This is a genomic window from Heyndrickxia sporothermodurans (assembly GCF_003055045.1).
GTDB lineage: Bacteria > Bacillota > Bacilli > Bacillales > Bacillaceae_C > Heyndrickxia > Heyndrickxia sporothermodurans.
In genome coordinates this window covers 1-57,671 of sequence record NZ_NAZB01000014.1, presented here as the reverse complement: position 1 = coordinate 57,671, position 57,671 = coordinate 1, and the positions used below count along the sequence as shown (strand labels likewise).

Genomic DNA, 57,671 nt, shown 5'->3' with positions numbered 1-57,671 from the left:
CTAGAGGGTCATGAGTTTATCTATGATAAGTTTAAAATTGAAATCGGTATGGATCAAAAAAAGGATATTTTTAAAGAAGCTGCAGAAATTGATGAATCCTGGCCGATTAAAGCAGGTTCTTTTGTACATATTACTCCTTTATATGATCCAACGAATCTATTTGAGGAATTGAAAAAGATGCCATTTCAAGCTTCTGATTCTGTTTTTAAAGAAGTGATGAGGGAATTTATGATTTGGGAACCTTATGAGACGGTAGGTAAACTGAGGAACAATTATATGAGTGGAAATTTTGGCTATTTGACTTTAGGAGCGAAGGATTTAGTTTGGCAAACAGCGAAGCTTATTGGACTTGCGAATAGGAAGTTTTTTACAACAAGGGCAAGGACGTTTGAAGAATCCTTGTTAATGGAGTCCAGGCCAGCAGGCTATAATGAACTAGTGCGAAAAGTGATGGCTGGAACGCTAGAAGACAAGGAGTATATATATCAATTATGTGAAAAATTGTGGACAGGTTTGAATGAATGGTTTGCGGAGTTAGGAATTGAGTACAAGGTACAGGAGTTACCTTTTTAAAAAAGAGGTGTGAAGATGTATGGGATTGTAGCGCATTTTGATCAAGAGACAGAGGAATATATTAAAACGATATGGAAAGAACTAAGTGAATTATCGATATCTTCATACGCGGAGGAAGTACGAAATCGAAGACCTCATCTTACGTTGGCTAGTTATAATGAGTTAGATGAAGATAAGTTTATTCGAAAGTTTGCTGATTTTTATAGAAGCAAGTTTGAACTATCGGTTGAAATAGGTTCATTAGGTACATTCATGAATACTGGATTGCTATTTTTAGCACCAACGCCATCCATTGAATTACTAGAATTTCATGATAGATATCATCGATCTTTTGCAGACTTCGCCGATCTTTCGGATTCATTGTATCTTCCAAATAAGTGGGTACCGCATTGCACATTAGCGAATCGTTTGAGTTTGGAGAAACTAAAGGAAGCTTTAGTTTATTGTTCGCAACGAATGGGAAAAATTCAAGCAAAGATATGCGAGGTTTCAATTATCAAAATGGTCGACCGTATGACAGTTCCAACAATACATACGTGCTATTTAAAGGAGGAGAGGAGGTAAAATGAAGAAAAAAACGCCGAAGCTTATGTTAACGGAAGTGGAGAGGGAAGCATTACGGAAAAATAAAATTCGTCTTCATGAAATAGCGGATATAGATGTAGGGGTTTTGCACGATCTATTAGGTGGAACATTGGAACGAGCAAAAGAGCTAAAAGCCTCGGCGGAGTTTCAAATGATTCCATCTATTGGTCCAAAATTTTCAGAGGATCTGATGAAGATTGGCTTTTTCAGCTTAGATGAGTTAAAAGGAAATGATGGTGCCGAATTGGTTGATAGAATGGAACAATTTTACGGAGTCTGGCTGGATCCTTGTGTTGAGGATCAATGTCGGTTAGTTGTGCATTATGCGGAGCAACCTAGTAGTACGAAACAATGGTGGGATTTTACCGAGGAGCGAAAACAGTATCGTGCGAAATATGGGTATCCGAGTAATCGCCCTGCTAAATCGTGGAATGAAGTTGAATAATATTTGAAGGCTGCTCGTATTGAAGCGGCTTTTTTTGTGTCTAACATGATTTTGATCCACAAATGAGATTCTATGATCCACAAACCGATTTCTATGCGTCGCAAATTCAACTTTATGATCCACAAACTGAAAAATTGACCTCCGATAGGTTGTACTTTTTTCTAAATCTATTGAATACTTATAAATTGATGCTGTCCAACAAAAAAATATCGTCTTTAATAATTCAGAAGAAAGGAGGCGATCGGGTGCACGATTTTTTTAAGGTGTTTTTCATCAATTTGGTATGTGATATTGATAATATGCTTATTTTGGGAGCGATTTTGCGGAGACATTCTTATTTGAATATGACGATACCTGCTGCGATTGTTCTGACTTTCATGCGGACGGTTTACGTCATTTTGATTAACGAAGGGCTATCGGGTGTCCCGCTATTTCAATTGCTTACAGGACTTATTTTGCTTTTTATTGCATTTAAAGTGGTTACTATGACCATTTCAGGGGAGGATTTACTTTCACGAAATTCAACCCGTTCTCCTAAATCAACAGTGAAAATTTTATTGCTTCTTATGGGTACTGACTTTTTGATTAGTTTGGATAGTGTATTTGTAATTTCAGGAATTTCGCAAACCATTTTCCCCGTGGCTACCGGCATTTTTGGCAGTTTGATGATTTCATTGCTTTTTATGTCAATCATTATTAGGCTAGCGAAAGCTTTTTTTTGGATCAATATTATTGCGGGTGGTTTTATTGCTCAGAATGCAATGATTGGAATGAGTAAAGATCCATGGTTGTCGAATTGGATCACCAAGATTAATCAGTCTTTTCCGAATGTAAGTATCGTAAATATTGCGGCCAATGGGGCCGTCATTCTCATTGTTGTGATTGGGGTGTATTCTTATATTAAGCATCATCGCATTATCATTGAGAGGTAGGCATCGAACTAAGGATGCCTACTTTATTTTGCTTTTTATTGGTATTACCTTTTCTAGGCGGTAAAAATAGCCTTTTCCAACTTGCCATGTGTTCGGAATTGCTTTTTTCGGTGCATTAAGTCGCAGTCGTACGGTTGCTAGGGAGGTCAGACCTCCATCGACATAGAGAAATCCTTGGTTTCGCTTCGATATGTATTTCTGATGTAGCTTTGGATCACGAGTGCCGATGTATTCCGAAAAATAATTTAAACTTTCTTTCAAAATTTTAAAACCGATGGATAATTCTTTTTTTACATTATTCAAAGATAATTTTATATCATCTGGAAGTGTGGAAGGGATGTTTAGTCCAGCTAAACGTTCTGATCCTTCGATAAACTTATTTTTCGCAGAGGTGATCATCGTATATAATTCTTCCTCGTTTATTTCTTCATTAAAGGTACTCAATGGTTTAATACTAGTTGCTATGATTTCAAAGATATTTTTTTCAAATTGCAAATATCCTTGAAGTGTGGGATCTTCCTTTTTTTGTGCAAAAGAGAAGGCGGGAATCGAAAGATGAATACATATTAGTAATAGGATAGCTATGTATTTACGCATAAAGTGAAGTCCTTCCTACATCTTTTTTATTAGTATGTGACGAAGCATAATATTTATGTATTTTTAATTACTTGACTAATGTAAGTATAAAAATTATAATAACTTACATAAAGTAACCTATTTTCTTCATCTAGGAGGTACTATCATGATGGGATTCCATCAACCACCACATACATTTGTTGGTCAAGTCGATTTGAAGGTTTCCGATTTGGAACGTTCATTACAATTTTATCAAGAGATTATTGGCTTTCAAATTTTAAAGCAAGTAGATAAAAAGGCGCTATTAACAGCCGATGGAATAACACCATTGCTATCGATTGAGCAACCGGAAGATAGTACCCCGAAACAAGCGAGAACAACGGGGCTTTATCATTTTGCCATTCTATTGCCTGATCGTTCTGATTTAGCCGCTGTTTTACAGCATTTACTCCAAACAGGCTACCCATTACAAGGAGCATCCGACCATCTTGTCAGTGAGGCGCTTTACCTAGCGGATCCGGATGGGAATGGAATTGAAATTTATTCTGATCGGAATCCATCTACATGGGAATGGAAAAATGGCGAGGTGACCATGACAACGGAAGCATTGGATGTCCGTGGTTTGCTTGCAGAAGGACGAGGAAAGCAGTGGGTGAGACTTCCGGAAGCGACATTGATGGGTCATATTCATTTGCATGTATCCGAATTGCAAAAAACGGAGGAGTTTTATTGCAAAGGTCTTGGCTTTGATGTAGTTACGAGATATGGAGGCCAAGCGCTCTTCATTTCGACGGGTGGCTATCACCATCATATCGGATTAAACACGTGGGCTGGAATAGGCGCACCGAAACCGGCAGAAAATAGTGTGGGACTAAAATGGTTCACTCTTATGTTACCAAGTGAAAATGCAAGAAGAAAAGTAATCAAGCAACTTCAAGGAATAGGTGCATTAGTTGAAGAGAAGGATGGTAGTTACTTTACAGAAGACCCTTCAGGGAATCGGATAAAATTAATGAGTTAAGCAAAACTATTTTTAAAAGACAACAAGGAGACGAAATTTATGAACAAAAATGATTTTTATACAGCAATTGAAAATAGACGTTCGATTTATGGAATCAGCAGTGAAGCGGTAGTTTCAAATGAAAGAATTCAAGAAGTCATCAATCATGCGGTAAAGCATACACCTTCATCATTTAACTCTCAAACAGCAAGAGTAGTTGTGTTAACAGGTGAAAGCCATACAAAATTATGGAACATCACAACAGAAACACTTAGAAAAATTGTTCCAGCTGAAAACTTTGGTCCAACTGAAGACAAAATGAATGCTTTCGGCAGTGGTTACGGTACTGTATTATTCTTTGAAGATAATAGTGCAATAGAAGGATTGCAAAAACAATTCCCATTATATGCTGAAAATTTCCCAATTTGGTCATTACAATCAAACGGAATGCTTCAACATGTTATCTGGACATCTCTTGAGGTAGAAGGATTCGGTGCATCATTACAACATTACAATCCATTAATTGACGATGAAGTGAAAAAAGAATGGAACATCCCAAGTGATTGGAAGCTTCTTGCTCAAATGCCATTCGGTAAACCAACAGCACCAGCGGGTGAAAAACAATTTGCTCCATTGGAAGATCGTGTGAAGTTTTATAACTAATAAATTAAGCATACAGGTGATTACCTGTATGCTTAAAATATTCATAAGGTAACTAGCGATAATAATGGCCATAACCATGATGGTGATGGTAAGGGAAACCACCATAGCCATGATGATACCCATAGCCCCAGCCACCGTAGCCAGGGTAACCGCCGTAACCACCGTAACCTGGAAAACCGCCATAACCGCCGTAACCACCATAACCCGGAAAACCGCCATAACCATGGAAACCGCCGTAACTCGGGAAACCACCATAACCGGCAAAGCCACCCATGCCCGGATATGCTCCATATCCAAATTGTCTCATCATTTTCTATCTCCTCCTCAAAAATGGTACACAATAGGGTATGTGTCTATTTTTGAAAAGGTATAGATGAATGCCTATAATTTAGTTGGTTAGGGAGATATAAAATCTTCGCATTGCCCGTTCGGTTTCACGTACTGAGATATTGGGTCACAAAAGAGAATAGGAAATCCGATTATTAAGGTTTATGCGGACACTGGGTTCGTAATTCAAGATCAAAAATAAAGGAATCGGTGACCGCAAATTGTTATATTCTACTTCTCAAAAAGTACAGTAATTAGTGTTTTTAGTATAATTGATAATGATTTTCAATTTCAATTAAAAAGAAAAGACTTTTTTCACAATTTTGTTGTTAAAAAAGTCTTGCTCAAGTTTTACGTTGATACCCTTTTGCTTTCACCTTTTTAGCCAACCAAACAAGAACTATGAGGAAAGGAATATAAATAAAGTTAATCAAGAAGCCTAAGTGGCCAAATACATTATTTAATATGTCAATTTGCTGGCGCGTTTTTAGGAAGGGGACGATAATTATTGGAATGGCACATAGAATAAAGACCCCTTTTTTTTGGGTAATTTTAAAAGTTTGTTTTATTAATCTGCTTCCACACCATAAGGCAAGAGCTGTATTAGGCAATATAATTAAGCACCAATTAGCAATTCCTATATATTCATTCAAAACGCTCGACAACAGGTAAGTGAACAATTTTCCAAGTGGTTAATGTTGGCCAGATATATTTTTGTAACATTCCTTCACTAAAATAGCCGAATGTCAAAACCGCTGTATATAAAAACATTATTAATGATACTAAAAGTGCAAGATAAGCCCATTTTTTTGATTGATTTGTGTTTTTTACAAAAGGGCTGTAGATAAGAAATGCCTCATACCCCATATATGTGAGAGACATTTGGTGGGAAGCAAGAATAATATCTTTCATTGAATGATCAAATATTGGTAAAAAGTGATGAAAATCTGCATATTCAAATGTATAGCTAAACAAAATGAGTAAGTAAGAGGGAAGAGCTACACTAAAAAACATCATACCGACCACTGTTCGAAATCCACCAAAAACGATATACATACAAAGCGATAAATAGATAAGCGTAAAAATAAATACATTTAAATCTTCAAAGATCCACACTTGAATAATTTCTGTATAGGTTCGAAGAATGGTTATGATGTAGAGCAGAAAGTAAGAAATAAATAATAGGTTAAATGCTTTGCCAAGTAATTTCCCAAAAATAAATTGATGTGTTTCAGCAAGGTCTTGTTTTCCAATTTCTAAAATTTTATAAATCATCCACATTATCATCATTGTTGCTATTCCGGCTAAAATAACCGAGATCCATGAATCGTAACCAGCTTTTTTAGCAATTAACCGCTGGAATCCTAGTATGCCAATTCCGAATTGCATTCCATGAATAGTAAAAAAGGTGAGTGATGGTGAAACTTTTCGGTTTTCTGGAACTGTCTGCATAGTAAGACCTCCGACAATATATGAGAAATTAGATGTTAAATGTTTCGTTTCTTGCGTTTTTATCTGCCAAAGGTTCCTTTTCAGTAACCATCGCCGCATACGAGTACTTCTTCTATCCAATAGATTGCTTTCGAGTTGGGGGTTCGCTCATCCTACATCTTAATACGAAGAAACCAACTCCAAATACTAAACAGAAATACAATCCTTTTTATTCCACTAAGTGATAATATCCCCATTTAAGAATGAATTATAATTGAATACCATAAAAATCTCCCCAACCATCCCAAAAAGTACCTAACACCGAATTGATAATGTGCAAAATAGTTGCGTTCAACAAATAAAGTACCTGACACCAATATGCGATGGTGCAAAAAAGTTGCGTGCTTCCAATAAGGTACCTGACACTGAATTGGTAGTACGCAAAAAAGTTGCTACCAGCAAATAAAGTACCTGACACCAATCTGTGTATGTGCAAAATATTTGTGCCGATCAAATAAGGTGCCTGACACCAAATTAGTGATACCAAATTTGGTTCTTTTCGTTGTGGTGTTTTAATAAGATTTATATAGGGATAGATTGTGGAGGGGGTGATGGGGTTGCGTTATTATTATGGGAATTCGATGCCGCTTAGGGTGTTGGATGAGTGTGAGTTTTGGAAGGAGCAGGAGGAGGAGCATACGATTGTCATTCGAGAGTTGGTAAAGGACTTAGAGGATGAGTATGTCGATGCTTTGTTGGCGTGGGAGCAGGCATTTGCCGAGACGCATAGCCGGGTTGTCGCATTTATCGAAACGACCATTCGTATGACGGGGACCTTTACGTATGAGTTGTACCGTGATTTAACGACACTCGTTTCTTTTTGCTTGGAACAAAGTAACCAATTTATTGCCTTTTGTAACCAACTCATTCAAGAGAGTGAACCAGTCAAAAATAATCCAACAGTGAAAGTAGTTATGAGACATATAATAGATGAATCCGAATATTTCGTAGGCATTGCGCAAGCAGTCCTGTATAGTAAATCGATATAATTAGCAATAAAACACGCTTGGAGAATGATGGACCCAAGCGTGTTTTTCCTTTTTATTATATGATCTTCAAAATCCTACATAACAGAACGTATATAAGTGTTTATTAACGCCATCACAACAATCACCAAAACAAAATAACCTCCGCTAACCCTTCTATTCCTCTTATGAAAAAAGTATCCTACGATGCTTTCAGTCATTCGACAAACAATTAAGACTAAAATAAGTAATAAAATAACCCAATACCAATGTCTCGCACCTAATTTGAGGATTGGTGTAGATGCGCTTACTACAAGCAGACCTATACATAAAGTAATAAGTTCAATCAAATCCTGTTTTCTACGTTTAAATAACCATTGAAATACTTTCCTGACCATAAAGCTCCCCCATATTCAACGTGTGAATGTTCACAACCTATATACTTATTTTAACATATAATGGAAGTGAACTTCTTGACTATTTTAATAAGCAAAGAAAAAATTATAACTGAGTATCGAATAGTTAACAAAAAGATGGAAAACGTAAAAAAAAGGAGCCACGATATGATTGGACTTGTTCTAGCAATAATTATCTTTAATTCTATTGCTTTTATTTTTACGAAAAAAAGGCAAACAACAAATCAAATCATCCATATAATTGTGTTTACGATTGCTTTGCAATCACTCTTTGACCATTTTATTGAATTCAAATATCATGGCTATTGGTATTTTTCAAAGAAAGTTGATTTTTCGGGACTTGTTGCTCATCTTTTTGTCGTTCCACCTGTAAATATTATGTTCCTTAAATGGTATCCTTTTCGGTCAAGCATAAAAAAGCGAATTTTATATATTGTAATATGGGAAGTAATCACGCTTACATATGAACTCATTACATTGCTGCCTGAACCATGGGGCTATTTTCATTATGGTTGGTGGAATTTAGGACATACTATCATTCTCAACCCTATTCTGTTCATTATATTGATCAAATATTATAAATGGATTGTACGAAAGGAAAAAGAAGCAGTTAAGCAATATGAAAGAGGTCTTCTATGAAAAAAAATAAAATCCCTTATCTATTACTCATGATCGTTCATCTTGGATTATTCGTCGTGACAATTATTAAAAAGAAGGACAAAAAGCCACTTCTTCTCTAATTACTCCGGCATTGGAATGGCATATGTATTTGAGTATGTTGTTTTAAATATTTTTAGAGGGTACCGCTACTATCCGAAAGTACTCAAGCGAAACCGTCTAGACTCCGTATTTGGAGCAATTGTCTCCCAAGCATTAATAGTTCCGGTTTCAGCCATTTTCATTACGTTTTTTCAATTAGGATGGGGATGGAAGATTTTTTTTACCTTACTGTACTCAGGTATTGAACAGTTGTTTATTCATCTAAAGGTTTTTAAAAATAGGTGGTGGAAAACAATTTATACGTTGATCAGTTTACCATTCTATTTTTGGCTTGTTTCAAAGTGGTCGATTTACCTTGATCAAAAGCCGAAAAAATGGATTGGATATCTCACATTATTTTTCACTTTCTGGGTCAATTACTTAAATATTAATTTTGTGTTGGTCGCTTTCTTAAAACGGATTATTTTTAAAAAAGGGTGGTCCCTACGCAAATATTATGTAAACTTTATTATCGCTCCAACTTATGGCTTCATTCAATCAATAATTGGCGTCATTGTTACTTTAAAAAATAAAAAACTAATCGGTCTTGGACTTCTGCATTTGGTGGACCAGTTATTTTATCGTTTAAAATTAATAAAAATGAAAAAATGGTCCGTATATTGCTTTCTTCCGATTCATATCGTTTTGTTACTAGTAGGAAGTATTTTTAAACAACAAATGCTTCATTTGATGTCTGAAAGTGAGTGTTCACAGCGAGAAACTAAAAAAATACAATCGCCTATCTGATAGTACACAAATTGATCCTGAAACCATGTTATTCATCATCGTCGGACGTGGAAATTTCGGCACAAATAAGTCCGAAATAAGTCGGAACTTCGTAGGAGTATAGATGAATTTTTCGAGATTCTTTTGGAATCGCCCCGGCTAAAATTAATGTTTGCCATATGCCATCGGGTTTTGCTGCTTCAATATATTCTGCATCGAACTCTGCCATTTTTTCTAATTCATTCGATCGGATGAAACCGACTACTTCTTCGTCCAACATTTCTGCAGCGGGGTCAAAACCATAAGGCCCCCTTTCATCATGGGCATGTGCCCAATCACAGCTCGCAATTAAGGCCACACGCTTACCACTATTCCGGACAACTTGGCTGATCACTTCGCCAAGTTTCACATGCAAATCGAAAGAAAGCTCACGTGATGGATTGATGACAACGATAGGAACATCCGGCATAAAAGACAGCGGAACGATGGAACCCCAATCGAGTGGAAGACAAGATATCGGACCTGCTGCCGTTCCGAAATTGATCGAGGCAATCGGAATCCCTTGTTCTGCGGCGACTTCGGTGATGGAAACGGCCAAATTGCGATCAACATACCGTTCGAGCTCATAGTATCCATCATTTTCTTCAACAAATCCGTACATTCTTTCACTATTTGTAACAGAGAAGTACCCATCAATTCGCGTTCCATGTGGAGTTAACACAATAATCGTTTCCGGCTTTGCATCTTGCATTTTTTTGCCGAGCTTTACCATACTGTTTCGCGTCAATTTCATTCGATCCGGCAATGCTCCACATAATTCAGGGATTATTTCTCCACCATGCGGGGCAATGCAGGCAAACACAAATGGATTCATCCTCATCACTCTTTCACGAATATATATTTACCATTACTATTCGTCAAAAAATCGTAAACTCCTTTAATATAAGTCAGAAAATTGGGATTCCTCAAATTTTTAGGCACCAATTTCAGATAATTTTCCATCTTCAATATAGACGATGCGATTGCATAGATCCAGCATGCGTTTATCGTGGGTTACCATGACAGCTGCTTTTTGACTGCGTTTTACTTCATCAGCGAGCATTTCGACAACGGTCCGGCCACGTTCGGAATCCAAGACTGGCAGGGATTATTTTAACAGAAAAAGGTCTGCCCATTATAAAAGGACAGACCTATATATGTGTGTTCGTTTAACTAACTTCCTTTTTATCTCCTTTTTTTGCTTCAACCCAGTAGTCTGCATTTTTAATACCGAGCACTTCTGGGTCAAAAACAGGGTCTTTCCCAGCTTTTTTCTGTCGCTCGTAATCTTTTAAAGCGACGAGTGCAGGTTTCATGAGTATCACGACGGCGATAATATTTAGCCATACCATGATTCCAAGTCCTGTATCCCCGAAAGCCCAAGCGACTTTGGATGTTTTTACACATCCATAGAATACAGCAGCAATGCTTACAAATTTGATTAGCAAAATTGCCCAACGATTATTTTTTCCACGTGTTAAATATGCGACATTTGTTTCAGACATATAGTAGTAAGCCATGATTGTTGTGAAAGCAAAGAAGAATAAGGAAATCGCAACGAATCCGGCTCCGAAACCAGGCAGGACACTTTCAACTGCTGATTGTGTATATTGCGGACCAGGGTCAGCTGTTCCCATTTTATTGTAAAGATAGGTTCCATCAGGAGCTTTTGTACTAAACATACCTGTGAAAAGAATCATTAATCCAGTTGCAGTACAAACGAACCATGTATCAATATATACAGAAAATGCTTGCACTAACCCTTGTTTTGCTGGATGGGATACTTCAGCGGCACCAGCTGCATGGGCACCAGTTCCTTGTCCTGCTTCGTTGGAATAGATTCCCCGCTTGACTCCCCAAGCAATTGCGGAACCAATCAATCCACCAAATGTTGCATCTGCACCAAAGGCACTTTTAAAAATCTGTGCAAATACAGCGGGAACTTGATCGATATTTATGAAGACGATAATCAATGAAACAAGAATGTATCCAAGTGCCATGAATGGTACAACGAATTGGGCAACACCAGCAATTCTTTTTACCCCGCCAAAAATAATAATTCCAAGTAAAACAGCAATAATTACGGCCGTAACCATTTTGTGCATCCCAAAGGCATTTTCTAAACCTTCAGCAATCGCATTTGCCTGTACACCAGGCATAAGGAAAGTAAGGGAAATGATTGTGGCAATGGCAAAAACAATACCGTACCATCTCATTCCAGTCCCTTTTTCAATGTAGTACGCAGGTCCCCCGCGGTACTCGCCGTCTTGCTTCACTTTGTAAATCTGTGCCAAAGTCGACTCTACATAAGCAGTTGCTGCACCAACAAAGGCGATTAGCCACATCCAGAAAAGAGCTCCTGGTCCCCCTAAACCAATCGCAGTTGCAACCCCGGCAATATTTCCTGTTCCAACACGTCCTGATAATGCAACTGATAATGCTTGGAACGAAGAAATCCCTGCTTCAGAGCTCTTTCCTTTAAACATTTGTGCTAGCATGTCCTTGATGAGCCGCACTTGTAAAAAGCGGGTCGAAAGTGAGAAAAACAACCCGACCAAGATACAGATGATGATGAGCGGCGGACTCCATAGAACATCATTTAACCAACCGACAAACTTATCCATCCTTTACCCCCTGAATGTATTTGTAGGCGAAAAATTTCTCCCCTCGCCTAAATTATAGAATAATTCAAAAAATAGAACAATCCTAAAATTGAAATTATTTGGTTTATTAATTTTTTATATCATAGGTCGCAAGGGAAATATCATTTTGTTTCATAGCTAATCGAATTGACAGAGCAAGTTTGGAAAATCAGAATTTATGCGGATTTTTTACTTTGATGGAAGAAACTTCGCCACAATTTTTGCAGAAGGTAAAAATGAGTGGGGAGCTCTTGCCCAAAATTTTATCTACTTCGGTAAGACTTGAATAGCCGTTTCCTAATTTTCCTTGGACGAACTCTTTTTGTCCGCAAACTTTGCATGGTTGTTGGTTTTCCACCTTCATCACCTCTTTGTTTAGTTTCCTTTTATACGTTGAATTTTATTGGAAGGTTTCGTGTGTTTTATGGGCATGCTAACAGTAAAAATTGTGAAGGGATGTCGATGTTGGTGAAAGCCGTAACGTATCAAGGAATTAAAGATGTAAAGGTAAAAGATGTGCCAGAGCCGACGATCCATAAAGCCGATGATTTAATTGTGAAGATAACGAGTACGGCCATTTGTGGGTCCGATTTGCATCTTGTGCATGGAATGATTCCGAATATGCCACATAATTATATTATTGGGCATGAGCCGATGGGAATTGTGGAAGAAGTGGGTCCGGATGTGACGAAAGTGAAAAAAGGGGATCGGGTCATTGTTCCGTTTACTATTTCTTGCGGTCAATGTTGGTTTTGTCAGCATGAGTTAGAAAGCCAATGTGATCAATCCAATCCGCACGGGGAGGCGGGGGCGTATTTTGGCTATTCGGAAACTTTTGGCGGGTATCCTGGGGGGCAAGCGGAATATTTGCGCGTTCCATTTGGTAATTTTACGCCGTTTGTTGTGCCGGAGAATTGCGAGTTAGAGGATGAGAAAATTCTGTTTCTCTCCGATATTATTCCAACTTCTTATTGGGGTGTTGATAATGCGGGGGTGAAGGAAGGCGACACAGTGATTGTACTTGGATGTGGTCCGGTTGGACTTTTAACACAGAAGTTTGCCTGGATGAAAGGCGCCAAACGAGTGATTGCTGTCGACTATATTGGGTATCGTTTGGAGCATGCCAAGAAAACCAATCATGTGGAGGTTGTGGATTTTAGTAAAATCGATCATACGGGTGATTATTTAAAGGAGCTGACAAAAGGCGGGGCGGATGTTGTTATTGATTGTGTCGGATTAGATGGGAAAAAGTCAGCGATGGAAATGATTGGGTCTGCGCTAAAGCTGCATGGCGGAACGATGAGTGCGATTGTTATGGCTGCTCAATGTGTTAGAAAGGGCGGAACGATCCAATTAGTCGGTGTATATGGGGAGCGATATAATCAGTTCCCGCTGGGTGACTTATTTTCTCGCAATATTACGCTGAAAATGGGGCAGGCCCCAGTCATCCATTACATTCCAGACCTATACAAACAAATAACCGACGGGCGACTTGACCCAACCGACATCATCACCCACCGCCTCCCACTCGACCAAGCCGAATACGGCTACTCCGTATTCGACGAAAAACAAGACAACTGCATTAAAGTCATCCTCAAACCATAAAAAGGTGTCAGGCACCGTTTATGCAAAAATGGGCATAAATATTCGAAAAAATGAATAAATGGTGCCTGACACCTGAAGTAGTTTATAAAAAAGGGGGGGAGCTCGTCTTGAGTGTAAAAAGATTAACGAAATCGACAACGGATAAAAAAATAAGTGGTGTATTAGCTGGGATAGCTAATTATTTTGAGGTAGATTCAACTTTGATCCGATTAGGATTTATTATCCTTTGCTTAGTCACAGCTATCGTTCCGTGTTTAATTGCTTACTTGATTGCAGATTGGATGATTCCGAAGGATACGGAAATATAATCTATTTTCTTCTAGCTTTTTCGGCATAGAGCCCCGTTATTACTTGACTTTAATCACAAATGCATAAAAGGCGTCTCCATTAGACACATTCTTTTCCTTTTCGTCCATCCACCATACACCGTAAGAATAATAATAAATGCCTTTTTCATTCGGTGCAAAAAAGCTGTTGTCTTTAACGGGGATTTCTATTGAATTGTTTTTATTTATTTGCTCAATGTGAATTTCATTAGGCTTTGGCTCATAATCCATTTTGAATGTTATTTTTTCACCGGGATGCACGTTGACTGGTTTTTGATCCTTTAAAAGTTCAACAGGTCCAACTTTATCAACACACTCACCTTTGCCTTTATGATGCCAACAATACGTACCTAACGTTGTTTCGTATGATTTATTACCGATTTCGATGGTTGATTTTGGAGGTTTGTTTACTGACATACCGTTGTTGCTCGAAATGTTCGAACAGCCCATTACGCTTATAACTAACAGTAGAACACCTAACCACTTAAACATCAAACCCACTCCTTTTTAGAATAGACGTTTATAGTTTATATAAGGTTACAATTACGTAATTACTTTACACCAAACTGTCTTTTACTTTTGTATATGAAGATGGAAAAGGAGCAAATAATGAACGATGCAAAATTGGAAAGCAGTGAATAAACTGTTTCAGTGGCGAAGGCAATGAAACGAATTAAATAAAAAACCAATTATTAAAAGCGAAACGTGTCCCCAATGATAATTTACACACAAAAACCGCATAAATAAACAAAAAATGCATAAAAGGTGTCAGGCACCTTTTATGCATTTTCTTGAGTAATTATTTAGGATTTTGTATATTTGGTGCCTGACACCTAAAGTTCTAGGTGTTGTTTGAGGCGGTTGTGTGCTTTTTGTTTTTCGTCTTGTGGGACGATGTAGTAGTAGATTCCGCCGATTTTTGTTCCTTGGCCTTTGAGTTGGAATTGTTCGATTTTGTGTCGTGCGTCTTTATAGTATTTTTGAATGGACATCATTTCATCAAACGTTAGATTTGTTTCAACGTTCTTCCCGAGTGTTTCAAACACGTCGTTATATTTTGTTAGAGCAGAAACACTTGCCCCTTTACTGATGACGCCTTGAATAACTTGTCGTTGCCGATCATTCCGCCCAAAATCTCCACGTGGATCTTCTTTTCTCATGCGGACGAAGGCGAGGGCCTTCTTCCCATCTAAATTCACTTCTCCTTTAGGAAAATGATAGCCACCATAACTGAAATCCAACGTATTATTCACCGTCACGCCACCCACGGCATTAACAATGTCCTCAAAGCCTTCCATGTTCACTTTAATGTAATAATCGACAGGAATATCAAGAAATTTCTCGACTGTATTCATCGACATGGCCACTCCGCCAAAGGCATACGCGTGGTTGATTTTATCCTCCGTACCTTTACCAACAATCTCAACGCGTGTATCACGTGGGATACTTAACATTTGAACAGATTTAACAGTCGGATTGACAGTTAAAACAATCATCGTATCCGATCGGCCACGATCCCCTTTTCGTTCATCAACCCCAAGCATTAAGATCGAAATAGGATCCTTATCCTTAAATCGAATTTCTTTCTCCCTTGAACTTTTACGATCGACAGGGTTATGCATCGTATTAACAGCCTTTGTTAAGGAATGATAAATGGAATAAACATAAGCACCTGCCCCTAAAATAAGCACAAGCAAGATAATTCCAATAATTTTTCGCTTTTTCATCTTCTTCTTTTTTAAATTATTTGACCGCATAAATATGTCCTCCAAAGGGATTTTTCAACTCTATACCGATAGATTACCAAATTACTGATGAATTGTGTACCATTATTTGCAAATGCTAAATATATGTGGATATATTTAAAAATAGTCTGTTTTCGTTAAGGTTGTGTTATTAGAAAAAAACCAATGCACGTTCCCTTCCGCTCCAATCCACTCTCAGATTTCAATATTATTTAGTGTTCAATTTTAAAAAATAACTAAAAATCCTATTTGACAATCGCTTAAATAACGATCATAATAATTGGTATAGACAACTATATCAAAATATTATTTCCATTAATAAAAAAATGAGGTGAAGGCATTGGGGCAAAACATAGTAATCAATGCAAATCTATTTACCGGTGAAGAAAATATCGCCAATGGCTATTTGAGATTTGAAGATAAAAAAATCACGGAAATCGGTGATATGAATCAGTATCATCCTAAACAAGATGAAAAAGTAATCGATGCTGGCGGTAACATTGTCATTCCGGGAATGATTGATGTACATATTCATGGGGGATACGGTGTCGACGTAATGGATGCAGATCCTGATAAGCTCATCTTTTTAAGCGAACAACTTCTTCAAGAAGGAGTGACCACTTTTTTTGCGACGACAATTACCCAAGATTATCCTGCTATTGAGGCAGCACTTGCATCTGTTAAAAAAGCAACAGATATGGGTAAAACAACGATAGCAGGCGTCCATTTAGAAGGACCATTTATTTCGGAAAAAAGAGCAGGTGCACAGCCATTAGAATTTATTTCAGCACCGGATATTGATTTATTTTTACAATGGCATGAAGCTTCCGGGAAACAAATTAAGTTGGTAACATATGCACCGGAGAAAAATGGGGCACGTGAGTTTGAAGACGTCATGATTAGGAACGGAATTGTGCCTTCAATGGGACATTCAGATGCAGTACGGGAAGAACTTCTTGACAGCAAAACAACGCATGCCACACATCTTTATAACGGAATGCGCGGCCTGCACCACCGGGAAGCTGGGGTTGCTGGACATGCATTATTATCACCGCACATCCAGGCAGAAATTATTGCGGACGGAATCCATGTACATCCTGATATGGTCAACCTTACGTATAAGCTAAAAGGTGCAGAAGGAATCGTTCTCATTTCAGACGCGATGAGGGCAAAAGGCCTTCCAGATGGAGAATCGGAACTTGGCGGCCAGAAAGTATTTGTGAAAAATGGCGAATGCCGTCTCGAAAATGGATCACTTGCGGGAAGTATATTAACAATGGACCAAGCGTTCCGAAATATTATCCAATTTACCGGTTGTTCCATTGCTGAAGCGGTCCAAATGACATCCGGAAACCAAGCAAAAGAATTCGGCTTAACATCAAAAGGATTTTTGAAAAAAGATATGGATGCCGATTTTGCCATCATGAATCAAAATCTCGAAGTAATCGAAACGTATCATTTAGGAAATTCAAATAGAAAAGGGGTATAAAACTATGCAATTACACACTTATTCAACAGTAACTGATGCATCTGCAAAAGCTTTTGATATAATAAAAACTGGAATTGAAAATGGTAGTATTCACACATTAGGCCTTGCTACAGGTGGAACACCATTGAAGTTTTATGAAATATTCCGCACTTCAAAATTGGATGTCTCAAACGTATCAACGGTGAACCTAGACGAGTATGTCGGATTAAATGCAAAAGACGAAAACAGCTATCGTTATTATATGGAAAAAGAATTATTTTCTCATATGAATTTTAAAAAAACATTTTTGCCAAATGGAATGGCAGCCGATTTAGACGAAGAATGCTTGCATTATGAGGCGATCCTGCAAGATCACCCTGTTGATGTACAAATTCTTGGAATTGGTGAAAATGGCCATATTGGTTTCAATGAACCAGGCACCTCTTTCAACTCACTAACACATGTCGTTGAATTAACAGAGTCAACCCGTGAAGCGAACAAACGCTATTTTGACAAAGAAGAGGATGTACCGACACATGCGATTTCTATGGGAATCAAGTCAATTTTATCTGCAAAAAAAATTATCCTACTAGCTTTTGGTGCAAACAAAGCCGAAGCAGTGAAACAAATGATTGAAGGAGAAGTCAGTGAAGACTGCCCGGCATCTGTTTTACAAAAACATCCTAATGTAATTGTTCTTGCTGATCAAAAGGCAGCGTCATTATTAAAAGAGGGGATTGCACGTGATTAATAAGGAATCACCGATTCCAATTTATTATCAAATTCAAGAACATATCCGCGAAAACATTAACCAGCAAAAATGGGTCAAAGGGGAAGCAATCCCTTCCGAGCGCATTTTAACTGAACAATTTGGCGTCAGTCGAATGACGATTCGTCAAGCGGTTCAAGGCCTTGTCGATGAGGGAATTCTCATGCGCAAACGGGGAAGCGGAACCTTTGTCAGCAATGAAAAAGTCGAGCAACCATTAAAAGAAATTACGAGCTTTACAAAACTTATGGAACAACGCGGAATGAAGGCGAGCAGCAAAATTACCTTGTTCAGCGTTCGAAAACCGAATGAGGTTGAAGCAGAAAAGCTGCAAATTGATATTGAAGCAGATGTCTACCATATCGAACGAATCCGTTTAGGTGACGAAATCCCAATTGCGATCGAAACATCCATCGTTCCATGTTCTATCGCAGAAGGGCTGAAAGAGGAAGATATTCAACATTCCCTTTACGAATTCATCGAGGTAAAAAAAGGCTATCAACTCGGAGACGCCAAACAATCAATTGAAGCGATCGGTGCGACAGAGCGCATCTCCAAACTGCTCGATGTCCCTATCGATTCTCCTATTCTTCAAATCGAACGCGTTGCCAACCTGCGATCGGGCACCCCATTAGAATACGTCCGATCACAATATGCTGGCGGCCGATTTAAATTTTATTTATAAATAGTAGGATAAGAACATGCGACCGTATTTGGAAAGGTTGCATGTTCTTTTTGATAGGAGTGTGACGTAGAAAAATTGTTTTTTACTATTTCGGCCATGATGGGGATTGAATGCAAAAGAAGATGCGGGAACTTGATAGTAGGAAAGGTGAAGCGAAGTGCCCGAACCGGCCGGAAGCGGGAACTTGAAAGTTGGAAAGGTGAAGCGAAGTGCCCGAATCCGCTGGATACGAGAACTTGATAGTAGGAAAGGTGAAGCGAAGTGCCCGAATCGGCTGGAAGCGGGAACTTGATAGTAGGAAAGGCGAAGCGAAGTGCCTGAATCGGCTGGATACGGGAACTTGATAATAGGAAAGGTGAAGCGAAGTGCTCGAACCTGTCGGATACGAGAACTTGATAGTAGGAAAGGTGAAGCGAAGTGCCCGAATCGGCTGGATACGGGAACTTGATAGTTGAAAATGCGATCCGAAGTGCTCGAACCTGCCCGAAGTATTCGAATCTGAAAAAACGAGAACATGATATCCGAAAAAGTGAGATGAAGTCCTTGATTCCAATGTAAAAATCTAAAAAAGGACGATTAAAAGAATGCACCCTAATCAAAAACCTTCAGTGATCCTTGAACATTTCATAGTGTTCTTTAAAGTACGCTATAATAAAATCCCGGAACTCTTTCACCGTAGGAGATAACAAACCATCTTTTACCCATGATAGTCCGACTGTATAGGTTGGATCAATATCTGCGATTTTTACGTAATGTAAATCGAGTTTTCTACATACCGAAATGGGAAGTAACGCCACACCTTGATCGAGCTTAATGATTTCCGCTAATAGACTAGAATCTACCTCGAAATTATTAGTAGGAGTGAATCCAGCTCTTTCGCATAGAGCTGTTGTAAATCCACTATATTCTTCATTGTTGGCGAGGGAAATAAATGGTTCATTGGCGACTTTGCCTAAGGAAATTTTAGATTCACCTGCCAGCTTATGGCTAGAAGGAAGAACGAGTACGATATCCTCATCCACGAGCACACAACTTTCAATCTCTTCATCCACGATCGGTGGGCCGGCTATTCCTAAATCAATATCTCCCTTTTTCAAGCTTGTCACTATTCCGCTTTTTACCCCAACTCCTTGTTGTATTTTCGTATTTGGATGGCGGGTAATGTATTCACTAATCAATCCTGAAAGGAATCTTGGATTAGAAATTGAAATTTTGATTGTACGTGCATTTTCTTGATCGTGAGATTGAATGTCCATTTTTGCCTTTTCAATTTCGGTAAAAATTTTGTTTACATGTTTCAAAAGAATTTTTCCAGATGAACTTAACTCGATATTCCTACCTTTTCTATTAAAAAGATTTGTGCCCAATTCATCTTCAAGTCTCTTAATTGTCAGGCTTAAGGAAGGCTGGGCAATATTTAATTGCTCAGCTGCCTTAGAAATATGTTCTGTATAAGCGACTGTCTGAAAGTATTTTAATTGAAGCAGCTCCATCTATTTTTGAACACTCCATTCATTTATTATAGTAAATATATTAATATATTATTATGTATTAGATTAAATGTAAAATCAGATTTAAAATAATAGATGTAGGGAATTATAGATAAGAACATCATTTATTCAAAATGTGGAGGTGCTATTCAGATGAAAAAGGAAGACGTGGTAAAGCAGTTTACAACTCCGTTAGATGCAGGGGCGTTTCCATTAGGACCGTATCGTTTTTATAATCGCGAATACTTAAACATTTTATATAGAACCGACCTGGAAAGCTTAAAGAAAATTGTGCCGGAACCATTGGAGGTGAAAGATCCGCTTGTCAGATTTGAAATCATGAAGATGCCGGATGTGACAGGGCTTGGATCCTACACAGAGTGTGGACAAGTCATACCTGTTAGTTTTGAAGGGGAGGAAGGGGATTATCTCCACGCAATGTATGTAGATAGCTTTCCTGCCATCGCATCAGGCAGGGAAATCGCAGCGTATCCTAAAAAGCTGGGCAAGCCTAGTTTATATGTAGATTCCGATACCTTAGTGGGACTCTTGGACTATGGAAGTTTGCGAGTAGCAACAGCAACGATGGGGTATAAGCATTTTCCGCTTGACCATTCAGAGGCGCTTAAAGAAATCGTTAAACCGAATTATATGTTGAAAAAAATGCCGGACTATAATGGATATCCAAGAATTTGCGAATTGGTTCGTAGCGAAATTACTGATATTAAAATTCTTGGTGCTTGGTCAGGTCCTGCAAGACTCGAGCTGTTCGCCCATGCGCTTGCACCGATGGCTGATTTGCCAGTACTAGAGGTCGTATCAGCTTCTCATATTATTACAGAGCTTTCTTTGGCATCTCCAACTGTTATATACGATTATTTAGCTGAAAAGTAAGGAGGATATTCAAATGAAAATCGCAATATTAGGGGCAGGTTCACTAGGAACGATCGCCGGAGCATATATTGCTGCCGGTGGACAAGATGTAGAGTTAATCGATGTTTATCAAGCACATGTTGACGCATTAAATCAATCGGGCGCAAAAATTATCGGCACGACTGATTTTCAAACAAAAGTGAAAGCTATTACTCCTGACAATATGTCGGGAACCTATGATTTAGTCTTGCTGTTAACGAAGCAATTATATAATGATTCAGTGCTACAAAACTTGTTGCCATTTTTAGATGAGAAAAGTGTCGTACTCTCCTTGCAAAACGGGATACCTGAAGAAAAGGTTGCATCCATTGTTGGTCGCGAACGGGTGATTGCCGGGTCCGTTGAATTTGGCGCAACATTTATGGAGCCAGGAGTATCAAAACTGACAACAGAGTTCGGCCACTTTAAAGAGTATGCTTTCCAAATCGGGGAATTAAACGGTGAAATAACGGAAAGAATTCACGAGATCAAAACGATTTTGGACCTTGTTGGGGGTACACATATTTCCGATAACTTGGTTGGTACGAAATGGTCAAAATTACTGATCAACAATGCATTTAGTGGGTTATCAGCTGCACTGAACACAGAGTTTGGCGGGGTTATTGATCATGAGGTTAGCATTGTAAGTGCAGCGCATATTGCCAATGAAACAATCAAAGTTGGTCATGCAAACGGTGTAACTTTTGCTAAGATGAATAAATTCGACATTGCTTCATTAGAAATAAAAAGCGAAAACGATATTCCTGAACGTGTCCAAACACTTCGGAACTTTATGGAACCTTCCAGATTGCTAAGAGCAAGCATGCTGCAAGACTTAGAAAAGAAACGTAAGTCTGAAATAGATTATATCAATGGGGTCGTACCGCGATTGGCAAAAGGAAAAGGAATTGCGACACCATATAATGATATGGTTGTAAAACTAGTCAAACAAGCAGAAGAAACCCAATCTGTACCGAATTTCGATACCAATATTAAATTTTTTGAAGAACTAAATAAGTAGTATGAAGAAAGGTGTTGTCCATCAGCGGGCAGCACCTTTTCTTTTATCGTTTTACTATCTTAACCGTCGCATCTTCTGGAGTGAGGTATTCCTTATCTAAAGAAAAATCTAGATGCTGCCGATTGATTTCTGCATATTGAACAACTTTACTTTTCTGGAGGAAAACGAGTAAATAAATATCATCTCTCCTGTCGATATTACTTGGATCTTTAAATTTAGTGCCCAGTTGTTCATTTATACTTTCTTGCACTGTGTAGGGTGGGAAAATGAATGCTTTGTCCCAAGTGAAATCGGTTAGTGAATTCAAATCGATTTCATGACTTCCACCTTTTTTTATCACTTGTGAGAAGGACGATTCCACTTTATTATTGTGTTTGACATCACTACACCCTGTTAAGAGAATGATAGAACACAGTAGAAAAATTGCTTTTTTCAATGAATAACCTCATTTCATTTTTATAATTACGTGGAGAAAGGGTTAAATTTACCTTTTTCAGTAATGGATCGTTCTTTTTTCCGTTTAATCGAATGAAAAGGGAACGGATGAAATGTTTAAATTAAAATATTTCGCCAATTATACCATATTTGGCCATTCTCTCCTAGATAAAAAATCCCTCGAAATCCGACTTATATGTTCCAACTTGATTTTTATAAATGACATTTCCCGGGAAAATACGATTAATTTTGACAGCAAATTCGTCTAACTTTTTATGTTAAAACTGTGTTGCACGTTATCACACATGTGCCTACCAACGAGGATACGTCAACTTGGACATACATCTGTTATTCAAGACTATGGATTGTATCAATTCGATAAGAAGAAATACACTTTTCCATAATCATATAATCACAAGAAAGCCCACATCGAAATGTGGGCTTTCTTGATGTCGATTAATCCGCATCATACAATCTTTTAAATCCATCAAAATGTGATTTCCAATAGGAGTTATCAAGTGAGGAGAGTTGTACTCCGTCTGAACTCGCATGGATGAATTGGTTGTTGCCAATATAGATTCCTAGATGAGAGATTCCGCTTTTATATGTACCTGTAAAGAATACTAAATCCCCTTGTTGTGGTGATTTAGTTACATAATAGGAACGATTGTAATACCCTTCACTAGATATGCGTGGTAAAGATAACCCTGCATTGTTGTATACATAATAAATGAATCCGCTGCAATCGAATCCGCTCGGGGTCGCTCCAGCCCATACATATGGAGTGCCTACTAATTTTTTCGCTGTATCAATGACTTTTTTAACAGAAAACGTTGAACTTAAGCCCGCTGGTTTATCTACCTTTGGCGGGGCAGCAGTTTGTCCGGCTTGTTGTTTAATATTAAGTTTCTGGCCAACATAAATCATATCGGATGTAAGCTTGTTAAGTTTTTTCAATTCTGCGACAGATACGCCAAATTCCTTACCAATTTTACTTAAGGTATCCCCAGATTTAACGATATAGGTTGTCCCAGTAGAATGTGATGGTGATTTTGCCGGTGTATTTACCTTTGGCGTGGTAGTGGCTTGTCCAGCTTGTTTTTTAATAATAAGCTTCTGCCCAACGTAAATCATATCAGATGTTAGTTTGTTAAGTTTTTTTAATTCTGCGACAGATACGCCAAATTGTTTACCGATTTTACTTAAAGTATCCCCAGACTTAACCAAATAGCTTGTCCCAACAGTAGTTGTCGGTGATGTTGTTTTATTAGTAGCAGCAGTTTTTTTCGACTGAGATGTCGTTGAATTTTGGCTTGAAACCTTTAATTTGTCCCCGGGATAGATTATATTGGATTTTAAATGGTTCCAACTTTTTAAGTTAGCGACCGAAACCTTGTACATATTAGCAATTTTACTTAGGGAGTCCCCTTTTTTTACGGTATATGTTTTTGAGGTTGAAGTATTTTTTGCTGTAGATACTTTCGAAACCGTTTTGGTAGATTTAGAAACGGTTAGCACTTGATTCGGTTTAATCATATCACTTTTTAAATTATTTAACTTTTTTAAATTGGCTACGGTTGTGTCATATTTGTTTGCGATTTTCCACAATGAATCGCCATTTTTTACTTTGTATGTAGCAGCCATGGATGGTGTTGCAATGGCCGTAGTTATTATCGTGGTAGCAGCAACCGACACGAACGTCTTTTTCAAAACTTAATTCCCCCCATTATTACAATATTAACTACTATTCTATCAAATTATTCGACAATTGCACCCCCTTTTTTAGAAAAAGAACATTTCAAAATGATTACAATGCCAGTTGAAGTTAATATTTTAGAATAGTTGTCTATTTCTTTTGTATAATAGGTGTATAGTCAAAATAGAGGAGGTTAATTATGAAAAAACTATTTTTTGCTTTTGCTATGTTACTATTTGTTCTAGCGGCTTGTGAAAAAGAACCTTCACCGAATGATCGATTAAATGAATATGTGAAACTTTGGGATAAAAATAATTTTAATAAAATGTACAACGAGTACCTCTCATCCAGTGTGAAAAAGGAATTTAAGCCTGAGGACTATGTCGATCGCTATCCGAAAGTATACAAGGATTTAGAAATTAGCGATTTAAAAGTTACTTATAAAAAGTTGGGAGAGGACGATTTTAAAAAGAAAGAAAAGGTGTCGATCCCGCTACAAATCTCCTTTCATACGATGGCTGGTAATGTCAAATATGAAGAGAAAGTGACATTGAAAAAAGAAGAGAAAGATGACAAGTCCAATTGGTATATTGATTGGAAACCGAGTTTACTTTTACCAGGACTTGAAAAAGGCGATAAAATCAAACCTGTTACCGTAAGTCCAAAACGGGGCGAAATTCGTGATCGAAATGGCAGTGAACTGGCAGTAAATGGTGAAGTCTTTCAAATCGGTGTTATTCCGGAAAAAATGGATGGACATGATGCGGAAGTGAAGAAACAATTAGCTTCTTTATTAGATATGTCTGTTAAAGAAATTGATCAAAAGTTAAACGCTTCATGGGTAAAACCGGATTTGTTCGTGCCGATTAAAAAAATCCCTTCGACGAAGGAGGACCTTGTTCAAAAGCTATATGAGCTTCCTGGTGTTGATAAACAAAATGCAGAAGGAAGGGTGTATCCTTTCGGCAAAGCAGCTGCACATTTAGTAGGTTATGTTGGGCCGATCACGGCAGAAGAATTAGAGAAGCACAAGGGAAAAGGCTATACGGAAAGTAGTGTCATCGGAAAACGCGGGTTGGAGCAAGTGTTTGATGAACAATTGCGCGGGAAGGATGGAGAAACGATTTCAATCGTTAAGCCAGATGGTACCGAAAAAGTCATTGCTGAAAATAAAGTACAAGATGGGAAAAACATTTCAGTCACGATCGATGGGGACTTGCAGACGAAAATATATAACGAAATGAAGGGGAACGCTGGTACGGCGGCAGCCATTCATCCGGTTACTGGAGAGGTCCTTTCATTAGTTAGCTCACCTTCTTTTGACCCGAATGATTTTGCTTTAGGTGTATCGAGTAAAGAATATGCGAAGCTAGAAAAGGATCCGTTGCAACCATTAATTAACCGTTTCGCACTATCCTACGCCCCTGGTTCAGCCATCAAACCGATTACAGGTGCGATTGCATTGGAAAATGGGACGTTGAATACAAGCAGTACAAAAACAATAAATGGAAAAACGTGGGGGAAAGGTGGAAGTTGGGGTGATTATAAAATTACTCGCGTCCACGAAACATCTGGTCCGGTTAACATGCAAACTGCGATGATATATTCCGATAACATCTTTTTCGCACAGGCAGCCCTTGATATGGGCGGCGATAAATTTGTGAAGGGATTAAAGAACTTTGGCTTTGCAGAAGAAATTCCTTTTACGTATCCATTGAAGAAATCACAAGTGTCATCGGATGGAACATTGAAAAACGATAGTATCATGTTAGGGGATACGGGTTATGGCCAAGGTCAAATGTTGACGAATATTTTACAGCTTGCTACTGCATATACACCGTTTATCAACAGTGGAAATATGATCAAGCCGTATTTACTTCTAGATGAAAAGAAAACAGGACTTTGGAAGGAACATGTCATAAGTAGCGGTACTGCCAAATCAATTAGCACTATGCTCCGCCAAGTCGTCGCTGATCCACGGGGGACGGGACATGGAGCGAATTTACCTAACAGAGCACTAGCCGGCAAAACAGGAACAGCCGAACTAAAAAGCTCAAAAGGCGAAAAAGGAAAAGAAAATGGAGTCTTCGTCGCCTACGACTCCAACAAAAAAGACCTCCTTATCGCAATACTCATCGAAGGAGTCGAAAAAGGCGGCGGCAGCAAACTCGTCGTCCAAAAAGTCGCCAACATCTTCAAATAATGGTGTCAGGCACCGAATATGCAAAAACTGAATAAATATTAAAAAAATGCATAAACGGTACCTGACACCGTTTATGCATTAGGTGAATAAATATTAGAGATTTGAATATTTGGTGTCAGGTACCAAAAAACGCATCTGTCCATTTTGTTTATGGACGGATGCGTTTTTTTATTGTCCGGTTGATACCATTTCTTGGCCAAGTTCTAAGTGGTTACGTAGGAGGTCCGAGAGTTTTTGTCTTTCTTCATTTTTTACAGAATAGTAATAGATGTTTTTGCCGGACTCATTTGGAATCCATTCGTTTTCACCCTCTACTTTGAGTTCTTCAATGTTTTTTCTAATGTCTTTGTATTGGGATTGAATGCCCAGCATTTCCTCAAAGGTGAAATTTGTTTTCACATTTTTTGCAAGTGCATCAAAGATATTATCGTAATTCCAGAGAGAGGAGATGCTTGCACCTTCGTCGAGAATCGATTCGATAATTTCCCGTTGACGTTTTTGACGTCCGAAATCACCTTCCGGATCATCATGACGCATTCTGGAAAACTTCAAAGCCTTTTTCCCATCGAGAGTTAAATTACCGACTGGGAAGGTGACCCCACCTGCAGTAAATTCTAAATCATTGTGTACTTTAACACCGCCAACAGCATCAACGACTTCTTTAAATCCTTCCATATTCACCTTTACATAATAGTCAATTGGGATATTTAAAAAATGCTCAACTGTATCCATCGACATCTCCACATCACCATATGCATAGGCGTGGTTGATTTTATCGACCGTTCCTCGTCCAATAAGTTCTGTACGAGTATCACGTGGAATACTTAGCATCTTAATCGATTTCAAATGCGGATTGACCGTCATGACAATCATCGTATCTGAACGACCTTTATCATTTTTGCGCTCATCGACACCAAGTAGCAAAATTGAAAATGGATCCCCGTTTTTAACAGTTACTTCCTTCGCTCTCTTCACGGGCTGTTTGCGCTCAACAGGTTTATGGATGTTTTTGACGGCACTATCAAACGAATGCCATACTGAATATGCATACGCACCCCCGCCTACAACAGAAAGTCCTACAACGATCAGCAAAACTGTTAACCATTTTTTCTTTTTCGTATGTTTCTGACTTCTCATCATTCGTAATCCTTCCTTATTAAAAATAGTAATTTATTTAAAAAATTTAATCCGATAGGGAAAAATACATTCTTATTAGATATGTAAAAATTCTCACTTCTTCTCCCTAATATAGACGTTTATTCGACAAAAAAGATTCAACCGATTCATGTCTTTTTTTAAAGGAAGTATAACATTGCAATCCTATCCAGCTCCAGAGTTTAACCCCACAAGGTTAAAAACCTCCCGACAATAAAAGTCAAAGAGCGACCTTTTTTGCGAGAAGATCAATATTCGGTTTTCTTTGCAATGTCGTTCCTAATCAAGGGGCTAATGCTTTTTAAATAATGAATATCCATGTTTCGCTACATATAGACCAACAAACTTATTTTCATTCCATGCTTGTTTAAATTGAGAGACTTTGAGATTCGTATTTCCGGGATATGTTCCGATCTCAAGGGTAAAGCCAGGTCGTTTGTATTTAGAAATGAACCAATCCGTAAAGCCCCCGCCGGATGGATTTTTCCCAGGATAAATAAGTTTATATTTTGTCAATTTCCCAATTGCTTTCGCATACGCTAAATCCCGTTTGTATAATGCTTTCGACTGATGGAAATTCCAATAAAGAATTTTTCCTGCTGTATGGTAGGCAACCGTCATTTCGGGATTTATTTTTTTCAAGAAAGCAACGATCGCCTTCGTTTCCTTTGAAGTCAAGGGTGCTTTTCCTTTATAAAGGCTCCAGCTTGGCTTTCCGGGGTTCGACTTAATGTGCTTCCAATCGGCATCATATTGCCGGTTCAAATCGACACCTTTCCCATTCGCTTTCCATCGTTTGAAATTTTTACTTCCTTCATTCATTTTAATTAATTTCGCATGATCTTTTTTCGGGAAGGCTTTTAACCCGGACTGCTGAAGTGTGACCCCATCAGGATTCACCATTGGAACAAACCAAATCGTCGTTTGACTCAATATCTTTTTCACATCATAGCCATTGATTTTTTTATTCGACAAATAGTATTGAGCGTATTGATCAAGCATATACATATTGAGATTCGTCGTCAGCCATTCCCTTGCATGATGGGAACCATTTATAAAAACCGTCGAATTCCCTGTGCCTAAAGAAATAGCATAAATTGGTTTGCCATATTCACTTTTACCAATCGTTCGATAATGAATAATAGATGGATATTTTTTTGCAAGTTTTTTAATATCTCGAACCATTTTATTATACGTATATGTTTGGTTAGGATTTACAATGTCTTTACTTGCGGCATGAACTGAGCTTAAGCTGGATGGTATACACATGCAGCAGAAGAATAGTATGCAGAAGATGAAAAGGAGCGAAGCAACACGCTTTTTCAAATCTGTATCCACCTCCAATAATAGATAAATAGATTTAGCTATCTTAAATAATACTATATTTTGTGAGGAAATTTGACATAATTTTTCACAATTTTTGCGTAAAATAGATTACAAATGTATTACAAAAAGACTAGTCTAAAAGCAGGGGGAGAATAGTGGAAAAAATAATCATAACTGTCATCAACCTATGAAACAGGCCGTTAAGAAAATACGTATAATTTTTATCATAAAATTAAGTTGTAAACACTAAAGAGCCCAAACTCAGTTGTGAGAGGGCTTTTTTTCTTATGATTAATGACATCTAACTCCATAAATCAACATTCGACAAAGCGCAAAGTATTTTGTCTAAATTTCTCGGGAAATGTCTTGTGTTCCATATGACCTATCGCAAAGGCGTGTAGTTTAAAAGAACCAATTCCTTATAACTAGGACCTTTTTTCTACAAAACTACCAAATTTATTGTCGAATTATGATAGAATATGACATGGCAAAATATTACTAAAAGAGGGGGGCGAATCTGATGAAAAAAATTCTATTCTTTATCATGGCAATCATTCTTATGTTTACTTCTTTCGGAAACATCGGATATGCCGCAAGTGCTAAACCACCTAATATAAAGAAAATAAAACCATTAGGTGAATATACCGTCACAGCCACTAGTCTTTATATTCGAAAAGGACCGAGCGCAAAATATAAAACTCTCGGTTATGTAAAGAAGAATAAAAAAGTTAAAGTGTACGAGATTAAAAAAAGCTGGGCGTATATTACTTACGGAAGTACAAAGGGATATGTAAGTTCGAAATATTTTAAAAAGGTCACTGCTAAAAAGAAACCAACGATTGTGAAGAAGAATACAACCTCTAAAGTGAAAAAAGCAATCGGTGAACGTATCGTCAATGCAACGACACTTTATGTTCGCAAAGGACCCGGAACGAAATACAAATCAGTTGGCTATCTAAAAAAGAACAAGAAAGTTAAAATTTATGAAATTAAAGGCAATTGGGTATACATAATTGATGGCAAACTAAAAGGATATGTCAGCAAAACCTATTTAAAAACAGTGAAGAAGCCGACGCCGGTAAAAAAAACGGCACCAAAACCGAAGCCAAAACCGGTGGCGAAACCAAAACCAAAACCGGCAAATACAAAACCGGTGGCGAAACCAAACCCAAAGCCTGCGCCAAAACCAACTCCGGCAACATCCAAACCGAAACCAACTACCCCAACGGTTAATGGACACGGAAAATCCTATGGACAGCGCATTGTCAACGTTTCAGAACTAAATGTCCGCAAAACGCGAAGTACTAAAGGCAAACCGGTAGGAGTATTGAAAAAGGGAACAAAAGTTACTATGTACGACGTTAAATCAGGCTGGGCATATGTAACCTCAGGGAAAATAGCTGGCTATGTTAGTACACAATATCTCCAATCTACCACACCTGCCAACCGAAAAATCATCGTTATTGATGCAGGCCATGGTGGAAAGGACCCGGGAGCAAGCGGAAATAAGCTGGTAGAAAAAGAGGTTACATTAAATGTAGCTCAACGTGTTGAAAAACTATTGAAAAGTGCGGGAATCGAAGTAGTGATGACGCGTACCGGTGATACATATCCAACGCTGGAAGATCGTATCGATACTGGGGTAAAAGCAAACGCTGATACATTTGTCAGCATTCATTGCAATTTCTTTTCAAAAGCAAGTGCCAATGGAACCGAAACATATTACCATAATGGTGGACCGGCAGACCGAGCGAATCATAGTAAGCAGCTTGCAACCTTTATCAACGAACGCCTCGTACAAGCAATTGACACGACCAATCGAGGTGTAAAAAAAGAAGAATACCGAGTGATTAATTCCAATCCACTTGCAGCGGTTCTTGTGGAACTCGGATTCCTATCTAATAAACAAGACGCAAGTAAACTTGCATCCAATAAATATAGAGACATTGCAGCAAAAGCAATATACCAAGGAATTTTGGATTACTATAAATATATAGGGAAGTAAAGAAACGGGCGATCGCCCGTTTTTTTGATGTTGGGGGTACCCAATTCGACCAGGAATACAAGAAAAAGCAAACACGAGATGCACGAACGCCCTCCATTTCGACCTCATTTTTACTTTTTTAACGAAAAAGCCATTTATCACTCTAGTAAAAAAGCCTTTTATATTATCCAATGGATGTAAAATAAATAATCAATTAGTAGAACATTATAAATTTTTGACTAATTTAGTATATTCTCTATTTACTAAACGTATTAAAAGTGATAAGTTTTTATCGTATAGGTTAATTTGTCCTACCTATGCAATTTTTTCTATTAATTTGAAAGGGGGCTATAAAACTAGTCTTTTTGGAAGAAGCTTTGTTGATAATCAACAGAGTCATTTTTTGTCTTAAAAACTAGAAACGGGGGGAAACGTGTGAAGCAGTTCAAGAAAATGAAGAAAATAGCACTCATGATGATTATTTTCTTCCTTGCATTCTCAAGTGCGTTCGCAGGTACAAAGGCAAATGCGCAAACGAATTCAAGCACCAAATCACAGTTAAAACAATCATTAAATAAGAAAAATCGATTAGGTGAATTAAAAAATTCACAAAAGTATAAAAGCAACGAAAAAGTCCGTGTTATCGTTGAGTTAAAAGGCCAACCAGCGATTGAATATGCGACAAAGCAAGGGAAACGCTATAAAGACCTACCAAAATCAAAACAAGCCTCACTACAATCAGATGTAAATAAACAACAAACCAATTTTATTTCAGATGTAAAAGAAAAGAAAATCAACCTTAAAGTTGAAAATAAGTTTACAACCGTTGTAAACGGAATAAGTGGTCATATTGAATATGGAAAAATTAATGAGCTAAAAAAGCTTCCGAATGTAGCAAATGTCTACATTACAAATAAATATGAGCGTCCTAAAGTAACACCACAAATGATCTCAAGTAAAGATCTTGTAGGTGCAAAAGAAACATGGGATCTTAAATACAAAGGTGACGGAATGGTTGTCGGTGTCATCGATACAGGAATCGATTCTAGTCATAAAGATATGATCCTATCAGATAATAAAAAAGCGAAACTATCGGAAAACTCCGTAAAAGATATCATTACAAAGGACAAGCTTCCGGGAAAATACTACACAGAAAAAGTTCCTTATGGATACAACTATGCAGATAAAAACGATGAAATTAGGGATCTAGGTCCTGATGCATCAATGCATGGTATGCACGTATCAGGTACTGTTGCAGCAAACGGGGACGAAAAAAATGGTGGAATTCAAGGGGTTGCACCTGAAGCACAATTACTAGCACTTAAAGTATTCGGAAACGACCCAGCAATGCCGTCGACATTCGGTGATATTTATATTAAAGCAATTGATGATGGTATTCAGCTTGGTGCTGATGTAATGAACATGAGCTTAGGTTCAACAGCATCATTTGTTGATAAAAATGATCCTGAACAACAAGCGATTAAACGTGCGGTAGACAATGGTGTGTTAATGTCAATTTCTGCAGGTAACTCAACAAATATTGGTGGCGGAACACTTAACCCATTAGCATCCAACCCGGATATCGGTCTTGTTGGTTCTCCAAGTCTTTCGCCGGAATCCATTTCTGTCGCATCTTTTGAAAATTCAAAAATGCAAGTGGATGGCCTTGAATATGATATTAACGGTGAAAAAGGGACAGCTGCTTATCTTTCAGTAAGCAGTGTTCATCCAAATGATGTTAAACAAAAAACCTTCGATGTATTGGCAGCGGGAATCGGTGATGTTACCGACTTCGAAGGGAAAGATTTCAAAGGAAAGTATGCGTTAGTACAACGTGGAACACTTGATTTTGTTACAAAGACAAAAAATGCACAGGCAGCAGGAGCAGCTGGTGTAATTATTTACAATAACCAAACAGGTCTCGTAAGTATGGCATCAGAAGCAACAATTAAAATACCTCAACTATTCATGCTACGAGCAGATGGGGAAAAATTAAAAGCTGAATTGGATAAAGGGAAAGCTGTAAAAATCACTTTCAAAGGTGAAAAATCGGAAATCGATAATCCAAGTGCAGGTCAAATGAGTGACTTTACTTCTTGGGGTGTCACACCAAATCTTGACTTCAAACCGGAAATCACTGCACCAGGTGGACAAATTTATTCAACGCTTAACAACAACCAATATGGTTTAATGAGCGGTACATCAATGGCGGCACCACATGTTGCAGGTGGAGCAGCACTTGTATTAGAGTATATGAAACAAAATGATTTATTTAAAGACTTAACAGGTGCCGAAAAAGTTGAACAGGCAAAAACACTTTTAATGAATACTGCCGTTCCACTTGTTGATCCAGATGTGAAAACATTCTATTCACCTCGCCGTGAAGGTGCTGGATTAATGAAACTTGATGCAGCGGTAACAACACCTGTCTATGTAACCGCAAAAGACACAAACGCACCGAAAGTAAATTTAAAAGAAATTACAAGCAACAAATTCGACTTTACATTAACATTAACGAACTTTAGTGATAAAGATGTAACGTATAAAGTAGATACTAAACCATTAACTGACTTAATCGGAAAAGACAAGGATGGCAGATTACTAAATGCAGAAGCAGCACAAGAAATTAAAGATGCAAAAGTATCGGTCGATTCTGAAGTAACTGTTCAAGCGGGTAAAACAAAAGACGTTACAGTAAGCATTGATCTTTCTGATGCTGATAAAGCGCTAACAGCATTAATGAAAAACGGCTACTTCGTTGAAGGATTCGTTACTTTCAAAGATGTGAAAGATGAAGCTCCAAGTCTTTCCGTTCCATACTTAGGCTTCAAAGGTGACTGGAACCAACCACCAGTTCTTGATGCGATGGTATATGATGATGAAGAATCATTCTATGGAGTATCAGAAATGGTTGATGAGAATGGCTATGATTTAGGATTTGATCCTGTAAAAGAAGAATTCTATAAAGATAAAATTGCCATCTCTCCAAATGGTGACGGAGAAAGTGATGCTATTACACCTGTATTATCATTCTTACGAAATAGTAAATCTGTGGAATACAGCATCCTAGACAAAGATAAAAAACAAATCCGTAAATTAAATGTTGATTATGATCAAAGGAAAAACTACTATGATGCATCAAGACCAGGATCCTATTATTCATACGATTCATTAAATGAATGGAATGGTAAAGCAAATAATAAAGTAGTACCAGATGGTAAATATTACTACCAAATTAAATCGCAAATCGATTACGCTGGGAAAGATCCACAAGTTGTACAAGTACCAGTAATCGTTGATACAAAAGCACCAATCATTAACAATTTGAAATACGATAAAGGAGTTTTATCTTTTAACGCAGCAGATGATGGAAGTGGAATAAGTTACTATGAAATCATTGCAAATGGTGAACTTTTAGGTTACCTTTCTGGTGATGCACAAGCAGTAGCTATTCCTGATCTTGAAAAGGCGTCGATTACTGTACGTGCCTTTGACTATGCAGGCAACTCTGCAACTGTTACGAACGAAGTAAATGATGGTACAATTCCGTATCTTGATCCAAGCACATCAGAACCAGAAGCATTAGGTGTTTATGGTGAAAAGGAAGTTCCTTTTAGCGGTAAAATTACAGCGAAATCTCCTATTGATAAACTAGAGGTTCGAATTAATACGCAAAAGGGAGCCCCATATCAAGTAGTCAAAACGCATTGGAATAAAGAAGATGCCACATACGACTTTGACGATACGATTACCTTTAAAGAAGACGGAGTACATGAAATTTTCGTTTTAGGTGTCGATCAAAAGGGAAATAAACTACAATTTGCTCGTAAAGTATTTGTAGATACGACTGCACCAACAATTGATGTAAAAGGATTACCTGCAAAAGGACAGGTGGATGTCAACACGAAAGAAGTGAAAGTAACAGCTACAATTGCTGACAACTTTGATGAAATCCGCTTTGTTATGAATGGTGACCTAGTAGAAAAACATGTATTAAACGAACCATATGAGCAAAGAAAGTATTCTAAAGAAGTACCATTAACTCTAAAGCTTGATGATAAGCCAGGGGAAAATATTTTTGAATTACAATTGACCGATTTAGCTGGTCACGTAACTACAAAAGTCATCAAAATCAACAAAGTAGTACCATTAGCACCAAAAGTGAATCCGGTATCTGATAAAGATACAAAAGTAACAGGAACAGCTTCTAAAAATGCCACTATTTTAGTGAAAAATGGCACGAAACTAGTAGGCGCAAACACAGTTGATAAAGATGGCAAATTTAGAGTTACCCTTAATGGAAAACAAAAGGCAGGATCCAAATTAACTGTCGTTGCTAAAGTAGGCGAATACGAAAGCAAAGCAACAACTGTCACAGTATTAGACAAAACAGCACCTGCAGCACCAAAAGTAAACACAGTATCTGACAAAGATACAAAAGTAACAGGAAAAGCAGAAGCAGGCTCAAAAGTCACTGTCAAAGCTGGCAAATCAACACTTGGTACGGCGACAGCAGACAAAGCCGGCAAATTCACTGTGAAAATTAAGAAACAAAAAGCCGGAACAAAACTATCTGTTACCGCAACAGATAAAGCAAAAAATGTAAGTAAAGCAACAACAGTAACTGTCGTTGACAAAACAGCTCCAAAAGCACCAACAGTCAACACAGTAACAAGCAGCACAACAAAAGTAACAGGAAAAGCGGAAGCTGGTTCAACGGTTACAATTAAGGCAGGCAAGAAGAAACTGGGTTCTGCCAAAGCGGATAAAAATGGCAAGTTCAGCGTGAAGATTAAAGCGCAAAAAGCCGGAACAAAACTATCCGTTACAGCAACTGACAAAGCGAAAAACGTCAGCAAAGCAAAAAATGTAACTGTCCAAACACCAACACCAACCGTAAATACGGTTAAATCAAGCTCGACGAAAGTAACAGGAAAAGCAAAAGCTGGTTCGACTGTTTATGTAAAAGCCGGAAGCAAAACACTCGGCCATGCCAAAGCAAACAAATCCGGCAAATACACAGTCAAAATCAAAAAACAAAAAGCCGGCAAAACGTTAACCGTTTATGCGGTAGAAAATGGCAAGAAGAGTGCATCTAAAAAGGTAGTTGTAAAAAAATAATAGAGAATTGTTCAAACATTGCAGGTCCCAATTTTCTTTGACACGAAGACAGAGAGTATCGAACTCTCTGTCTTTTTTTATCGGAAAAATGTTAGCCGATCAAGTTGTTAATACCAATCATAAAAAAGAGAGAACCACTCAAAAAAATACTCACCAATCAATCGATTAAGAAAGAACCGATCAAAAATAAGAATGAACCAATCAAAAACCATCGGATTTCATACAATTGCAATAAAGGATGTCATTTTATGATAATTTTTGTAAAACTCTACCGAAAGTTATTGACATAAATTTAAGAAAAAATTTAAAATCATAAAGGGGCAGGAAAAATATACTAGTACTATTTTACTGTTGTCGATATTTTGAGTGAATCATAGTTAATTTGTATTCATACTAACGATCTACCTAAGTAGAAAATTAATCTCAATTATTGGCAATACAAGATTTCAAAATCGGAGGGGAAAAAATGAGCGACTTACAAACAAAGCTCGGTGGAGGAATGAATATACTCCAAGATAGTTTACAACAAGGAAAACAGAAGCTACAGACGGCCCAAGAGATTAGCCAATTGAAAAAGCTTGTACAGGAAAACATGACCAAACGTGCAGAGTTAATCCTTCAATTAGGTGAGTCAGTGTATCGGCTGCATCGTGAGGGGGAGATCATTCAATCTGAATTCAGTGATATTACACAATCTATTGTCGCACTCGATAAAATGATCTTTAATGCCCAAAAAAGTATTGAATTACAGAGTAAGAAAAATCAAATTGCCCATAAATGCCAGTGTGGTGCTTCTATTAGTGAAAATGACAAATTCTGTGGTGTCTGTGGTACGAAGGTAGAGATTCAATCAGAAGTTGATTTGGGATCGACCATTGTATGCCAGTCATGTGAAGAGGAAATTCCTGAAACTTCATCTTTTTGCAAATGCTGTGGAATGAAAGTTGCCATCTAATCAACGGGGGGAAGAGATCTATGTATTGTAGTACATGTGGGCATTTAAATAATAAACATGATTTATACTGCTCAAATGATGGGACAAGGTTAAAGAAAACAGATATAAAAGTAAATTTTCGTGAGAATGGTGCTTTTTGCGCATCATGTGGAACGAAAACGAGTAAATCGGATTCATACTGTTCCTCTTGCGGACATGTTCTAGTAAGTGGTCAAGTCGCGGCCCGGAACGGTACGAATGAAGTTGTTTGGACAAAATCTGCTGATCTAACAAATATTCCTGCACAAAAGTGGTTTAAATTTAATTTTGACATAAAGCAGTCTCTGCTCTCTGCTGTTGCCGCTTTTGTAGTGGTCATTGTATTTGCGTTGATCTTAATGACAGGCTCGAAATCTATATTAAATAGCTTGATAACTGAGAGTATGGATGGCACAAATTTTACTGATATGTTATCGGAAATTGAAACAGAGACGGACACGAATATGCCTAAATTAGATTCGATTGTTGGATTTACAGATTATGTGATGGCCGAACACTTACAAATACCTAAGATTGCGGCAAGTGTAAAGGGTAGTGCTTTTGGAGACGAAGGCTATTTTAATGGCAGTGTGACCGTTGGAATCGGAATGCTCATTTATTTAATTGGTCCATTCATAGGATTATTTTTGGCAGGCATTTATGCCGGAAGAAAGATTCAAAATACCTCATTGATGAAACGATTCAATCAATCTATTGGAATCGGAATTTGTTATGCTATCATTCTTTCTATTTTTTCATTGTTCAGTGGATTTTCAAAGAAAATCAATATTCACGATCACGGATTTAATATTAGTTTTCACATGGGAGTAAACTATTCCATTTTTGGTGTTTTCGTGTCAACTCTATTTTTTGGAATCTTATTTAGCTTTTTAGGAATACTTTTTGCTATGAATTTTAGAAAAACGACAGGTAATCTTAAAGAAATTCCGCAATTTGGTCAAGCAATTCATCAAGGTTTTTCCGTATTCTATAGAGGTTTTGGCCTGTTTGCTATTGTTTCGATTATTGTGTTTTGGGTTATTGGCTCTAAATATAACTTCTTTGAATATCTTGAGCAAAATATTGATTTCTTTACTGTGAGTAAAATGAAGGTATTTTATTATTTAACATTTGGATTACAATTCGGGTTTTATATTTGGTCCTCGTTACATTTCGCACCATTCGGTTTCAATTATAATGTAGGTAATGAAAAGGGGAATCTTGCCTATCACATTTTCTCCGGATTTAAAGGCGAAGGTTCGGTAAGTGAAGGGATGTGGGTTTTAGAAAATTCATTTACTTCACATCATATCGATCTTTATTTAAAACTAGCGATAATTATTCCTATTGCTCTATTTTTATATGCTGGATACAAAATGGGGAAATCAAAAACATTTAGTTGGAAGTCAGTTATTCTTTTTTCCCTTATTTACTCATTATTCATGAGTATAACCGCTGGATTCACAAATTTGGAAATGGTCTTAAAATACAATGGTACGGATGTAATCAACAAGCCAACCTCTTTATTTTTTGGCTTTCATCCGTTTGGAATGTTTATTCGAAGTTTCATCTTTTCATTCATCGTATCTTATGCCGGCTCCTTTATAAATAAGATCGTGAAGAAAGCATAGGAGGGAAATGAATATGACTTTTTGTAAGAATTGTGGAAGCAAGCTTCAGCAGGGACAAACATTTTGTAATCAATGTGGTGAAAAAAACGGGGAAGAGGTACCATTGCAACCATCCTCAACAAGGGTGAAAAGCTCCTATCACTTTCCGAAAAAAGCATGGTATTATATTATTCCTATATTTGCTCTCGTCATTATTGTAATAGGAGCCTATCTTTTTTTATCAGAGCAATATAAACCGAATAAGGTTATTGATAAATTTGAAACTGCTGTAAAAAAGAAAGATACGAAAGATTTAACAAAGCTCATGAATGATGGCCAAACAGAAATTCTCGTAAAAGCAGATGATGTTGAGGGGTATATCTCTTATTTGACAAAGGAAAATGAATTCTCGGACTTAGTAAAACAGCTCCAAAAACAAAGCAGTCAGATTAAAGGTGATCAAAAGTTATACCCAATAAAGGATCAATACGGGAATGAATTATTTATTTTACAAAAGAAAGCTAAGAAAAAATGGGGCATTTTTGACCAATATGTTATAAAATTTATCCCTATCGATGTTAAGGTCTCCTCAAATTTCCCAAATACGAAGGTATCTATAAAAGGGAAAAAAGCAAAAACAATACAGTCGGAAGATGATGTGGTAGATCTCGGCAAAACGTTCCCTGGTACATTCCAAATTGAAGCTGAAAGCGTTGGTAAATATTCTACTTTTAAAGCAAAAGAAAAAGTAGACTTTTCAGAGGCAAGCGACAATGTGTTGGAGCATCAAATAAATTTCGAAGGTGACTACATAAGTGTCTATTCAAATTACAGTGATGCCGAAATCTTTATTAATGACAAAGATATCGGAATGTCTGTAGGTGATTCAGAAGAAATTGGTCCAATCGCAACAGATGGTTCTGTCAAAATTTATGCCAAACGAAATTTCCCGACAGGTTCTAAAAAATCCCAAATTATTACCGTTACAAGTAATGACGATATCAACTTAACCTTTGATGAATCACCAACGGAAAAGGTAGAGGATCCACAAACAGCTTTAACGGACTTTATGAGATCATACTTATCGGATAGTGTGTCAGCCATTAATTCCAATGACTTTTCCTATGTATCTGATAAACTTGACCCAGATGGTCCAGCATACAAGGAATCTAAAGATTACGCAAAATATTTATACGAAAAAGGAATAACAGAAGAAAGCCTAAATGTGGAAGTAACCGACTACAAAATATTGGATGCAACTACGTTTGAAGTATCTACCTATGAAGAATATAATATCTATTCTCCTAAGAAGGATGAGGATAAATTTCGAGCGTATAAATCGATTTATAAGATTAAAGTAGATGCCGATTGGAATTTTAAGGTGAATAAGCTTGTTAAGACGACGGAAATAAAGTAACAAAAATGTGCCCTTGGATCATGTTGTCCAAGGGTACTTTAGTCTTAATAATATGGTTTTGTTTAATTGTAAACTATCGGATTATATCCCATAAATAACTTATGGAAAAGTTTGGGGAATTCACCATGCTAAACCTCGAAATGGGATAGGCGGAGAATTTCCGGCTAATGTATCTAATGGAGGATTAAGAAGCAGAAATAAGCGGAATTTTTCCGATTAACTGCTCTAAATAAGCCGAAATCCAAAGATTTGAATAAAATAAGCGGAAAAATTCCCTCTATTTTGAGGGAAATATGGGTATTTCCCAAATTAAGCGGAATTTTTCCGTTTATTTTTCAAACATAGTGAAACCAACATGCAGTTTAACACCGCTATAATCAAGTCTGTTAATCGGATTCATTTGCATCCAATTATCGGGAAGAGAATATCTATTCGCAAGTTGATATTACTTATCAAGATTTTTTGTTTCTAAGTTTTTAAAAATTTTACGGGCATATTGTTTACTTTTACCTAATTCTTAGAAAATAGCGTATTCTTTGTCCTAAAAAAAAGCAGAGATCCAATCATTCAAAAGGCTCTCTGTTTTCCGTTATCGTATAAAAATTTCCTCTTACTTTACCTTCACTGTTTTGGAACCACTCTTATTCCCGGCTTTATTCTTTGCATAAACAACTAATTTCGAACCTTTTTTTTGCTTTGATATTTTCGCTTTAAAGGTACCTTTTTTTCCTACGGTCGCTTTTCCGACTAGCTTCGATCCTTTATACACATAAATAGTCGAAGCTTTTTCCCCTTTACCTTCTACGTAGGTTACTGTTGCTTTCTTAATTGTTGGTGTTTTTGGAGGAGTTTTATCTAGAACAGTAATGGATACTTTCTTTGTGCCATATTTGTTTTTGGCACTGACTTCAATTTTTGTTCCAGCCTTTTGCTTCGGAATATTAATGGAAAAGGCCCCCACTGAATTTGCCTTCTTCTTATAGGTTTTTCCTGAAGCTTTTACAATAACTTCTTGATTTTTAGCTGTTTTTCCCTTTATAACAGTTGATTTATCACTTACTTTATCGACTGTTAACGGAGCGAGCACCACGGGTGAAGTAATTTTTAAAGTGTATTTCCCTGTATTGTCATCCCAGTCATACTTATTATAAACCTTAAAGAAATAAGTTCCTTTTTTTAATTCAATTGTTTTAGAATATTTTGCAGGGTTTTTTGAGCTTCCTTCTACATAATCGCTTAATAGCTCATCATTTTGACTATTAATCAGTTGGAAAAAAGTAGTCTCATCAACATAAGAAACACTATTAAAAGTAACCTTTCCTGACTTTGGAAGGGTAAATTTATAATAATCAATAGTATCGTTCCAAGATAAGAAGCCTGTTACTGTTTGAGAAAATGGAAGAGCTTGTGCCTCAATCGTTCCATTGTTTGATTCTTTTTCATTATTATTTGCTGGGGTAAAGGAAGTTTTTAAAATATATTTCCCTGTATTGTCATCCCAATCATACTTATTGTACACTTCTAGATAATAGTCACCTGGCTCTAAATCCACCCAGTTATAGTATTTTGCAGGGTTTTTTGAACTACCTTCCGTATAATGGTCAAAAACTGTCTCATTATTATTATCAAGTAATTTAATATAAGTGTTTGAGTCGATATAGGTATTCAAGTCGATATGAAATCGTCCAGCCTTCGGAAGTGTTACTTTATAGAAATCAACCTCATCATTCCAGGATAAAAAGCCTGTTACAGCTTGATTGAATTTTAACGGTTGTGCGTTTACTGTTCCATTGTTTTGTTCGACTTCATTATTATTTGCAGCAGTAAAAGTGGCTTTTAAAGTGTAATTCCCGATATTCTCGTCCCAGTCATATTTATTGTAAATTTCTACAAAATATTTCCCTGGTTCTAAATCCACCCAATTCGTATATTTAGCAGGACTTTCTGAACTACCTGAAGTATAATCATCGAATACGACATCATTTTCATCATCTAATAGTCGAATGTAAGTGTCGGAATCTACATAAGAGGTAACATTTAGAAAGAATCTGCCTGCCTTGTTTAATTCAACAGTATATGTATTGCTGGTGATGTTTTTCGTAAGAACACCTTTTACATTTGTATTTAAAGGTAAATTAAATTCTGCAGCAGCTGCTTTCTTTGCAAATAGATGAACTCCGCTTAATAGAAGAGCCAGAATGACAACTATTTTTGCATTAAGACTTATTGCTTTCATCATACGATTCATAAATAATCCCCCAATTATAATTTTTTTAAAATACAGAAGTTTCCAATTTTATGAAAATGCCATCCCTCCTTGATGAAAAAGTGCCATACTAGTAACTCTTAGATTCCAATCTATAGGTGAAATACCGTTAGCATCCTGAAATCGAAAGAGTTTGCCTTTTCCATTTTTGGAAGTTTCATAAGATAAAAGTTACATGAAACAATGTAATTATAAAGAACTATATCGAATCTGTAAAGAAAATTTTACCATTTTATTACGTGGACTAGAAAACATAAAGATTATGCATATCATTAAATTAATTGTATTCGGAAATAGTGTGATAAGAGGGCTAGATAATGGGATTGAAATCAATCAATATACTAAATCGAAGGACGGATGGTCCATATGGAAGGGATCAAGCAAGAAAATACATATTTTAACGGTTATATTTTTTCCTGCATTTTAATAATATTCGTCAAAAAAAAAGGAAAATATTTATAAAATGTCGAATAACTAAATAGGTAAATAGTTTTAGAGAATTCCCAAAATGTAATAAACCTAAATAGTAGACTTTTGGTTTTACCTTCAGTAAATCAATCGATTTAAAGGTATAGTGAAATATTAAATGCATGAAAATAATCCGTAAAGAACTTTCTTTCTTATACTAAAGTCCTGATTATACAAAAAGAACTATATGTTAAAATAAAGGGAGGAAAATAATGAATAAACAAAATCCAATTAAATTACACGGAAATTGGATAGAAGGGTTTGCTTTTGATTATCATATAATTTACAGCGAATACTTAGGAGTAGACGAATGGGGCCGTGAGCTGTTCGATACAAAAAGAACCGAAATTGGTCAGCTACTTTATGAATTAAAGTATAAAAAAGACAAACTTAAGGCTGAAAGTATTGTCCAGTTAATAGGGCCTTTTCTTAATCTTTGGGGTATCTCTAACAAAATTGATTACATTATACCTGTTCCACCTTCAATAGAAAGAAGATTTCAACCAGTTTTCGAATTAAGTCAAAAAATAGGCGAGCATTTAAAAAAACAGGTCTTGTTTGATGTTATTAAAAAGAATAATCCTACACAATCCAAAAATTTGGTGACAGATAATAAAAATGAAATTACAGGATCAATTGTTAGAACAAAGCGTTTTCTAAGAAAAGTAAATTTATTAATTATTGATGATTTATATCAATCGGGAAAAACTTTAAATGAAACAGCGAAAGAATTGAAGAATGATCAAAACGTAAATAACATATATGTATTAACAATGACCAAAACAAGAAGGTGAAAAAATGAATGTTTTTATAGCGGGACCTAGGGCTATTTCTAGATTAAATAAGGATGTAATGGAAAGACTAAACAATATTATTAAAAATAATTTCACGGTTCTAGTTGGAGATGCGAACGGAGTTGACAAACAAATTCAGGAATTTTGCCATTCATTAAACTACAATAAGGTAAGAGTATTCGCATCAAACGGAAAAGCTAGAAATAATATTGGAGAATGGGAAGTTTATAAAGTAGATGTAGATAGAAACGTGAAGGGTTTCGATTTTTACGCTGCAAAGGATTTGGAAATGGCTAAAAAGGCAGATTACGGATTTATGATATGGAATGGTAAAAGTAAGGGTACGCTAAATAATATTCATAATCTTGTTAATTTAAATAAAAAGGTATTAGTTTACTTTACTCCAGATAAACAATTTTATACGATTCGTTCTTTGAATGATGTAAATAAATTGGGGAACAAGTCTAATAAGAATAGTGACATTGATAATGGTATAAAAAAAAATGAACAAATGTCATTGTTCAAGTAGTTAACTGGAGATTAAAAGGATACCGCCAGCGGGATAATTGATTAACTCATTTCGTGAAGAGTTAAACTTCGGTAACTATAAATACGCAATCACTGACAAACAAATATCATCCGAGAATATTAATCAAAAAGATGAAAGAACCGATCAAACTCCAAGCACAAGGACAAAACAAAGACCAAATCAATATACGATTTGGTCTTTGTCTAGTCTTCTTAATAATAGCTCAATTTTATAACTACTTTCCCTTTTTTATCAATGAATCCCGCCTTTCCATTTTTCTTCACGTAAGCGAGCCCTTCTTTGAAAGCTCCGACTTGATCATATTTAGGAGTTACGACAACTTGCACTTTGTCATTGATAAATCCGTATTGTCCTTTATAGGAAATAAAGGTTATATAATTTTCGGACTTGTAAAACATGCCGATATCTTCATATTTTGGCTTAACGATCACTTTTCCCGATGAAGTGGCGATCCCATATTTAGATCCTTTCATGATGCGGATCAACCCTTTATGTTGAAATGGATCGATACGGTCATATATCGGTTTAATGATGACTTTACCTTTGCTATTTAGAGCACCTTCTTTGTTATTTTTCTTAAAAATAACAAAATTACCTGTAAACTCACCGTCTCCGTAGGTTGCAGCTCTTAAATATTCATAAGTTGGTTTTACAATTATCGCGCCTTTTGTATTAATCAAACCGTATTTCTTATTTTTACTAATAATCGCTAAACCGTTTTTGTTAAATAAACTAATTGAGTCATAATTGAAATCGAGAATGACTTTCCCTTTTTTATTTATCACTCCATATTTTCCGTTTTTCATAACAACTGCGGCATCTTGCCAAAATTCATAAAGTGAACTTCCATCGGAATCGTAAGCTTCCTCGTATTGTGGTTTAACAATCACTTTTCCGTTTGTATTGATATAGCCTAGCTTTCCTTCGACTATAACTGGAGCAAGCCCTCTTCTAAATACACTGACGGAATCATAGAGCGGTTCGGTAATAATTTTCCCTTTCGCACTAATGAACCCGTACTTATCTTTTATCATTGTTTGGGCAAACCCATTAAATAACGTGGAAATACGGTCATATTTTGGGGTAACGATGATTTTTCCACATGTGTTAATTATTCCGTATTTGCCATCTTTCTTTATTTTGAATGTCCCATTTCCAAAATGGCTGATAGATTGATAAACTGGTTTTACGATAACTTTTCCTTGCTTATTCAGTAACCCATGCTTTTTATTTTGCGAAAAAGTAAACACTCCGCCAGTATTATCGTTGATTTTATCATAGGTTTGCTTGAGTATAACTTTCCCATTTTTATCGATGATTCCATACTTTCCTTTGTATTTAAAGTAGGCAACACCGTTTTTGAATCTGTCAATTTCCTCATACTTCGGTTTTACAATCGTTTTTCCGTTAGTATTGATTAATCCATACTTATTGTTCTTTATCACTATGATCGGATTATTTAAACCGACCTCGGTAAAATCATACTGTGGGGTAACAATGACTTTCCCTTTTTGATTAATGAACCCGTATTTCTTGTTCTTTTTTACACGTATTAAATTTGCACGTTCGGATTGATCGATTTCTTCATATAGCGGTTTAATGGCAACTTTCCCTTTTTTATCTAACATTCCATATTTCCCATTTTGCATAAAACTGACTAACCCATTTTTGAATTCAGTGCTTAGAACTTTCTTACTGCTTGCAGCAAATGAATCAGATTGCGAAGTACCCACTAGCAAGCCAAACAGAATAACACCAATGAACCAAATCTTTAAGCTTTTTTTCATAAGCTCCTCCTCTTTTAGAGTTTGTTATACGTTTATTTTAGCGCAAAACTACAGTTTAGTTTATGAAATTAGGAATAAAAAAGATATAGGATTTTTCTACAAATTACTACCTATTTTTTAATTCCAACACTCGAATTTTGTCGAAGGGTGTTAATCTAAAAGGTCAATATAGTATGATAAAATAAAGTTGCAACTGAATATTGTGAGGGTGGTTGGTTGTCACTTCTTCCGTTAAAGGAAGGAGGTGATGATCATGGAAACATTTCTTGAATTGATTCGTGAAATTTCGAAGGGGATTGTGCGAGAAATTGCAGCACATGTCTTTCGAAAAAATGTACTAGATAACAAGAAAACCACCCAACGTGTACTGCACCCCAAAAATTAGAGTGAAAATCTAACTTTTGGGGTGTTTATTTATGGCTAACTATAGTGAGATAGAATAGGACAGTGGACGGGATCAATAGTCCCGCTATCCTATTACTCTATCACTTTCATCGGCCGCATCATATCATAATCTTCATGCTCCAAAATATGACAATGCCAAACATAATCACCTGTGAAATTTTCAAACCGCATAATGATGCTTGTGACCATCCCGGGATCGGCCCTCACTGTGTCTTTCCATCCCTTTTCATTGTCATTAGGCTCTATCGCTGGTCCTGTATATTGAATATAGCCGTCTTCTAGGAAGCGATCCAAATTGAATGGTCTTCGATGTAAAATTTTAAACTGGACAAGGTGGACATGGATTGGATGGGCGAATGGGGTTGTATTGATAAATTTCCAAATCTCAACACTATTTAGCGAAGGTGTTTCGGTTACTGGATCATCCCACATGCGATGGTCGAGCAATAGCATTGGTCGGTTATATTGATCGATTGTTGCCCCCACTGTCAACAATCTCGTTTTTGTGGCCATTTCCTCCGTTAACGGTTCATCAGTACAAAGTGATGACGGAATTTTGCTCATATCTTTTTCCGAAAGTGGTAAGACCACCCGAAATTGCATGATGAAGCCAAGATCTCCTTCGTCATTCGAATTTTTAAGGATCAATGATTGCCCATTTAATGTTGAAAAATCAACGATAATATCCGCTCGTTCTGCCGGTTCTAAAGCGAGTGAGTTTAGTTTAACGGGTTCCGGCAAAAGCCCTCCATCTGTGCCGATTTGATAAAAAGGATGGTCATTTTCAAACTTTAATGTATAGCCGTTCGTATTCGATGCATTTACCAATCGAAAACGATATTTGCGCGGCTCTAGTTTTAAAAAAGGCCAAACCTTCCCATTGACAACAATCGTATTGCCGATAAATGCTGGCACAACCGAAGGATTTACCTCTGCAGGTGGATTAGTATTTTCGGGATAAAATAAAGAACCGTCTGGATTAAATGATTTATCCTGGATCATTAAAGGAATCTCATATTCGCTGCTTGGAAGTTGCAGCTCCTCTTCTAAAGGATCTCGAATGAGGTAAAAACCAGCAAGACCGGAATAGACATTTAATCTAGTAACCCCGAGGGCGTGATCATGGTACCAGAGAGTGGCCCCCATTTGATGATTGGTATATTCATACACCTTTTGTTTAAAGGTTTCCCCTCTAATTTTAAAATTCCGCGTAAACCAAGCATCGGGATGTCCATCACTATCAGATGCGACGTGAGCCCCATGAACATGAACGACTGTTCGAACATCTGGAGAATGAGAAGTCCCATGAAGTGTACGATCGATTGGTAATAGATGTTGACTCGGTAGACGATTCATCCATTTTACTTTAATGGTTTCATCCTTTTTCACATGAAAAGTGGGACCGGGGTACATCCCGTTATATCCCCAAATCGTTGTAGCTGGAAAGTATTTATGAAATTGATGCTTAGCTTCCTTCATTTCAATTGCATAATAAGGATCGTTTTCGTTAACCATTCGATTTGGTTTTGCGATAGCGGGAATCGGTAGTTCATCAACAAATTTCGGAATCGTTTCCGGATTAGAAGGATCAACCCTCGTTTTTTCTGAAGTAGAATGTTGCAAAGAAAACACTTCCTTTTTTTAAACAGTTTATGTAGGTCATTTGTTTATGAATGGGGCAAACGCGGAGATAGCGACTCTTTTGATTAGAATGTATGTTCTCATTTTATTATAATATTTGTATGCATTATTATTTTTTTAAAAGGTTGTGGTAAAATAATGTCAAACTTTCTTGTCCTAGAAGAAACAGAGGAGTATAGTCATCTATCTTAATCAAACGAAACAAGACAACGAGGAACGTTCCCGTTTAAAACTCCAATTATTATTAGACGTTCTGGAAAAAGGACATTATCCGCATAAAGAAAACCACACAACGATCTCAGCATTATTTTATTTCATTGACTATTTATTGAAGATTCCAGAAGCCTTGACGAAAAAACTAAGGGATGAAATTATACCTATGATCACAAAGGAGGCAAAATACATGATCCATTCCGAAAAAGTGCCATCACCAACACTTGCAGAAGTTTTTGAGCTCTATAGGAATGAAGGAATAGAAAAGGGCTTAGAAAAAGGCTTAGAAAAAGGCCGTTTAGAAGAACGTAGAAATTTAGCCTGTGAGCTCATTCGTGAAAACTTTTCAAATGAAAAAATAGCAAGGATGACTAAGTTAAGTATAGAAGATGTGATTGAACTTAGAAGGAAATTATAAATCTTGTCGTCTCCACCCTTTTTGAGTCATTCCCAAGCATTTTAAATGTTTGGGAATGACTTTTTTTATCTTTTTTGAGGCATAACTGTGATTGATGGGAATTCCCTGAGTCACAAAACGAAAAACGTGGAAAAGAAAATGCTGCTATGATCCACAAACCCGAGAGTATGAGTCACAAACTAAAATCTATGAGTAACAAACTGATTTCCATGCGCCACAAAACAAAAACCGGTGAAAAAAATCTGCTGCTATGATCCACAAACCCGAAAGTATGAGTCACAAACTAAAATCTATGAGTCACAAATCGATTTCCATGCGCCACAAACCAAAAACCAGCGAAAAAAATCCGACGCTATGATCCACAAACCGTTTTTATAATGCATAAATCTTTTGTAATGGTCAAATCTAAATTAAAACGGAAAGAGGAGGCGAAAGTTTATGATTGTACCCTTGATTCGAGTAGGATTCATTTTGTCTTGGCTAACTGTTTTTTTTATACCTAAAAAAACTGTTAAAAGATACCTTCCAACTTCTACAATGTCAGCATTATTAGTCTTGACCCTTGTGTTTATTGGAACTCCTTTTAATTTTTGGAAAGTAAAAGGTGGTCCAGAAACGAGGATTAAAAACATATTAAGTGTTATTCTAGGTCCTTTTGCGGTAGGAACATTGTGGATTTTCCATTTAACTTTCCGGAAGTTTTGGTTATTTATGTTGACCAATTTGGTTCAAAATCTAATTTATGCATTTCCAATACTAACCTTTTTTGAAAAAATAAATTTTATCAAATATGTTAAATTCACACGAATCCATCATTTGATTGCCTCAATGTCATTTGCCCTAATCCTATACGGTTTTCAATCGTATCTTGAAAAGCCTGTTTCAACAGTTTTACGATTATCGGATAAAAGAGCTCTCTAAGATTATACTCATGACTCCTTCGTTCAAACTTTTCACTAAAAAAGACAGAGAGTGAAAAAACTCTCTGTCTTAGTCTATTCCGCTTTTTTGAAACTATAATCTATAATGATGAATGGTTTGGTTTAAATCTTCGCTTAGTTTGTTCAGCTTTTCTGCAAGTGTAGTTGTAGTTTGAAGTGCGTTCATTTGTTCATCTACAGATGCGGTGATTTCTTCAGCTGATGCTGCAGCTTGTTCAGACACGGCTGAAATGTTTTGAATGGCCGCATTGATTTGCTCACTTTGTGTTGTGATGTTTTCAATTTCTGTGCTCAAGCTTTCAATTGCTTGAACAGATTTTGTAACAGTTGAATGAATATTGTTAAATTCTGTTTCTGTTTTTCCCACTACCTCATTTAATTGCTGAGAATGTTGTATCGTATTAGTCATCGCTATTACTGTTGCTTCAGTATCTTTTTCAATTTCAGTAATCATATTTTGAATATGGGCAGTGGCTTGTTGCGAGCTTTCAGCAAGTTTCCTCACTTCTTGTGCGACAACAGCGAATCCTTTCCCGTGTTCACCCGCACGAGCTGCTTCGATACTTGCGTTTAATGCTAGTAAATTCGTTTGGTCAGAAATCCCATTGATTGTTTTCGTAATGCTTGAGATATTTTGGATTTTATTAAATAGATTCGTAATACCTATACTAATATCATCGGCAGATTTTAATGAATTATCATTTGATTTTTTTAACTGTTCGACCATTTTCATCCCATTCGTTGCTGCTTTTTCGGACGAAACTGTGATATCTTTTATCACGCTATGGTGTTCATTTACTTTTTCGATAGAGGTTGACAATAATTCAATGCTTCTACTTGTTTCTTCTGTGTCGGAAGCTTGTGCGACCATTCCTTGGGTAATTTCAGTAAGGGCACTGTTTACTTCTTCACCGCTGGCAGTCGTTTCCTCTGATACAGCTGATAAATTTGAAGCTGAGTCTACCAAATTCGTGCTCATATCTTGTAAATGATGAAGCATCGTTTTCAATTCGCGAACCATTTTATTAAATGAGGTACTAAGTTGTCCAAGCTCATCCGCTGATTCTGGAAGCTTTGCAACATTTAAATTCCCGTTAGCGATTTCCATAGAAACATCCGTAATCGTTCCTAGTATCTTGAATTTCTTTTTCACTACAAAATAGAAAACGAGCAGACAAATGATCGTGATAGATGCACAAATAATGATGGTCATCCATTTTAAAGATTCCAGGCCTTGATAAAATTCGTCTGTGTATGCTCCGATTCCAATATTCCAATCCCATGGCTCGAAGTAGTTCATATAAGATATTTTTTCCCGTGGTTTCTCATCGCCTTTATTTTTCCAGTTGTAAGTGTAGAAATGGTTATTTGCCTTTGCTGCTTTTATTAAGTTGTTTCGAACATTAACAGCATCTGCTGAATTGTCATTTGTTCCAATTGGTGTAATTGGATTCAACGTTACTTCTCGGTTTGAATTAATGGCGAAAACATATCCATTCTTTTTGTACAAAAAGGGAGATTTCGTATAGTCGTAGATAACTTTTTCATTGTCAACCTTCTGACCATTCAGAATTTCACGAGCTTTTTCTTGAGCTTCATTCAATGTAATTTGTCCACTAGTCACTTCTTGATTTAATGTTTCTAGAGTCGATAAGGCAGTTTGGACGAGATGCTGCAAGTCCAATTTTCCACTTTCTATTAGTTCTTTTTTCGCAAATTGATAATTGAAAACCCCGATTGTTATACTGATGATGAATGTCATCACTAATATTCCCGCTATTAGTTTAGTAGACATTCGATTAAAACTATTCATACGTTTCACTTTGAAATTTCCTCCAGAATATGTAAATTTATTATTCGTTTGTTGCAAGAATTCCTATTAAAATATATTTAAGGTAGCCGCTTACATCTGATTGTCGATTTTTGATTAAAGAAATCATATGAATTATTTTAATTACTTCTCTTCTTTGGACTTTTGTCATAATAATTTCTATGATTTCATCCTTGGTTAAAAATATCGTTTCATTTTCAAAATTAATAGTTAATCGCTGAATGGATTGAAGATTTTGGTAAAATATATTTTTTATTTGGTTTCGACTGAGTCGTATGTCACCATAATCGAATACATGTTTTTTACTCATTTTAAAATCATACAACATTGCTATTTTTAGCTCCTTCCATATTTTTTTGACAATAAAAAAAGACTTTCATCCTAGTCTAATATCCGGATTTCTTGGTGTGCTAGAACTATTGGCCTATTTATATTCTATTTTTCAAGCTGTTCGCAGATATTGGTCTAATATGCGTTATTGCTATGTTTTCACAACAATAGTAATTAACGTGATTTATTTTAACATACTATTTTCGCTAATTTAATAGTACTATTTCTATTCGAAATTATATGAATTATTAACAAATAATAATTTCATTTTGTGGGATAGGAAAGTGGACGTTTCCCGTCTTCGGTAATTTTGTGACTGTCAAATAATCGGTTGTTATAGCATTTTTGAAATTGGTTGAGGTAAATTTGTAGCGTGTATTCTGAAATAGGTAATGTGAACTATGCTGCGGAAGCGAAAAAGAACCTCGGCCTACTCACCTAGTAGTCTCGGCCTACCCCGTATAAAAATAGCCGAACCATATGAACAGCGAGGTTTTCCGGGGTATCTTTCCCTTGAAATAAGTGGGTAATGGTCAGTCGTTCGATGGCTCCGACGAGGATTTCCGAAAAAAGGCTTGTGTCCAGATTCGGAAGGAAGTAGCCATTTTGCACTTCTGAATCAAGATTCATCTTAATCTGCCAAGCTAATTGACGTTTAATTTCTTCGGATTCCGGTGCCATGAAGAAGCCAATCCGTGTTAAATCGGGATTTTCATTAAAGAATGTAAGGATGTTCGCTAATCCTGCGGAAATTTTATCCGGGACATTTTCACTGACAATATCCGAATCGAGCTTACTCGATTTAGTAAGCGTGAATATCCGGTCACGGAAGGAGTCGACTAATTCTTGGAAAATTGCTTCCTTGTTTTGAAAGTATAAATAGAAGGTAGGCTGTGTGACATTTGCCTCTTTCACGATATTGCTTATTTTCGTTTTATAAAATCCATGATTTGCAAATTCCTTTGCAGCAATCGTTAGCAAAAGTGCACGACTTTCTTCTCCGCTTGCTCCTTTTTTTCTACCACGCTGTCCCATATATAACACTCCCAACTTTGCTAACTTCTTTTATAGTACTAAGGGAGAATTCGACAGGTCAATAGGGAAATGTCGAAATATAGTGAATTTTTGTCGAAAACTTTTCCGCTGGCAAAAATAGATTTAGATTGAAAAATAATACATCCGGAAATATTATAGATTTGGAGAAGCTTTTACAAAAAACAATACAAGGGGGCAATTATGTGAAGGTAAAAAAGTTAAGCAAATTGACGGCATTGGTTCTAATTTTCTCATTAATCGTGGGATTCATTATGCCGCAAAGCTATCGTGCCGAAACAAAATCAGGCGCATCCATTGAGGAGGCAATCCCACTTAAAGCTGTTGGTAGTATTAATAGTACTTTTAATGAGCCAGGTGTTCATTGGTATCAAATCTCACCAGCGGACGTAAACAAATTTTCGCATATGCATCTAGCAGTAGATAGCGACCAAATGGTCTATGTAACGGTGTACGCGAATAAAGAAAACGCGAAAAAAGATATTACCTATGACCAATATCGGACAAGTACTTACACAGAACCCGATACATCGGCTGCGGTCGTTCATTTCCCATATGCATGGACAGGTCCATACTACATTAAAGTTGAGTATTATGGATACGACGAAGATATGGAAGAAATGATGATCGACGAGGAAGTACCACCAGGAGAAAATGAGTTTATTCCTGCAGACTACACGCTATCCACTAAAGGGGAAAAACTAAAGCCAAACGCAGATACTTCATCAGGATCTGATTGCCCAGTGGAAATTGGTGCGAAAGGGCAAAAAGGCGGAGCAGAACTGCTAAAGTCTATTCGTCAATTCCGTGATGGAATCCTATCTAAATCAGAAGAAGGTAAGAAACTATCTTCTTTATATTATAAATCCGCACCATTTTTAGCGGTAAAATTAGTAGTTAATAAAAGTGCTAGAGAAGAAGTTTATAAAAATTTAGAAGTGTTAAAACCACTTATTACTGATTTAAATAAAGGAAATAACTCACATGTCATTAGTGAGAAGGAAGAAACTGCAATTAACGTATTGTACGATCTATCAGTAGGCGCTGTTCCGGCAAAATTAAAAGCAGAAATGGAAAGCATTGCAAGTAAGGTTAACATTAAAAATCTTAAAGGAAAAGAAGTTGCAGATGTAATCGCTAAAGTAGGAATCAAACTACCTACACAAACCGCAAATAAATACATCGTTAAACTTAAATCAGGCAAGAAATTGAGCTCAGTAAAAGCAAAAGCTCGCTCTTTATCTGCTTTATCTGTAAAGAATAATGATTCATTATTTGATAATATGTTTGTCGTGGAATTAGATGAAGATCATTTTTCAGGCATGTCGGCTCAATCCAAAAACAAAGCAATGAAAGCAACTGTTTCGCAAATTGAGAAGCTTCCAGACGTTGAATATGTCGAAAAAGTCCAAACTTATAAAGCATTATCAACGGACATCCAATCCGGAAATCAGTGGTCTTTAACGAATACTGGTAAAAATGATAATGTGGGCGAAGGTAAAGCCGGGGCAGACATTGGGAATAAGAAACTGCAAGCTTTACTTAAAGATAGAAAAGATTTAAAAGATACATTAGTAGCCGTCGTTGATACAGGTGTTGATAACACACTTGCTGATCTTAAAGACCAAGTTCTTTTGGACAAAGGAAAGAACTATATCGATACTAATGAAAAACCCTTGGATGATAACGGTCATGGAACCCACGTATCCGGCATCATTGCCGCAAAGGCCAATAATGGCTATTCGATGGAAGGAATTAACCAGCATGCAAAAATTCTTCCTGTAAAAGTTCTTGATGCATCAGGTTCAGGGGATACTGAGCAAATTGCCCACGGAATTAAATACGCAGCAGACAAAGGGGCAAAGGTTATCAACCTAAGCTTAGGCGGAAGCTATAGCCGTACATTAGAATACGCACTGAAATATGCAGCAGACAAAAATGCTGTTATTGTGGCAGCAAGCGGAAATGATGGACAATATGGGATTTCTTATCCAGCAGCATCTAAATATGCAATCTCTGTTGGCGCAACAAATAGCTGGGACATCGTCGCTGATTATTCGAATTACGGGGTTGGCTTAGATCTTGTTGCACCTGGAAGCAATATTCCAAGCCTTCTTCCAGACGGAAATGTCACGTATTTGAGTGGAACATCGATGGCAGCACCACATGTAACAGCTGTAGCAGGATTACTTTTATCAAAAAATCCGAAATTAAAACCAAACGATGTACGAACAATGCTTCACGAAACATCGAAACATGTAGAATTCGTAGAGACGGATAACAAGGGCAGTGAAGGCGGCTCACTGATTGATCTAATCGGTGGAGGCGGCGGTGGAATAGATATTGACCCAGATGAGGTAACACTTCCACAAGGCGCCGAATTAGTCTCCGGATACGGACGTTTAAACGCCTACAGCATCTTTAGTAAACTTGATTTAAATGTGAAACTGAATGGGATTTATGACAATCAAAATAAAGTCACAGGTACGACAGTTAAAGGTGCAAAAGTCGAAGTTAAAAAAGGATCAAAAGTCATTGGCAAAGCAACTGCAGCAACCAATGGCACATTCAGTGCAAAAATTCCGGTTCAAAAGAACAAGCAACAGCTTTCAATCGTTGTTACAAGTGGAAAAGCACAAACGACATTTAAAACGTTTGTGAAAAAAGGCAGCGCACCGAAAGCACCAAAAGTTAACACCATTAGCAATAAATCAACGTATGTGACTGGTACAGCCCAAGCGGGAGTGAAAGTAATCGTTAAAAACACTTCCAAAAAAGTGGTTGCTCAAGGCACAGCTGACAGCAAAGGAAAATTCAAACTCAAATTAAAGAAAAAACAAAAAGCAGGTACTAAACTATATGTAACAAGCCAAGACCTAGCAAACCGAGTAAGTAAATCAGTTACAGTTATTGTAAAAGACAAAATTCCACCTGCTGCACCAAAAGTAAATAAAGTCACAACAAAGTCAACGAAAGTAACCGGAAAAGCTGAAGCAGGCTCAACAGTTACCTTGAAATACAAAGGCAAAACAATCGGCAAAGCCAAAGCAAGCAAAAAAGGCAACTTTACAATCAAAATCAAAAAGAAACCAGCCGGCGCAACACTTTATGTAAATGCTAAAGACAAAGCTGGAAACATAAGCAAAACTGTAAAAGTTAAAGTGAAAAAAGCATAAACAAACGGGGCAGTGGATTAGATCCACTGCCTTAAATCTTAATAATTTTGTAAAATTCAACAAATTGGATATGAAATACTGGAGGGATGTAGGTTAGCAGATATACCTCAGTCAAGAATTGATCAAAATTTCTAGAAAGGGAGTGTAATTGTTGTTATGTTAATTCTAGAAGAAAGGATTACGTATACTGATCATGATCGACTGTTCAAGGAATTAGTTCAGACATTTTTCCAAGAATTTATGGAAGCATTTTTTCCTCAGGAGTATACTGCTATTGATTTCAATTCTGTGAAGTTTCTCTCGCAGGAGGTTTTTACAGATTTCCCGAACGAGAAAGCCCACTCCTTTAGGGGTGGGATGAGAGAGAGGTCAGATTCGAAGTGCCACGAAAACAGAAGTTTTTTGGTCCTTCAAGTATCTAAAAAAATCGTAAAAACATGGGCATGTCCCTTGTTTTTTTATATTCAAAATAATATAATTATAGAAACATATGTTCGAATTGGAGGTGTTCACAAATGGCAAAAACATCTTCACCGAGTTTCGTATTATCGTTAGAGTTAAAGAAAAACCCTCTTTTATTTTCCGTAGCTTTTGATGAATTAGAAATTTGTAGAGTAATATACAATACGGTATTGGGCAAGTATTTAAAATTAGAAAAACAAATGAAACGGGAAAAACGTTATAAAAAACTTATTCGTCAATTAAAAGCTGTTTCGAAAAAATTAGAGAAAAATGAACAAAATAAAGCTTTGATAAAAGATAAAAAACATATTCAAGATGAATTAAAAACATTAAGAGAGAAATACCACCTAACGGAATATTCCTCTCACGTATGGGTGAAGCCGGTTCGTGAACACTTCGGAAGCAAAGTTAATTCAGCTGTTGCTCAAAAAATAGCGACGAGAGCCTGGCATACTTTTAGCAGAAAATTGTTCGGGAAAGCTAAAAAAGTTCGTTTCATTCAAAAGCATGAAATGGATAGTTTTGAGGGCAAAACCAACAAAACAGGGTGGAGATACATCGATGGAAATATCGTATATAAAGATTTACAATCGCCATTAATCGTGAGAAAGAAAGACCAGTACGCTTTAGAAATCATTCGTCATTTAAAAATGAAAACAGAGTTTTCTTATAAAGTAACCTCTGAAGGTGATACAAAAACTGTTCAGGATTTTTATCATGTCAAATATGTTCGTATCGTCAAGAAAGAAATTCGGGGAAAGGTGCGTTTATTTGCTGATCTAGTCATTGCTGGTTATCCACCGACAAAAAACAGAAAACTTGGTAAAGGAAAAGTAGGCTTAGATATTGGTATCTCCACCGTCGCTGTTTCAGCTTTAACGAAAGTTTCATTGGTAAATTTAGCCGAGCAAGTAAAAGAGATATCCCGTGAAATTACGCTAACCCAAAGAAAGATGAACCGTTCAATGCGTGCCACAAATCCACAAAACTTTCATTTTGATGGGACCATCAAAAAGGGTAAGAAATACTGGGTGTTTTCACCCCGTTATAAAAAGCTTCGCGCGAAGTTAAAAGAGTTCCATCGGAAACAAGTGGTTATTCGAACAGTATCTCATCGAACATTAGCGAACAGACTGTTAGAATTAGGCGATACTTTCTATATTGAAACAATGAATTTTAAAGCACTGCAAAAGCGGAAAAAGGAAACTGAAGTTTCTGTAAAGACTGGTAAATATAAACGTAAAAAGAGGTTTGGA

At 36.8% G+C, this 57,671-nt stretch carries 51 protein-coding genes and 1 pseudogene (1 of these 52 running past the window's edge); 30 read left to right on the top strand and 22 right to left on the bottom strand.

What is annotated here, in order from left to right; translation table 11 throughout:
• The 4 genes from B5V89_RS05630 to B5V89_RS05615 form a co-directional block, all read left to right on the top strand.
• Window positions 1-573: the 3' portion of a kanamycin nucleotidyltransferase C-terminal domain-containing protein gene (locus B5V89_RS05630; RefSeq protein ID WP_108070849.1), read on the top strand. Its footprint begins 189 nt before the window's first position; the window shows 573 of its 762 coding nt (coding positions 190-762); its start codon lies beyond the left edge, outside the window; its stop codon occupies window positions 571-573.
• 15 nt (window positions 574-588) lie between these two features.
• Window positions 589-1,137 carry a 2'-5' RNA ligase family protein gene (locus tag B5V89_RS05625; RefSeq protein ID WP_108070847.1) on the top strand — a complete coding sequence of 183 codons (549 nt, stop codon included), beginning with the start codon at window positions 589-591 and terminating at the stop codon, window positions 1,135-1,137.
• A gap of 1 nt (window position 1,138) precedes the next feature.
• Window positions 1,139-1,603, top strand: a complete 465-nt coding sequence (locus B5V89_RS05620; RefSeq protein WP_066231796.1) for a helix-hairpin-helix domain-containing protein — start codon at window positions 1,139-1,141, stop codon at window positions 1,601-1,603.
• Window positions 1,604-1,848: 245 nt separating this feature from the next.
• Window positions 1,849-2,535 carry a TerC family protein gene (locus B5V89_RS05615; RefSeq protein ID WP_181294611.1) on the top strand — a complete coding sequence of 229 codons (687 nt, stop codon included), beginning with the start codon at window positions 1,849-1,851 and terminating at the stop codon, window positions 2,533-2,535.
• Window positions 2,536-2,553: 18 nt separating this feature from the next.
• Here B5V89_RS05615 and B5V89_RS05610 read toward each other — a convergent pair whose 3' ends face one another.
• Window positions 2,554-3,132: a hypothetical protein gene (locus B5V89_RS05610; RefSeq protein WP_108070843.1), complete on the bottom strand. Its 579-nt coding sequence runs from the start codon at window positions 3,130-3,132 to the stop codon at window positions 2,554-2,556.
• 148 nt (window positions 3,133-3,280) lie between these two features.
• Between B5V89_RS05610 and B5V89_RS05605 the strand changes: the two genes are divergently transcribed.
• Window positions 3,281-4,132: a VOC family protein gene (locus B5V89_RS05605; RefSeq protein ID WP_107920218.1), complete on the top strand. Its 852-nt coding sequence runs from the start codon at window positions 3,281-3,283 to the stop codon at window positions 4,130-4,132.
• 39 nt (window positions 4,133-4,171) lie between these two features.
• Window positions 4,172-4,774 carry a nitroreductase family protein gene (locus B5V89_RS05600; RefSeq protein ID WP_108070841.1) on the top strand — a complete coding sequence of 201 codons (603 nt, stop codon included), beginning with the start codon at window positions 4,172-4,174 and terminating at the stop codon, window positions 4,772-4,774.
• Window positions 4,775-4,826: 52 nt separating this feature from the next.
• Here B5V89_RS05600 and B5V89_RS05595 read toward each other — a convergent pair whose 3' ends face one another.
• From B5V89_RS05595 to B5V89_RS05590, 3 genes are all read right to left on the bottom strand, one after another.
• The gene (locus B5V89_RS05595) at window positions 4,827-5,084 is read right to left on the bottom strand and encodes a spore coat protein (RefSeq protein ID WP_107920209.1); all 258 of its coding nucleotides are present in this window, start codon (window positions 5,082-5,084) and stop codon (window positions 4,827-4,829) included.
• Between the two features lie 361 nt (window positions 5,085-5,445).
• Window positions 5,446-5,712, bottom strand: a complete 267-nt coding sequence (locus tag B5V89_RS20580) for a hypothetical protein (RefSeq protein WP_280523952.1) — start codon at window positions 5,710-5,712, stop codon at window positions 5,446-5,448.
• 34 nt (window positions 5,713-5,746) lie between these two features.
• Window positions 5,747-6,553 carry a GerAB/ArcD/ProY family transporter gene (locus B5V89_RS05590; protein ID WP_280523951.1) on the bottom strand — a complete coding sequence of 269 codons (807 nt, stop codon included), beginning with the start codon at window positions 6,551-6,553 and terminating at the stop codon, window positions 5,747-5,749.
• A 596-nt stretch (window positions 6,554-7,149) separates the two neighbouring features.
• On the opposite strand from B5V89_RS05590, the gene B5V89_RS05585 reads away from it, so the two are divergent.
• Window positions 7,150-7,581: a DUF2935 domain-containing protein gene (locus B5V89_RS05585; RefSeq protein ID WP_066231961.1), complete on the top strand. Its 432-nt coding sequence runs from the start codon at window positions 7,150-7,152 to the stop codon at window positions 7,579-7,581.
• A gap of 74 nt (window positions 7,582-7,655) precedes the next feature.
• Here B5V89_RS05585 and B5V89_RS05580 read toward each other — a convergent pair whose 3' ends face one another.
• Complete coding sequence (locus tag B5V89_RS05580; protein WP_066231820.1) at window positions 7,656-7,955, bottom strand: hypothetical protein; 300 nt, start codon at window positions 7,953-7,955, stop codon at window positions 7,656-7,658.
• Between the two features lie 75 nt (window positions 7,956-8,030).
• Between B5V89_RS05580 and B5V89_RS05575 the strand changes: the two genes are divergently transcribed.
• Window positions 8,031-8,612 (top strand): hypothetical protein, encoded by a 582-nt coding sequence (locus tag B5V89_RS05575; protein ID WP_342352532.1) that lies wholly within the window; start codon window positions 8,031-8,033, stop codon window positions 8,610-8,612.
• A gap of 117 nt (window positions 8,613-8,729) precedes the next feature.
• Window positions 8,730-9,479 carry a hypothetical protein gene (locus tag B5V89_RS05570; RefSeq protein WP_108070840.1) on the top strand — a complete coding sequence of 250 codons (750 nt, stop codon included), beginning with the start codon at window positions 8,730-8,732 and terminating at the stop codon, window positions 9,477-9,479.
• A gap of 28 nt (window positions 9,480-9,507) precedes the next feature.
• On the opposite strand, the gene B5V89_RS05565 is transcribed toward B5V89_RS05570, so the two are convergent.
• The 4 genes and pseudogenes from B5V89_RS05565 to B5V89_RS05550 form a co-directional block, all read right to left on the bottom strand.
• Entirely contained in the window at window positions 9,508-10,332 is an 825-nt protein-coding gene (locus B5V89_RS05565) for a DODA-type extradiol aromatic ring-opening family dioxygenase (protein WP_066231829.1), read from the bottom strand.
• A gap of 99 nt (window positions 10,333-10,431) precedes the next feature.
• A pseudogene (locus tag B5V89_RS05560) lies at window positions 10,432-10,593 on the bottom strand (hemin ABC transporter ATP-binding protein); the annotation flags it as partial.
• A gap of 73 nt (window positions 10,594-10,666) precedes the next feature.
• Entirely contained in the window at window positions 10,667-12,121 is a 1,455-nt protein-coding gene (locus tag B5V89_RS05555; protein ID WP_066231831.1) for an alanine/glycine:cation symporter family protein, read from the bottom strand.
• A gap of 187 nt (window positions 12,122-12,308) precedes the next feature.
• Complete coding sequence (locus B5V89_RS05550) at window positions 12,309-12,497, bottom strand: hypothetical protein (protein WP_107920214.1); 189 nt, start codon at window positions 12,495-12,497, stop codon at window positions 12,309-12,311.
• 110 nt (window positions 12,498-12,607) lie between these two features.
• Here B5V89_RS05550 and B5V89_RS05545 point away from each other — a divergent pair, with 110 nt between their 5' ends.
• The gene (locus B5V89_RS05545) at window positions 12,608-13,744 is read left to right on the top strand and encodes a zinc-dependent alcohol dehydrogenase (protein WP_107920219.1); all 1,137 of its coding nucleotides are present in this window, start codon (window positions 12,608-12,610) and stop codon (window positions 13,742-13,744) included.
• Window positions 13,745-13,851: 107 nt separating this feature from the next.
• Entirely contained in the window at window positions 13,852-14,052 is a 201-nt protein-coding gene (locus B5V89_RS05540; protein ID WP_153017498.1) for a PspC domain-containing protein, read from the top strand.
• 39 nt (window positions 14,053-14,091) lie between these two features.
• On the opposite strand, the gene B5V89_RS05535 is transcribed toward B5V89_RS05540, so the two are convergent.
• Both B5V89_RS05535 and tagU read right to left on the bottom strand, forming a co-directional pair.
• Entirely contained in the window at window positions 14,092-14,562 is a 471-nt protein-coding gene (locus tag B5V89_RS05535; protein ID WP_244913446.1) for a hypothetical protein, read from the bottom strand.
• A gap of 341 nt (window positions 14,563-14,903) precedes the next feature.
• On the bottom strand, window positions 14,904-15,827 hold the full coding sequence (gene tagU / locus B5V89_RS05530) for a polyisoprenyl-teichoic acid--peptidoglycan teichoic acid transferase TagU (protein ID WP_066231843.1): 924 nt from the start codon (window positions 15,825-15,827) through the stop codon (window positions 14,904-14,906).
• Between the two features lie 328 nt (window positions 15,828-16,155).
• On the opposite strand from tagU, the gene nagA reads away from it, so the two are divergent.
• The 3 genes from nagA to B5V89_RS05515 are packed head-to-tail and all read left to right on the top strand — an operon-like array spanning window position 16,156 to window position 18,737.
• Window positions 16,156-17,304 carry an N-acetylglucosamine-6-phosphate deacetylase gene (nagA, locus tag B5V89_RS05525; protein ID WP_108070838.1) on the top strand — a complete coding sequence of 383 codons (1,149 nt, stop codon included), beginning with the start codon at window positions 16,156-16,158 and terminating at the stop codon, window positions 17,302-17,304.
• 4 nt (window positions 17,305-17,308) lie between these two features.
• Window positions 17,309-18,034, top strand: a complete 726-nt coding sequence (nagB, locus tag B5V89_RS05520; RefSeq protein WP_108070836.1) for a glucosamine-6-phosphate deaminase — start codon at window positions 17,309-17,311, stop codon at window positions 18,032-18,034.
• Complete coding sequence (locus B5V89_RS05515; protein WP_066231852.1) at window positions 18,027-18,737, top strand: GntR family transcriptional regulator; 711 nt, start codon at window positions 18,027-18,029, stop codon at window positions 18,735-18,737. Before nagB ends, B5V89_RS05515 begins: the two co-directional genes overlap by 8 nt.
• Before the next feature lie 605 nt (window positions 18,738-19,342).
• On the opposite strand, the gene B5V89_RS05510 is transcribed toward B5V89_RS05515, so the two are convergent.
• Window positions 19,343-20,230, bottom strand: coding sequence for a LysR family transcriptional regulator (locus B5V89_RS05510; protein WP_107919764.1), 888 nt, complete (start codon window positions 20,228-20,230; stop codon window positions 19,343-19,345).
• 150 nt (window positions 20,231-20,380) lie between these two features.
• On the opposite strand from B5V89_RS05510, the gene B5V89_RS05505 reads away from it, so the two are divergent.
• The gene (locus tag B5V89_RS05505; RefSeq protein WP_066231865.1) at window positions 20,381-21,121 is read left to right on the top strand and encodes an acetoacetate decarboxylase; all 741 of its coding nucleotides are present in this window, start codon (window positions 20,381-20,383) and stop codon (window positions 21,119-21,121) included.
• Window positions 21,122-21,134: 13 nt separating this feature from the next.
• Window positions 21,135-22,160: a ketopantoate reductase family protein gene (locus tag B5V89_RS05500; RefSeq protein ID WP_108070834.1), complete on the top strand. Its 1,026-nt coding sequence runs from the start codon at window positions 21,135-21,137 to the stop codon at window positions 22,158-22,160.
• 43 nt (window positions 22,161-22,203) lie between these two features.
• Here the strand turns inward: B5V89_RS05500 and B5V89_RS05495 are convergent, their stop codons facing one another.
• Both B5V89_RS05495 and B5V89_RS05490 read right to left on the bottom strand, forming a co-directional pair.
• On the bottom strand, window positions 22,204-22,596 hold the full coding sequence (locus B5V89_RS05495; RefSeq protein WP_066231872.1) for a membrane lipoprotein lipid attachment site-containing protein: 393 nt from the start codon (window positions 22,594-22,596) through the stop codon (window positions 22,204-22,206).
• Window positions 22,597-23,051: 455 nt separating this feature from the next.
• Complete coding sequence (locus B5V89_RS05490; RefSeq protein WP_244913445.1) at window positions 23,052-24,305, bottom strand: C40 family peptidase; 1,254 nt, start codon at window positions 24,303-24,305, stop codon at window positions 23,052-23,054.
• Between the two features lie 185 nt (window positions 24,306-24,490).
• On the opposite strand from B5V89_RS05490, the gene B5V89_RS05485 reads away from it, so the two are divergent.
• Window positions 24,491-26,494, top strand: coding sequence for a penicillin-binding transpeptidase domain-containing protein (locus tag B5V89_RS05485; protein WP_107919765.1), 2,004 nt, complete (start codon window positions 24,491-24,493; stop codon window positions 26,492-26,494).
• A 168-nt stretch (window positions 26,495-26,662) separates the two neighbouring features.
• Here the strand turns inward: B5V89_RS05485 and B5V89_RS05480 are convergent, their stop codons facing one another.
• Both B5V89_RS05480 and B5V89_RS05475 read right to left on the bottom strand, forming a co-directional pair.
• The gene (locus B5V89_RS05480; RefSeq protein ID WP_342352531.1) at window positions 26,663-27,634 is read right to left on the bottom strand and encodes an LCP family glycopolymer transferase; all 972 of its coding nucleotides are present in this window, start codon (window positions 27,632-27,634) and stop codon (window positions 26,663-26,665) included.
• Between the two features lie 306 nt (window positions 27,635-27,940).
• A complete protein-coding gene (locus B5V89_RS05475) occupies window positions 27,941-28,975 on the bottom strand; it encodes a M14 family metallopeptidase (protein WP_244913444.1) in 1,035 nt (344 codons plus the stop codon).
• Window positions 28,976-29,495: 520 nt separating this feature from the next.
• Here B5V89_RS05475 and B5V89_RS05470 point away from each other — a divergent pair.
• The 5 genes from B5V89_RS05470 to B5V89_RS05450 all read left to right on the top strand — a co-directional run bounded on the left by B5V89_RS05470 (window position 29,496) and on the right by B5V89_RS05450 (window position 40,080).
• On the top strand, window positions 29,496-30,980 hold the full coding sequence (locus B5V89_RS05470) for an N-acetylmuramoyl-L-alanine amidase family protein (RefSeq protein WP_108070832.1): 1,485 nt from the start codon (window positions 29,496-29,498) through the stop codon (window positions 30,978-30,980).
• 414 nt (window positions 30,981-31,394) lie between these two features.
• Window positions 31,395-36,080 (top strand): Ig-like domain-containing protein, encoded by a 4,686-nt coding sequence (locus B5V89_RS20575; RefSeq protein WP_181294610.1) that lies wholly within the window; start codon window positions 31,395-31,397, stop codon window positions 36,078-36,080.
• A 466-nt stretch (window positions 36,081-36,546) separates the two neighbouring features.
• Window positions 36,547-37,035 carry a zinc ribbon domain-containing protein gene (locus tag B5V89_RS05460; protein WP_066231885.1) on the top strand — a complete coding sequence of 163 codons (489 nt, stop codon included), beginning with the start codon at window positions 36,547-36,549 and terminating at the stop codon, window positions 37,033-37,035.
• 20 nt (window positions 37,036-37,055) lie between these two features.
• On the top strand, window positions 37,056-38,684 hold the full coding sequence (locus B5V89_RS05455; RefSeq protein WP_165797750.1) for a zinc ribbon domain-containing protein: 1,629 nt from the start codon (window positions 37,056-37,058) through the stop codon (window positions 38,682-38,684).
• Window positions 38,685-38,697: 13 nt separating this feature from the next.
• Window positions 38,698-40,080 (top strand): zinc ribbon domain-containing protein, encoded by a 1,383-nt coding sequence (locus tag B5V89_RS05450; RefSeq protein WP_066231894.1) that lies wholly within the window; start codon window positions 38,698-38,700, stop codon window positions 40,078-40,080.
• Between the two features lie 610 nt (window positions 40,081-40,690).
• Here B5V89_RS05450 and B5V89_RS05445 read toward each other — a convergent pair.
• The gene (locus B5V89_RS05445; protein WP_108070830.1) at window positions 40,691-42,328 is read right to left on the bottom strand and encodes an Ig-like domain-containing protein; all 1,638 of its coding nucleotides are present in this window, start codon (window positions 42,326-42,328) and stop codon (window positions 40,691-40,693) included.
• A 193-nt stretch (window positions 42,329-42,521) separates the two neighbouring features.
• On the opposite strand from B5V89_RS05445, the gene B5V89_RS05440 reads away from it, so the two are divergent.
• From B5V89_RS05440 to B5V89_RS05430, 3 genes are all read left to right on the top strand, one after another.
• Window positions 42,522-42,773 carry a hypothetical protein gene (locus B5V89_RS05440; protein ID WP_066231898.1) on the top strand — a complete coding sequence of 84 codons (252 nt, stop codon included), beginning with the start codon at window positions 42,522-42,524 and terminating at the stop codon, window positions 42,771-42,773.
• Between the two features lie 253 nt (window positions 42,774-43,026).
• A complete protein-coding gene (locus tag B5V89_RS05435; protein WP_108070828.1) occupies window positions 43,027-43,608 on the top strand; it encodes a ComF family protein in 582 nt (193 codons plus the stop codon).
• Window positions 43,609-43,612: 4 nt separating this feature from the next.
• Window positions 43,613-44,137 (top strand): hypothetical protein, encoded by a 525-nt coding sequence (locus tag B5V89_RS05430; protein ID WP_066231903.1) that lies wholly within the window; start codon window positions 43,613-43,615, stop codon window positions 44,135-44,137.
• 212 nt (window positions 44,138-44,349) lie between these two features.
• Here B5V89_RS05430 and B5V89_RS05425 read toward each other — a convergent pair whose 3' ends face one another.
• On the bottom strand, window positions 44,350-45,945 hold the full coding sequence (locus B5V89_RS05425) for a WG repeat-containing protein (RefSeq protein WP_108070826.1): 1,596 nt from the start codon (window positions 45,943-45,945) through the stop codon (window positions 44,350-44,352).
• Window positions 45,946-46,198: 253 nt separating this feature from the next.
• Between B5V89_RS05425 and B5V89_RS20570 the strand changes: the two genes are divergently transcribed.
• Window positions 46,199-46,330 (top strand): hypothetical protein, encoded by a 132-nt coding sequence (locus B5V89_RS20570; RefSeq protein WP_258223542.1) that lies wholly within the window; start codon window positions 46,199-46,201, stop codon window positions 46,328-46,330.
• A gap of 92 nt (window positions 46,331-46,422) precedes the next feature.
• Here the strand turns inward: B5V89_RS20570 and B5V89_RS05420 are convergent, their stop codons facing one another.
• On the bottom strand, window positions 46,423-47,973 hold the full coding sequence (locus tag B5V89_RS05420; RefSeq protein ID WP_280523950.1) for a multicopper oxidase family protein: 1,551 nt from the start codon (window positions 47,971-47,973) through the stop codon (window positions 46,423-46,425).
• A 421-nt stretch (window positions 47,974-48,394) separates the two neighbouring features.
• Here B5V89_RS05420 and B5V89_RS05415 point away from each other — a divergent pair, with 421 nt between their 5' ends.
• A complete protein-coding gene (locus B5V89_RS05415; protein WP_107921387.1) occupies window positions 48,395-48,622 on the top strand; it encodes an RpnC/YadD family protein in 228 nt (75 codons plus the stop codon).
• A gap of 438 nt (window positions 48,623-49,060) precedes the next feature.
• Window positions 49,061-49,543, top strand: coding sequence for a hypothetical protein (locus tag B5V89_RS05410; RefSeq protein ID WP_108070823.1), 483 nt, complete (start codon window positions 49,061-49,063; stop codon window positions 49,541-49,543).
• A 93-nt stretch (window positions 49,544-49,636) separates the two neighbouring features.
• Here the strand turns inward: B5V89_RS05410 and B5V89_RS05405 are convergent, their stop codons facing one another.
• From B5V89_RS05405 to B5V89_RS05395, 3 genes are all read right to left on the bottom strand, one after another.
• A complete protein-coding gene (locus B5V89_RS05405; RefSeq protein WP_244913448.1) occupies window positions 49,637-51,376 on the bottom strand; it encodes a methyl-accepting chemotaxis protein in 1,740 nt (579 codons plus the stop codon).
• A 40-nt stretch (window positions 51,377-51,416) separates the two neighbouring features.
• On the bottom strand, window positions 51,417-51,722 hold the full coding sequence (locus B5V89_RS05400) for a hypothetical protein (protein WP_108070819.1): 306 nt from the start codon (window positions 51,720-51,722) through the stop codon (window positions 51,417-51,419).
• A gap of 440 nt (window positions 51,723-52,162) precedes the next feature.
• Entirely contained in the window at window positions 52,163-52,759 is a 597-nt protein-coding gene (locus tag B5V89_RS05395; protein WP_108070816.1) for a TetR/AcrR family transcriptional regulator, read from the bottom strand.
• A 203-nt stretch (window positions 52,760-52,962) separates the two neighbouring features.
• Here B5V89_RS05395 and B5V89_RS05390 point away from each other — a divergent pair, with 203 nt between their 5' ends.
• A complete protein-coding gene (locus tag B5V89_RS05390; RefSeq protein WP_244913443.1) occupies window positions 52,963-55,953 on the top strand; it encodes a S8 family serine peptidase in 2,991 nt (996 codons plus the stop codon).
• A 515-nt stretch (window positions 55,954-56,468) separates the two neighbouring features.
• Window positions 56,469-57,671: hypothetical protein (locus B5V89_RS05380; RefSeq protein WP_108070814.1), on the top strand; the 1,203-nt coding region annotated here is incomplete at its 3' end.

Bases quoted from the DNA above. Each gene is read 5' to 3' on its own strand.
- B5V89_RS05425 (WP_108070826.1), bottom strand. From the start codon at position 45,945: ATGAAAAAAAGCTTAAAGATTTGGTTCATTGGTGTTATTCTGTTTGGC.
- B5V89_RS05620 (WP_066231796.1), top strand. From the start codon at position 1,139: ATGAAGAAAAAAACGCCGAAGCTTATGTTAACGGAAGTGGAGAGGGAA.
- B5V89_RS20570 (WP_258223542.1), top strand. From the start codon at position 46,199: ATGGAAACATTTCTTGAATTGATTCGTGAAATTTCGAAGGGGATTGTG.
- B5V89_RS05625 (WP_108070847.1), top strand. From the start codon at position 589: ATGTATGGGATTGTAGCGCATTTTGATCAAGAGACAGAGGAATATATT.
- B5V89_RS05415 (WP_107921387.1), top strand. From the start codon at position 48,395: ATGATCCATTCCGAAAAAGTGCCATCACCAACACTTGCAGAAGTTTTT.
- B5V89_RS05460 (WP_066231885.1), top strand. From the start codon at position 36,547: ATGAGCGACTTACAAACAAAGCTCGGTGGAGGAATGAATATACTCCAA.
- B5V89_RS05555 (WP_066231831.1), bottom strand. From the start codon at position 12,121: ATGGATAAGTTTGTCGGTTGGTTAAATGATGTTCTATGGAGTCCGCCG.
- B5V89_RS05455 (WP_165797750.1), top strand. From the start codon at position 37,056: ATGTATTGTAGTACATGTGGGCATTTAAATAATAAACATGATTTATAC.
- B5V89_RS05400 (WP_108070819.1), bottom strand. From the start codon at position 51,722: ATGTTGTATGATTTTAAAATGAGTAAAAAACATGTATTCGATTATGGT.
- B5V89_RS05570 (WP_108070840.1), top strand. From the start codon at position 8,730: ATGGCATATGTATTTGAGTATGTTGTTTTAAATATTTTTAGAGGGTAC.
- B5V89_RS05500 (WP_108070834.1), top strand. From the start codon at position 21,135: ATGAAAATCGCAATATTAGGGGCAGGTTCACTAGGAACGATCGCCGGA.
- B5V89_RS05565 (WP_066231829.1), bottom strand. From the start codon at position 10,332: ATGAATCCATTTGTGTTTGCCTGCATTGCCCCGCATGGTGGAGAAATA.
- B5V89_RS05395 (WP_108070816.1), bottom strand. From the start codon at position 52,759: ATGGGACAGCGTGGTAGAAAAAAAGGAGCAAGCGGAGAAGAAAGTCGT.
- B5V89_RS05610 (WP_108070843.1), bottom strand. From the start codon at position 3,132: ATGCGTAAATACATAGCTATCCTATTACTAATATGTATTCATCTTTCG.
- B5V89_RS05470 (WP_108070832.1), top strand. From the start codon at position 29,496: ATGAAAAAAATTCTATTCTTTATCATGGCAATCATTCTTATGTTTACT.
- B5V89_RS05600 (WP_108070841.1), top strand. From the start codon at position 4,172: ATGAACAAAAATGATTTTTATACAGCAATTGAAAATAGACGTTCGATT.
- tagU (WP_066231843.1), bottom strand. From the start codon at position 15,827: ATGCGGTCAAATAATTTAAAAAAGAAGAAGATGAAAAAGCGAAAAATT.
- B5V89_RS05595 (WP_107920209.1), bottom strand. From the start codon at position 5,084: ATGATGAGACAATTTGGATATGGAGCATATCCGGGCATGGGTGGCTTT.
- B5V89_RS05480 (WP_342352531.1), bottom strand. From the start codon at position 27,634: ATGATGAGAAGTCAGAAACATACGAAAAAGAAAAAATGGTTAACAGTT.
- B5V89_RS05430 (WP_066231903.1), top strand. From the start codon at position 43,613: ATGAATGTTTTTATAGCGGGACCTAGGGCTATTTCTAGATTAAATAAG.
- B5V89_RS05410 (WP_108070823.1), top strand. From the start codon at position 49,061: ATGATTGTACCCTTGATTCGAGTAGGATTCATTTTGTCTTGGCTAACT.
- B5V89_RS05445 (WP_108070830.1), bottom strand. From the start codon at position 42,328: ATGAATCGTATGATGAAAGCAATAAGTCTTAATGCAAAAATAGTTGTC.
- B5V89_RS05435 (WP_108070828.1), top strand. From the start codon at position 43,027: ATGAATAAACAAAATCCAATTAAATTACACGGAAATTGGATAGAAGGG.
- B5V89_RS05450 (WP_066231894.1), top strand. From the start codon at position 38,698: ATGACTTTTTGTAAGAATTGTGGAAGCAAGCTTCAGCAGGGACAAACA.
- B5V89_RS05580 (WP_066231820.1), bottom strand. From the start codon at position 7,955: ATGGTCAGGAAAGTATTTCAATGGTTATTTAAACGTAGAAAACAGGAT.
- B5V89_RS05590 (WP_280523951.1), bottom strand. From the start codon at position 6,553: ATGCAGACAGTTCCAGAAAACCGAAAAGTTTCACCATCACTCACCTTT.
- B5V89_RS05405 (WP_244913448.1), bottom strand. From the start codon at position 51,376: ATGAATAGTTTTAATCGAATGTCTACTAAACTAATAGCGGGAATATTA.
- B5V89_RS05535 (WP_244913446.1), bottom strand. From the start codon at position 14,562: ATGTTTAAGTGGTTAGGTGTTCTACTGTTAGTTATAAGCGTAATGGGC.
- nagB (WP_108070836.1), top strand. From the start codon at position 17,309: ATGCAATTACACACTTATTCAACAGTAACTGATGCATCTGCAAAAGCT.
- B5V89_RS05440 (WP_066231898.1), top strand. From the start codon at position 42,522: ATGAAACAATGTAATTATAAAGAACTATATCGAATCTGTAAAGAAAAT.
- B5V89_RS05505 (WP_066231865.1), top strand. From the start codon at position 20,381: ATGAAAAAGGAAGACGTGGTAAAGCAGTTTACAACTCCGTTAGATGCA.
- B5V89_RS05510 (WP_107919764.1), bottom strand. From the start codon at position 20,230: ATGGAGCTGCTTCAATTAAAATACTTTCAGACAGTCGCTTATACAGAA.
- B5V89_RS05605 (WP_107920218.1), top strand. From the start codon at position 3,281: ATGGGATTCCATCAACCACCACATACATTTGTTGGTCAAGTCGATTTG.
- B5V89_RS05485 (WP_107919765.1), top strand. From the start codon at position 24,491: ATGAAAAAACTATTTTTTGCTTTTGCTATGTTACTATTTGTTCTAGCG.